Genomic DNA, 57073 nt, shown 5'->3' with positions numbered 1-57073 from the left:
GACGTCAGCCTCGACATCCTGGCGAAGCATCTCGAGCAGCGGCTGCCGGAATCGCGTCCGCTGCGGGCGCATGTCGGCAGCATGGACAGCCTCATCGCGATGTATAAAGGCGAAGCCGACATCGTCAGCACGCATCTGCTCGAGGGCGAGACCGGCCGCTACAATCTGCCCTACATCCGCAAGCTGCTCGTCGGCGCCTCCTATCTCGTCGTCCATCTGCTCGCCCGCAAAGCCGGGCTGTACGTGGCGCGCGGCAATCCGCTCGGCCTGCGGGGCTGGGTCGACCTCGGCCGGCCCGGGCTGCGCCTCGTCAACCGCGAACGCGGTTCCGGCGCCCGCGTGCTGCTCGACGAGCAGCTCCTGCTGCGCGGCATGAAGCCGGGCCGGCTGCTCGGGTACGACCTCGTGCGAACGAATCATCTCGGCGTCGCCGCCGAGGTCGCCGCCGGCGGGGCCGACGTCGGCGTCGGCAGCGAGAAGGCCGCCTCGCTCGTCGAAGGCGTCGACTTCATTCCGCTCATCGACGAGCAGTACGACCTCGTCGTCTTGAAGCATGCCGCTTCGCGGGTCTGGATCCCGGAGCTGCTCGGCATCCTCCGGTCCGACGCGTTCAAGCGGGAGCTGCAGGCCATCGCCGGCTACGACCTGTCGCGGACGGGCGAGGTTTTGCACGAGACGTGAGGAACGGCGATTGCGGCCGGAGCCGGGCCCGCAGGCGGCAGGACCGGCGCCGGGGGCGTCGGCCTCATCTACGCGCCGTTCCCGGCCGGGCCGCCTCCCGAACCGCGCGAAAGAACCCGCCCTCCCAGGCGGGTTCTTTCGCGTCTCGACTAAAATTCAATTTAAAATTCATTTTTCGCTCAACATCCATCTTTCGCGTCTCGATTCATTTTCCGCATCTCGATTCGCTATTGCCCCATCGCCCCGGCGAGCGCCTCCCCGGCCCCATGCGCGGCGTCTGCATCCGCTCGCTCATCGGCTTCGTTTATCGTCCTCCGGCTCCCCGCCCCCGGCCCCTTCCTCGCCGGACGGCTCCGGCTCGGACGCCGGCTCCTCCTCGGCTTCGGGCACCGCTTCCGCCTCGGACGCGGGCGCTTTCGCCGCGCCGTTCCCGCCCGCTTCCTGTCCCGACGCCGTCACCTTCGGCGGCTCCGGCCGCGTGCGGCCGTACAGCGAGACGTAAAGTCCCTCGATCTCCTCGCCCGTCAGGTCGCCTTGCTTCAACAGCTCCTCCGCGATGAGGTGCACGAACTCGGCATGGACCCTCACCAGCTTCTTCACCTGCTGCATCTGGTCCCTCAGCAGCTCGTTGATTTTCGGCCGGAGCGTCTTCAAGGCCTCCTGATGCGAGCCCGCCGCGAGGAAGCTGAACAGCTCGTCGCCCATGCCCACCATGCCGAGATACGCGCCCGCCATCGACGTCGCCTGCTGCAGGTCGGACGTGACGCCGTTCAGCTTCTTGCCGAGAAACTCCTCCTCGACCGCCCGGGCGGCCAGACATACCTGAATGCCCGCCAACATCTCGCTGTCGCTCCGGTTGTACCGCTCGTGCGTCGGCTTCGTGGCCGCCAGGCCGAGCGCGCTGCCGCGCCGAATGATCGTCACCTTCCAGACGCGCTCGTGCGGCTTCAGCAAATATTGGGCGACCGCATGACCCGCCTCGTGATACGCGACGTTGCGCTTCTCGTCCTCGCTCATCGAGCGGAGCGGCTGCTTGAGGCCCCATTCGTACGTCTCCATGGCGACGCGGAAATCCAGGTAATTGGCCAGCTGCGCGCCGCGCTGATGCGCGATGACGACGGATTCGTTGACGATATGCTTGATCTGCGCCGGGCTGTAGCCGATCGTGTCGAGCGCGGCTTTCTCCGGCGTCAGCGTTTCGTCGTGCTTCACTTTCTTCAAATAATACTGGAAAATATCGATCCGTCCGTCGTAATCCGGCGCGTCGACCCATAACTGCCGGTCGAACCGTCCCGGGCGAAGCAGCGCCGGGTCCAGCACCTCCGGCAGGTTCGTGGCCGCGACGGTCAGTACCGCCGGCCGCTCCGCTTTCTTGCGCCGCAGGCCGAGCGAGCGGAGCAGCTTCGCGATTTTGCCGTTATCGAGGTTCGGCGGGTCCATCTGCAGCAGCAGCTCGTTCAAGAGCCCGGAACCGCCGCCCATGCCCATCATCCCGAGCATGGCGCCGCCTCCGGCGCCGTTGCGCCGCATGCCGATCGCATCGATCTCGTCGATGAATATAATGCACGCGCCGTACACGTTCGCCAAATTGCGGGCCTTCTTGTACAGCCGCATGACCTTCATGTTGCCGACGCCGAAAAACATGTTTTGGAAGCTCGGCGCGGACGCGTACGCGAACGGCACCTTCGCTTCGTTGGCGATGACCTGCGCCAGGTAAGACTTCCCGGTGCCCGGCGGCCCGCACAGCAGGAACCCCCGGATCGCTTCGCCGCCCATTTCCTTAAAGTCCTTGACGCCGCCGAGCAGCGTCACGATCCGCTTCGCGTTGTCCACGATTTCGGGATTGCCCCGGTAATCGTCCCAGGTCGCGCCCGTTTCGCCGGGCAGGATCCAATACGTTCGCCCCCGCGCCAAAAACCAGAAGAGCGCGACGAACTGCACGATCATGAAGGCCATGGCAAAGAGCAGCTGCACCAGCAGGCTGAGAATGCTCAGCGCCACCGCGAGCACCGTCGGTCCGCCGGTCAGCACGTACCAGAAGACGATCGCGATCACGAGCAGCCAGAGGAGGAATTTCCGCCATTTCTTCCATCGATATCTCCCCATCGCCACACTTCCTTCACAAGTGAACTCTAACCCAAATTTATTAGTCTATGGATCAAAATATGCGCATGTGAAAGAAACAATCGGGCGCCGAAAACGGCGCGAAAAAAGGAAGGAGCCGCGGCTCCTTCCTCTTAATCTCACGCGGAATGTGAGGCTTCCGGCCGGGCTTCCTCGGCCGCGCCCGCGCCGCGGCGCCCCCATAGAACCGGCGCCAGCAGCAGCCCGAGCACGCCGACGCCGGCCGTCGCCCACCCGAACGCCGCGAACACGGGACGCGCCCCGACCGCTTCGATCAGCAGGCCGCCGGCGAGCGGCGCGCCGAGCATGACGAGGCTCGTCAAGGTCTGGTCGACCCCGAACACCCGGCCGATGAGCGCCGCGGGCATCTCCTTCTGCAGCAGATAGATTTTCGTCGCGATGCACGCCCCGTTCCCGACGCCGAGCAGCAAGCCCAGCGCGAGCACGGCCGCGGCCGGCGCGCCGACCGGCAGCATGCCGAGGCCCGCGATCGCCGCGCCGAGCAGGGCGTAGCCGCCGCCGAGGCCCCAGCCGTAGGGAAGGCGCTTGCGCTTGTTCAGCAGCAGCATGATCCCGACCGACCCGGCGCCGATCGCGGCGATCAGCCAGCCGAGCAGCGACGGGCGGTCGGGCGCCAGCTCCCGCAGCAGGATCGCGAACTGGTAGTCGACCATCAGGATGGCCGTCAGCCCGACGAACCCGAAGAGCAGCGCGTGCAGCACGGGCTTGGCGCGGACGACCGCCCGCAGCCCCTCGCGCCATTCCGCGGCCGCCGAGGGGCGCTTCTCCGCTTCCCGGTTCCGCGCGGGGCCCGGCTCGGCCGAGCGGACCGTCCACAGCAGCCCCGCCGACAGCAGCCGGGCCGCCGCGTGCGCGAGGATGCAGGCGCCCGGCGACAGCGCCGCGAGGACGAACGCGCCGGCGAGCGGACCGGCGATCTTGGCGCTCTGCTGCAGCATCCCGTTCAGCGTCGTCGCCCGCAGCAGCTGGTCCGCCGGCACGATATGCCGCGTGACGGCCTGCTGGGCCGGCGCGATGAACGCGGCGGCCCCCGCGCGCAGCGCCAGCAGCGGGATGAGCGCGTACACGTTCGGCGCCGCCAGGATGGCGACCGTAACGGCCGCCGTGAACAGGTCGCTCAGCAGCATGAGCCGAATGCGCGGCAGCCGGTCGGCCGCGACGCCCGCCAGCGTGCCGAGCAAGAGGCCGGGGAGCGCCATGACGACCGGGATCCAGGACAGCGTCACCGGTCCCGCGTCCCAGCGGTACACGATCAGTACCTGGATCGCGATCGCGTCGAACCATTCCCCCATCGCCGCGCCCGCGTAGGCGGCGAACATCCGCGCGAAGACGCGGTTCCCCCACAAGCTGTCCGCGCGCGCCCCGCGCGTTGATAATCTTCTCGTCATGATGCGTGCTCCTTCCGATTCCCGAGTCGCCCTTAAGGCCGTGGAACCATCGTAACGGAGAATTATCAGAGGATTGTCAGACGAAACGAAAATACCGCATTCGGGCGGCTTTACGTTAAGCAGCGCTCAAGCAGCGCTCTCGCCTCGCCGAGGAGCTCGCCGTAGCCGTGCTCCCGTTCGAGCTCCGCCCGCTGCGCCTCCAGCTTCCGCCGGAGCGCGGCGCGCCGGGCGTCCGGCTTGGCGACCGGCATGGCGTCCGCCTGCCCGGCCGGCGGGCGGTCCAGGCCGAGCAGCAGCTGGCGGACGGACTGGAGCAGGAGCGGCACGTTTTCCGACTGCCGCAAGACGTGCAGCCCCGCGTCGACGGCCTGCGCCGCTTCCTTCGTCCGGCAGGACCGCAGCAGGTACATCGCCCGCAGCAGATGAAAGCGGCCGATTTCCCGCAAGTACGGCGCATCCGCCAGCATGCGCTCCAGCGCTTCCATGCCGCTCGCCGCGGCCTCGAGGTCGCCTTTGACGATGCGGACGTACAGCTCCGCGAGCGCCACGGGCATCGCGAAGCCCGCCGTCAGATCGTCGCGTTCCACGACCTCGCGGGCGACGGCAAGCCGCGCCTCCGCCTCCGCGATCCGCCCCGTGTCGGCGTACAGGTCGACGATGTTCAAAATATACAGCTCGCGCCGCTGGTCCGGCGCCAGCACCTGCAGCTCCAGCGCCCGCTCGAACCGCGCCAGGCTGTCGCGCGGATCCGCCAGATAGGCGTAGAACAACAGCACCCAATAGAGGCGGTCGGCGGCCGGCGCGTCGTCCGTATGCAGAAACCACGCCAAGTCGCCTTGAATGAAACGCAGGTACACGCCGTAGAACGCGTCGACCTCGATGCCGAGCGCGTCCTGCTGCGCGGCCAGCGTCAGCATGGAGCGGCCTTGGCCGTACAGATGGTATTTGCGGAACAAGCCCTGCACGGAGGAGCGGATTTCTTCGTCCAGGACGGACGGATTCGGCGCCGCGGGCGCCTCCTTCAAGCGCAGGCTGTAGCCGCAGCCGCGGACGGTCGCGACGGCGAGCTGCGGCAGGCGGGCGAGCTTCCGGCGGAGGCGGTAGACGTGATCGTCCACGGTCCGCTCGTCCGGGTATTGGCCCGGCCAGACGTGGTCGAGCAGCTGCTCGCGCGAGAATACCTGCCCGCGCCGGTCGTACAAGAACCGCAGCAGCGCGTATTCCTTGGCGAGCAGCGTCGCGGTTTCCGGCCCGCAGCTGACCGTCAGGGTGCCGGGGTCGAACCAGATTTGCGCCATGCGGGCCCTCCTTCGAAATAAATGTTGAAACCCTGACAATAAGCTGTCAGGAATGATCCGCTAGAATGAAGTCAGACGGTTCGGAACACCGAAAACGACGACGGAGGCTGATGATAATGAACGAACGGAAAACCCACCACGCGCTGGAGATGATCGCCTTCCATAATTGGGCGAACGAGACGATGATCCGCCGGCTGCAAGAGCTGCCCGGGGACGCGTATCGCCGGGAAGTGACGAGCTCGTTTCCGACGCTGGCCGACGCGCTGGCCCATATTTACCGGGTCGACCGGGGCTGGCTGCTGATGATGCAGGGGGTGAGCATGGCCGGCGCCATGGAGGCTACCGCCCCCTTGGACGATGAAATCCGCGCGCTCTCCCTGGATGCGGCCGAAGCCGCGTTCCGTTCCCAGGGCGAAGAGATTGCCGCGTTCCTGCGGCGCCAAGACGACCTCGACGCGGTCCTGACGCTCGATAATCCGTATGCCGGCATCACGGACGTCAAGCTGTCCGAGATGGCGCTGCAGATCGTGAACCACGGTACCTACCACCGCGGCAACATGTCGGCCATGCTGCGGCAAATGGGCATTCCGTCCGTCATGACGGAGCTCGCGCTGTACTGGTACGTCCGCTGAACCGCCGGCGCCAAACAAAAAAGCAGCCCCGGACAACCGCTTGTCCGGAGCTGCGCCCGCCCGCGGCGGCTAGGCCTGCGGCCGCGGTTATACCTCGCCCCAGTACACTTCCGTCTCGTAGTCGAACGCGACTTTGCCGTCCTCGTTCGTCTCGTCGAAGAGCCGTCGCAGCGCCGCGAGCATCGGCTCGTGGTTCGGATGGCCCGGCATCGGACTGTACGACGAAGACAGCAGCCGGCCCTTCAGTCCCTCGTAGTCGAAGGCTTGGCTCATCCCGAAGCGCGCCTCGCGCATCGTCCCTTCCCGGAAGAACGCGGCGAGGTCGGCGGAGGCGATGTTTTTGTGCGTCATTTGCTCGTAGTCGGTCGCGTACCGCTTCAGCAGCGCGTCGTACCCTTCCCGGAACGGCGTGCCTTCCGTCAGGCGCGAGTTCCAGATCAGAGCAGCCTTCCCGTCCGGCTTCAGGATGCGGCGGAATTCCGTCCGCGCGGCCGCCCGGTCGAACCAGTGGAACGACTGCGCGCACGTAATGAAATCGACGGACGCGTCCGTCAGCGTCGTCTCCTCGGCCGAGCCCGCCACGGCCAGAAACTGCGGCTCCTGCGCCAGCGTCTCCACCGCGGCCGTACGCATCCCGGCGTTCGGCTCCACGGCGATGACCCGGCTTCCCTGCTCCAGCAGCAGCTTCGAGAAAATGCCCGTTCCCGCGCCGAGGTCCGCGATGACCGAGCCGGCGTCGAAGCCGACGGGCCCGTACAAGTAGTCGATCGCCTCCTGCGGATAGGTCGGCCGGAATTTGACGTACGTGTCCACCCGGTCGGAAAACCGTTCCTTGCTGTTCATGTCGTGCACGCTCCTTTTTTCTCGCGATTCTGCTTATCCCTGCGTTTCGCATGCCGTCCGTCGCGGCATGCGTTCAGTGCCATTATACCTCGCCGCGCGTGCCAAAAAAACCCTGTCCGCCAAGACAGGGTTCTTCGCGCCGGCTTCAGGCGCCCGCGCCCGGAATCGGCTTCATGATATCGATGTAGACGCTGCCGTCCAGGAAGACCGGCTCGAACGTATCCAATCCGCGCTCGACCGCGAAGGTCGCCCCGCCCGCGGCGTCGAACTCCGCGCCGTGGCAGGGGCACCAAAAGTACGTCTCGGGACGGCCGGCCCGCTGCGCCTCCGTCGCGGGCACGACCGAGCAGCCGAGATGCGAGCAGGCCGGCGACAGGATGAGCAGCTTGCCGTCCTCGCCGGCCGCGATATAGACGAAGCCCTTCGCCGGCTTCGTATACCACGCGTCGATGTATTCCGCCTCGTAATCGACGCGGGTCACGCCGCGCAGCCGCTCCAAGTCCGCGGCCGCGCCGAGTCTGGCGTAATTGCCCGGCGGCGGTCCCGCGGCCGGGGACTTCCGGTGCGTCACGGCCCCGTAATAGAACAGGCCGGTGCTGCCGGCCAACAGCGCGGCCGCGCCGATCGCGAGCTTCGCGGTCGTGCCGAGAAACGCGCGCCGGGTAATGGTGTGCGGAACCTTGCGATCCATGCGATCGCTCCTTCCGTGCGGAATGGCTGCCGCCCCCGCTACGTCTGCCCCTCCGGCCGGCGGTCGAGCATGCCCTGCACGAACCAAGCGTACACGGCGTACCCGGCCAGCACGGCGGCAGCCGTCAGCAGGAACGGCAGCGAATAATGGTTGCCCGCCAAAATAATCCCCGCCCCGTACGAGGCGATGGTGTTGCCGACGCTGCGCGACACCGTCCGCAGCCCCGCGAACAGGTTGCGGTCCGCTTCGGCCACGGCCGACATGCACTCGCTGTCCGTCAAGTTGTTCAGCATCGTGAAGCCGGTGCCGCGCAGCAGCAGCAGCACGGCGAACGCGGCGGCCGGCATGGCCGCGGCCATCAGCGCCACGATCGCCGCGTTGTAGAGGAACAGGAAGACGAACGTCCGGCGGCTTCCCCACCGCTCCACGGCGTACGGCATGACGATCGAGCCGAGGAAGAAGAAGAAGCCGGACAGCGCGAGCAGGCCGGAAATCGTCCCGTCCGCCATCGCGTAGCGGAACTTCAGGATGACGTTCAGGAACGGGCTGAGCAGCCCGTACGCGAAGCCGGAGCTGAAGACGAGCAGCGACAGCGCCAGCAGGAACGCCGTCGCGCGCCGCTTCTTCGGCTTCGGCGCGGCAGGCGCCGCGGAAGCCGGGGAGGCCGTCTCGGCCCCCGCCGTGGCTTCCGCCCGGGCATGCGTGGACGGCAGCAGCAGGCCGCGCAGAATGCCCGAGAGCCCTAGGCAGGCGCCGGCCACGAAAAAGGCGTACTGGTAAACCGTCGTGTGGCCCGGCAGCCATTGCGGCAGATAGCCGCCGAGCCACGTGCCGACGCCGGTGAAGAACGTGAACATCGCGAACAGCAGCGAATAGGCGCTCGTCTCTTCCTTTTTGGTGCGGCAGTACTGGAAGATCAGCTGAATCTCGGAGTTCACGACCGCCGTGATGCCGAGCGACCAGATGAGCTGCGCCGCCGTGATCGCGGCCAGGCTCGTGGCGACGCCGAACAGCGCGAGCGCCAGGAAGGCGAGCAGCATGCCGGCGACGAGCATCGTTTTGCGGCCGATGCGCCTTACGGCGATGCCGGCGGGCAGGCTGGCGAGTCCGATCGTCAGCGCCCCGAGGGACGTGATGCGGCCGATGTCGTCATTGGAGAAGCCGAGGTCGAGCAGATGCAAATTAAGAATGAGGGCGAAGATGCCGGAGGCGATGCCGAATAAGCTCTCCGTCGCGATGAAACGCTTCACCCCCGGGGATAACTCGCGAACCAAATTGGCGGTGTACGTCCACATGATGATGGTGCCTTTCCTCTAGCTGCGTAATGTGCGTAATAGCGCGATGCGCGCGATGATTACGGCGTATACGCTTCATTGTACACGGCCGCGTCAGCCCGGTCCAAGTTCTTTTTCCGGAACCGCGAGCCTGAAAAAGCCGCCGGCCTCCCCGTCGCAGCCCTTGAGCGCGTACTGGACGATCCCGTCCTTGCCGGCTTGCCGGGCGATGCCGGCGCATGTCGCGGCCGGGCGGCCCAGGTCCTTGCCGAAGGCGTCCATCGCGTTGTCGTACGTAAAATGAATGCTCTGCCCGTCGTAAACCAGCTCGCTGAAGATCGGGTCGCCCTCGATCGTGTATTCCGTGACGCGCGCCTGCGCGGGTTCGTCCTTGCCCGATTCGACCCGCTCCGCGAACGCCAGCCACTTGTCCAGGTTGGCGTACCGTCCGTGCATGTTCACGACGTCGCCGTTCTTGGCGGCTTCCTCGGACGTGTAGGGCTTCGCCGGCTTCGGGAAGCCCGCGGCCGAGCCGCCGGCCCCGCCCCCGTCGCCGCGTCCGCAGCCCGCCAGCAGCGCGGCGGCCAGCAGCACGGCGGCCATCTTGTAGGTCATCTGCGTCTCCCCCTTCCGACTAATGGACGCGCCTGCGGGGATAAGGTTGCAAAAACGACTTCCAAATTAGGAATTATCAAGGATATTTTACCCTGACCGCCTAGGACTCCGTCCACGCCGCGCTCCGCAGCAGCCGATGCTTCATCAGCTGCAGGACGAAATCGGCGTAATAATCCGGCCGCACGATGGCGGCATAAACATGGTTCGGATACGCGTAGAACAGCACGTCGGTCAGCACGTCGTTATCCTCGAAGCAAGCCCTGACCGCCTTCAGCCTCGGCACGAGCGTCTCGGCATCGTCAAGCAGCTCGATCCGGAATTCGATGTCGTCGCCGTTCGGGCTTTCCTGAATGCGAATGCGCTTGTCGTCAAACTGGTACGTCAGCATTTGGCGTTCCTCCTCCTTACATTAAATACCGCGCGTAAATATAACCGGTCGCCAGCGCGACCGACAACAGCATCAGCGGGAACGCGACTTTCAAATACGCCATGAATCGGATCGGATGGCCTTCCTTGGCGGACAGGCCCGCCGCGATGAGATTGGCGCTCGCCCCGATCAGCGTGCCGTTGCCGCCCAGGCAAGCGCCGAGCGCGAGGCTCCACCAGAGCGGCTCCAGGTTGTCGAAGCCGCGCGCGCCCATTTCCTGTATGAGCGGAATCATCGTCGCGACGAACGGGATGTTGTCCAGGAACGCGGAGGCGATCGCGCTGAGCCAGAGGATCAGCATGGACGCCGCGGCGACGTTGCCGTCCGTGAGCTCGATCGCCTTGGCGGCCAGATCGGCCATGACGCCGGTCTCGACAAGCCCCGAAACGAGGACGAAGAGGCCCGCGAAGAAGAAGATCGTCGGCCATTCGATCTTCTTGAACGCTTCCTCCATCCGGTGCTCGCCCGTGAGCAGCAGCAGGAGGAAGGCGCCCGAGAGCGCGACGGCGGCGGATTCCAGGTGCAGCGCCTGGTGCAGGAAGAACCCCAGGATGGTCAAGCCCAGCACGGACAGACTCTTGACGAGCAGCTTGGCATCCGTGATGAGCTCGGATTGGTCCATGTCCATCAGGTTCCGCATCCGCTCGGGCGTCGTGCGCAGCTGCTTGCGGTACAGCAGCGCGAACAGCGGCACGTACGCCGCCATGACGATCGCCGCGATCGGGGCCAGGTTCGCGAGGAACGCCCCGAAGGTGAGCTCCTCCACCGCGCTGCCGATCATGATGTTGGGCGGATCGCCGATGAGCGTGGCCGTGCCGCCCACGTTGGAGGCCAGAATCTGCGTGATCAGCAGCGGAATCGGCGAGAAGCCGAGCTGCCGCGCGATGCTGAAGCTGATCGGCACCATCAGCAGAATCGTCGTCACGTTGTCGAGGAACGCGGAGGCGACCGCCGTCAGCAGCGCCAGCGCGATCATGATCGGGACGGGCCGGCCCTTCGCCTTCTTCGCGGCCCATACGGCCGCGTATGCGAACGCCCCCGTGTCGGCCGCGACGGCCACGATGATCATCATGCCGATCAGCAGGCCGAGCGTGTTGAAATCGATGTGGTGCAGCGCCGTCTCCTGATCGACGATGCCGAGCGCGATGACGAGCAGGCCGCCGATCATGGCGACGATGGTGCGGTGGATTTTCTCCGAAACGATAAGTGCGTAGGCGGCCGCGAAAATGCCGATCGCCCAAATGGCTTGTTGGTCCATGCCTTCCTCCCTCTAGCGGTTCTTCGCGTTTACCGGCTGCCTTCATTTATGCCCGAAAAAAGACAAAAAGAGCCCGTCGATGACAGGCTCCTCCGGTAACGCGTATGCGGTTATGTTCTACCCTATCCTACATGACGGACGTGCTCGTTGTAAAGCAAAACCGGGCCGCGCGGCAGTCCGTGCCCCGTAACCCCGGTCCGGCCGATGCGCCGGGAGCCCCGCTCGCCGAGCCGCCCCGCGCCCGCTCACCTCGGCTTGACCGGGCTCTCCTTCAGCAGCGCCGCCAGCTCCGACGTGTACCGGGCCAGCCGCACGCTGATCTCGGAGCGCATCACGTCGCGCGTCATGCCGAAGCGGTCCTCGTAGCCCCGGCAGTAGTAGCGGTGGTACACGACGAGATCGGACTGCTCCTCGTTCAGAATCCGGATGTTCCGCTTCTTCAGCTCCCGCCGCAGGCCGTACAGGTCCTGCGCGATCCGGTCCAAAATCTTCTGCCCCGCCATCAGGTACGCGCGCTTCAGCACCGTCGTCATATGCTCCACGTCGGCGATGCTCTTCTCCACCATCTTCTCCATATGCGGCAGCAGGATATAGTCGCGCAGCATGCCCCGCTCCTCCGTCGAAATGATGCCCCGCTCCCGGGGCGCCTGCGCGCGCGCGGCCGCGGCGCCTTGCCCGTTCTCTCCCGCTTCACCCTCGTCGTAGCGCTCCACGTGCTCGGTCAATAACATTTTGGATTTCCAGCGTTCGTTGCCGTCCAGCTTGCTCATTTGTAGTGTCCTCCAATTTGTTCCGCCCTTTCGCGCGCCACGCCGGCCTCCAGCAGCGACGAGGCGCGCATGATGGCCGTGCTTCCGTACCGTTCCTTGATGGCGTCGATCATCCGCTCCTTGCGATAGGCGCGGGCGCGGTCCTCGAACAGCGTCAGCTGAATGACGTTGTCGTCCGTCAGCTGCGACAAGGCGATGCTGAGCCGGCTCACCGGCAGCCCGTGCCAATGCTCCCGGAACAGCTTCAGCGCGGCGGCCGCCACCTCGTGGGTCAGGGACGTCGGCTGCGGCAGCGTCAGCTGCCGGCTGAACCAGGCGGAGCGGACGCCGTCGGTTTCCGCCGCGGCCACGGACACGACCGAGCCCAGGAACCGGTTGCGCCGCGTGCGCTGGCATACCTCCACGACCAGCTCCAGCAGCACGACCTCGATGTCCTTCAGCTCGCGGTACAGGTTCCAGCGCAAGGCTTTGCCGTGGCTGACCGACTTCAGCTGATGCCGGATGCCGGGCTCCACCGGGCTCGGGTCGATCCCCCGCGCGGTCTGCCAATAGTAGCCCGCCTGGATGTCGCTCTGCTTGCCCATCTCGCGCCGCATGCGCCGCTTGAATTCGCCGAAGTCCATCCGGGCGATGTCGCCGATGCTCGACAGGCCCATCCGGTTGAAATGCCGGGTCATCGCGGAGGCGACCATGAACATCTGGTGCACGGGCAGCGTCCAGAGCGTGGATTCCAGCTTGTCGTACGACAGCTCGAAGACGCCTTCGTCGGTCTTCTTCGCGTAATTGTCGGTCGCCATCTTGGCGAGAATCTTCGTCGGGCCGATGCCGACCCGCGACCAGACGCCGGTCGACTGGAGCACGTGCTGCTGAATGCGCGCGGCCAGCTCCTTCGGCGACCCGCCGAAGTAAGCGAGCGAGTCCGTCACGTCCAAAAACTGCTCGTCGATGCTGTACGGCTCCACGAGCTCCGTATACGATTCGAAAATACGGGTAATCAATAACGAGATCTGAATGTACGTCCCCATCCGGGGCCGGATGACGACGAGGTCCGGGCAGCGCGCCATCGCCTCCCCGACGCGCGACGCCGTCGTCACGCCGCGGGACTTGGCGACGGGGCAGGCCGCGAGCACGATGCCGTTCATCCGCGCGGGATCTCCGACGGCGACCGGCTTGTCGCGGTACTCCGGGTGCGCCGCTTTCTCCACGGAAGCGTAGAAGGACTGTCCGTCGATCAGAAAGATATGCCTCGACATCTATGAACCCCCCCAGGAACGCGAATATATGTTCGTATGCTCTTATTATATACCGAATACGCGTTCGCAATGCAAGGGAAAAATCTCCCTGTCCGTCCGAATTCCGCGCCTGCCCGCGCAGCGGAAAAAAGCGGCAGCCGCGCGCTCTCGCGCCCGCGGCCCCCGCCGTTCGGACAAGCGAAGCCGCGCGGCGCGCGTTCGACGGCGCTCGCGCGGCTTCGCTTGTCGTTTGCCGGCGAACGCCGTTCGCGCGTTCGCCTCTTCCCCGCTCGCTTCCGTCCGCTTCGTCCCTCGTCTCCGCCGTCCGTTACAGCAGCGCGAGCAGCTCGCCCAGCCGGTCGATCGTCCGCCCCGGTTCGGCCGCCATGCCGTCCGGCCACGAACGGCCGAGCCGCATCCAGACGGTCGCCATGCCGAAGCGGGCCGCTCCCTCCACGTCGTTCGCGGGATGGTCGCCCACGAACAGGCACTCCCCGGCGCGCAGCCCGAGGCCGTCGGCCGCCATCGCGAAGAGGCGCGGGTCCGGCTTTTTCGCGCCCGCCTCCTCCGACACGAGAATAAGGTCGAACGCGTCCCGGATGCCGAGCCGGTCGAGCTTGCCGTATTGGGTCGACGCCTTGCCGTTCGTGATCAGCCCGGTCCGGTACTTCGCCCGCGCCCGCGCGAGCACCTCCCGTGCCCCGTCCATCAGCGCGGCGCAGGGCAAGTAGGCGCCCCGATAAAACGCCGCCAGCTCGTCCGGGTCCGGCTTCCGCGCCCAGGGCAGCTCGTCCAGCAGCTCCGCGAACAGCGCCTCCCGCGGCTTGTAGCCGTCCATGTCCAGCTCCGCGACGCGCGCCCGCAGCGCCCGCGGGTCCTCCGCGTGCCCGAAATACCGCGCGACAAAGGCGTCCATGAAGCCGCCGAACATCCGCGTGCGGTCGAGCAGCGTGTTGTCGAGGTCGAACAGCACCGCCTTGATCCCGTTCGCCCCGAAGCTTCCCGGCGCGAAGCTTCCCGATTCGAGCCCTTCCGTCCCAAACGCTTCAATCGAATTGCCTTTCGGTTCGCGCTCTTCCATCCGCCATTCCTCCCGGGTCCTTTGCGAGTCCAATTATCCGTTCCGAATCTTCCGTTCAAGCATTCGCCGTCCCGGCCGCGCGACGCCCGCGCCGACGGGATGCTTCGCGCCGTCCAGGATGAACCAGCCGTCGCCCGCGGCGACGAAGCACAGCTCGAAATAATCGTGAATCTGCAGCGGCGTGAACCGGGCGGCGTCGGTCAGCCGGTCGATGTAGACGAGGTTCGGATACTCGCGGCTGGAGGGGAGCTCGTACCGCAGCTCGTCGGGGGCCAGCCGCAGCGTCGCGCGGGCCGACGGCCGGGCGATTTCGACGAACGCGGGCCGCGGGCCGTACGGCTCCTTCATGGCGCGCTCCCCGCCGCGTGCGAAATTCCATGGGCGGCCCCTCCTTCCCTGTTCCGGCCGGCGGCCGCTTCCTTATCACCAAAGAAGTTCGCCCTCCGCCCCGCGAGTCCTGCCGCCCGCGGCGCGGCGAATAATTAAGGCTTCCCGCATTGGGCTTGGAGCGGATTATCCGGTATGATGGAAGGAGTCGCCTCAGCCATGGACAGACACCTACAATCGCACGCAACGGGAGGAATGGAAGATGGAATACGCGCGTTTGGGCCGGACCGGCCTCGAAGTATCGAAAATTTGCCTCGGCTGCATGAGCTACGGCATGCCGGAGCGGGGTGCGCACACGTGGACGCTGGACGAGGAGAAGAGCCGGCCGTTCATTCGCAAGGCGCTCGAGCTCGGCATCAATTTCTTCGACACGGCCAACGTCTACTCGGACGGGACGAGCGAAGAGATCGTCGGCCGCGCCTTGAAGGACTTCGCCCGCCGCGAAGAGGTCGTCGTCGCCACGAAGGTGCACGGACGGATGCGCCCGGGCCCGAACGGCGCCGGCCTGTCCCGCAAGGCGATCCTGAGCGAGATCGACGACAGCCTGCGCCGCCTCGGCACGGACTACGTCGACCTGTACCAGATCCACCGCTGGGATCCGAACACGCCGATCGAGGAGACGATGGAGGCGCTGCATGACGTCGTCAAAGCCGGCAAGGCCCGCTACATCGGGGCGTCCTCCATGTTCGCCTGGCAGTTCCTGAAGGCGCAGCATACGGCCGAAACGAACGGCTGGACGAAATTCGTCAGCATGCAAAACCACCTGAACCTGCTCTACCGCGAGGAAGAGCGCGAAATGCTGCCGCTGTGCGAAGAGACCGGCGTCGGCGTCATCCCGTGGAGCCCGCTCGCGCGCGGCCGGCTGACGCGGGAATGGGACGAGGTCAGCGAGCGCTCGGAGACGGACCTCTTCGGCAAAACGCTGTACACCGCCGCCGTCGACGCCGACCGCGCGATCGTGGAGCGCGTCGGCGCGATCGCGGCCGAGCGGGGCGTGAACCGCGCCCAAGTCGGCCTCGCCTGGCTGCTGGCCAAATCCGCCGTCACCGCGCCGATCGTCGGCGCCACGAAGCCGCATCACCTGGACGACGCGGCCGCGGCGGTATCGCTGTCCCTGACGGCGGAGGAGATCCGGTCGCTGGAAGAACTGTACGTGCCGCATCCCGTGCGCGGCTTCTAAGACGAACGCGCGGCCCCGCCGGCCGAAGCCGCCGCGCGGCGGCCGGCCCGCAAGCGCGAGAAGGCCCCTCGATGACGCGAGGGGCCTTTTCGCGCTTGCTTTCGAACAACGCTCCCGTTACCCCGCGCTCCCCTTCTCGCGAGCTCCCGCCCGCCCGTTCGCGGTTTGCGCCGGCCTGCATAATTTTCGCGGCGAAGCCGAAAACTAGCGGTTGTTCCATCATTTAGCATGCCGCGAGGACGGATCATCATGACACAGACCCAGACCCATACGGAGGCGCTCGATGCGCTGCTCGCCGCGGCGCGGCGCTCGAGCGACTTCGCGTCCGGCACGCTCCCGTTCGCCGATCCGCCGATCGCGATCGCGTATTTCAAGACGCTGATCGATGACGAGCTGCTGCGCGAGCATCTGCTGGAGGCGCTCCAGACGCGGCTGCCCGCGCCATGCCGCAGCCTGGAGGAGATCGCGCGGGCGCTGCCGATCGACGGCATCGAGCTGACGGACGACGTCGGCGCGATCCAGCACAAGCTGTTCAAGGGCCACGTCCTGCTTCGGCTGGACGAGCGGGATCCGCGCTGCGCGCTCGTGCCGCTGGACAGCCGCAAGGGCATCCGGCAGAGCAACATTACGGAGAGCGAGTTCAGCGTCGTCGGGACGAACGTCGGCTTCATCGAGGATCTGGAGACGAACCTCCGCCTGATCCGGAGCCAGCTGAACGTGCCGAACCTCGTCGTGAAGGAGGTGTCCGTCGGCAGCGTGTCGCGCTCCCGGGTCGCTGTGCTTTACCTCGACGGCGCGGCCAACGAGGATCACGTCGCCCATATGCTGCACCGCCTGAACGCCGTCGATTTCGACGTGCTGTTCGACACCTCCCAGCTCGATCAGATCCTCTCGGACAACTCGCTGTCGCCGTTTCCCCTGTTCACGACGACCGAGCGCCGGGACCGCGCCGTGTTCGCGCTGCTGATGGGCCAGGTCGCCGTCGCGAGCGAAGGCTCCGCCTACTTCCTGCTCGGCCCGTCGACGCTGTTCGATTTCTTCCTGTCCACGGAAGACTATTTGCTCCCTTGGGTACTGGCCTCTTTCTTCCGCATCATCCGGGTGCTGGGCGTGATCTACTCCGTGTTCGCGTCGGCCATGTACGTCGCCATCGCGACGTTCCATTACGAGGTCGTGCCGAGCGATCTGCTGGGTCCGCTCATCAACTCGCGGAACAACATTCCTTTTCCTCCGGTCATGGAGGTGCTGTTCCTGGAAATCACGGTCGAGCTGCTGCGCGAAGCGGGCGCGAGGCTGCCCAAGCGGATCGGCCAGACGATCGGCGTCGTGGGCGGCGTCATTTTGGGACAAGCGGCGGTCGAAGCCGCGCTGACGAGCAATATTCTGATCATCATCGTGTCCTTGTCGGCGCTCGCGTCCTTCGTCACGCCCATCTACAAGATGTCGAACGCCATCCGGTTCATCCGCTTTCCGATCATTATGCTTGCCGCCGTCTGGGGAGGCCTCGGCATCCTCATGGGCTGCGGCTTCCTGCTCGTGCACCTGACGCGCCTGCGGTCGCTTGGCTCGCCGTACACCGCCCCCTTCTACCCGCTGCGGTTCAAGGATTGGAACGACAGCCTGGTGCGTTCCTCGTACCAGCGCCTGAACGGCAGGCCCGGCTACCTCAGGCCGCAAACGCAAATCCGGTACAAGCCCAAGCCGGTCAAGCGCGAAAACCGATTGGACAAGGAGTGACGCCATGGCTGCGGTCCCCCCGTTCCTCCGCACGGCCGCGGCCGTCGCGGCGGCCGTCCTGCTGAGCGCTTGCGGCAGCCGGCAGGTGATCGACAAAATCAATCTGGCGCAGACGGCCAGCTACGACTTGGCCGGCAGCCGGACCGAGACGGCCGTGCTGGTCGGCGACTACGCCAAGAAAGGCGAGACCCGGGCCGAGCTGCTGAGCACCGGGTCCACTACGCGCCTCGACATGATTCCGCGGCTGCAGGCCAAGTCCGGCAAGACGCTGCAGTACGGGCAGCTGCGGATGGTGGTCTTCGGCAAGGCCTTCGCTTCGCAGGGAATCGGCGACATCCTGGAAAATTTCTTCCGCGATCCCAAAGTATCGAGCCGGCTCCAGCTGGCCGTCGCCGACGGCGAGGCGTCGAAGCTGCTCGCGGCAGCGGGGAAGCGGCGCGACGCGTCGTACCTGCTGACGCTCGTCGAGGACAACATGAAGCACGGGAATCTGCCGCGCCTCGGCTTTCAGAAGACGCTGTTCGACTACTACGGGGAAGGCCGGGACATCGTCCTGCCCTATCTGACGACGGAGCGGGGCGAAATCGCGGTCGGCGGGGCGGCTTTGTTCAAAGGGGACGCTTACGCGGGGCGCGTGGACGCCAACGAGGCCTTCCTGCTGAAGCTGCTGGCGGGCAGCGCCCGCGACGGCAGCTATACCGCCGCCCTGCCGGGCGCCGCGGACCGCGACAGCCTGGTCATCCGGTGCCTGTCGTCCAAGACGAAGCTGCGTCTCCTGCAGCCGGGGCCCGTGCCGGCGATCCGGTTCGACGTCCGGCTGAACGTCCTGCTCCAGGAAGTGCCGCACGCGATGCGCGCGATGTCGGACCGGGAATTGGCGAAGCTCGAGGAAGAGCTGCGGCGCTTGCTCGAAGGGCGGATCGAAGCGTTCGCGACCGACTGCGCGAAGAAGGGACTGGACCCGCTCGGGCTCGGGGATTTCGCGCGAAGCCGCACGGAGACGTTCTACGCCGCGTATCCGTCCCTGAAGGCCGAAGCGAAGGTCGACCTCCGCATCGCGCAGACGGGCGTGGGCAAAATGGGGCATAGATTGGCGAGGTGATCGAAAAGTGAACGCGGAGACGAAAAGCGCGCGCTATACCGTGTCTTCCCTGCATCTGCTGAGCGTCCTGTACGTCAGCGCGGTCGACATCAGCCTCATGGGCTTCCAGCGCGAGGTCGCCGAGGGCGCGGGCCACGACGCCTGGGTCGCCGTCATCGCGGCGGGCATCGGCATCCATGCGGTGCTATGGCTGATGTACGGCACGGCATCTCGCCTGCCGCACGCGGACGCGACGCTCGCGGCGATCAACGTCCGCTGCTTCGGGCGGCTGCCGGGCGGCGCGCTGAACGGGCTGTTCATCGTATTCGCCCTGCTCGGCGCCTTCCTGACGTTTCGCTCGTACGTAGAAATTTGCAAAACCTGGATTTTCCCGTCGATGAATATTTGGCCGTTCAGCCTGCTCCTGCTCGTGCTGGTCTATTACGCGGTCAGCGGCGGCTTCCAGACCGTCGCGGGCTTCTGCTTGTGGGGGCTGCTGAGCGTTATGCTGTTCGTCGCGCCGTTCACCTTCATGCTGCTGCCGATGCTGCATCCCCAAAACCTGCTGCCGCCGTTCGACCATTCGCTCCCGCAATTTTGGGATTCGACGAAGGAGATGGCCGCCCAATACCTCGGCATCGAGGTGCTGCTGGTCGCGTATCCGTTCATTCAGCACCCCGCCAAGTCCCGGCGATGGGCCCACGCGGGCATGCTCCTGGCGACGGGCATGTTCATGCTGATGCTCCTCATCGCCTGCATGTACTTCAGCGGGGGGCAGCTGCTGGAAACCGTCTGGCCGACGCTGAACGCGATGTCCGTGCTGGAGATTCCGCTCATGCAGCGGCTGGAATACCTCATTCTCTCCATCTGGCTGCTGAAAATCGCGGCCAATATCTCGCTCGGCCTATGGGCCGCGTGCCACACGGCGAAGGTGGCGTTCCGGGCGAAGCCGCGCGTCATGCTCGTCCTGTCGCTGCTTCTGCTCGCGGCGCTTCAATGGTTCGTGAAGGACATGAACGACCTGAACGCTTTCCGGGCGGTCTACCACCGGGCCGGATTGGGCCTGCTGTTCGGGTTCGTTCCGCTCCTGTTCGCGCTCGCGCGGCTGCGCATCCGGGCGCCGCGCCCGGAGAGCGAAGCCGGCGCGTGACGACGCCTCCGCGCCTGCCCCGGGCAGGCGCGCGGCAGAAGCGCGCCGCGCAGGCGCCCGCCGCTTCGTTCGTGCCGGGCCTGCCGCCCGCTCGCGCAAGGCGCAGGCGCCGCGCGCGTACGTCCGTCCAAGGAAGCGCCTTGACCGGCCGCGCTTAAAGGAAATCGCGCGCCCCGCCGCGAATTCCCTTGGGAAGCCAAGCGTTCCAGGCCTTGGCCGACAAGGAGGTACTGTCCCATGCGCTCGTTTTTCGATCCGAACATCGGGTCCGCCGGGTTCGCCGCGTTCTCCGCTTCGCACGTCGCCGTGCTGGCCATACTGCTGCTGCTCGGCGCGCTGCTGTACCGCTGCCGCGCGGCCATCCGCGGCCGGGCGCCGCTCCGCGCGGCGGTCCGCTTCGGCCTGATCGCGGCGCTGGCCGTGCCCGAGGCGGCGCTCTTCCGGTGGTATGCCGCCGAAGGGCTCTGGGACGCGCGCTACACGCTGCCGCTCGAGCTGTGCAGCATCACGCAGCTGCTCGCCATCGCCATGCTCGCGGCGCGCAGCCGGCTGCTGTACGCCATCGTGTATTTCGCCGGCATCGGCGGCGCGCTCCAGGCGATGCTGACGCCGGACCTCGCGTATCCGTTCCCGCACTTCCGCTTCTTCCATTTCTTCGTCGTGCACATGGCGATCATTCTCGCGCCGCTGTATATGACGTGGATCGAGGGCTTCCGTCCCAATTGGAAGGACATCGGCGTCGCGATGCTGTTCCTGAACGTGCTCGTCGTGACGGTCGGACCGCTCGATTACTGGCTCGACGCCAATTACATGTTCCTCCGGCGCAAGCCGGAAGCCGCCTCGCTCCTCTCGGTGCTCGGCCCGTATCCGTATTACCTGATCGTCGAGGAAGCCATCGCGCTTGCGATCTTCGTCCTGCTGCTCCTCCCGTTCCTGCGCCGGGGCGACAAGTCCTAGCGCGGCCGTTTCAGGACGTTTTCGCCGGGACCTCTTCCCCACCGGCGCGGCGTCCTTGTTCCCGTTCGCGCGCGCGGACCGGGCTTCCGCCGAACTTGAACACGAGCACGCCCGCCGCGATGACGAGCACGCCGATCGCCTGCCGCGGCGTCACCGCCGCCCTCGCCAGCCCCATCCAGCCTTGCGCGTCCCACAGCAGGGAGAACGCCAGCTGCGCGGTCAGCGAGATCGCGACGGCATAAGTAGGGCCCAGCCGCCGGATGCCCTGCACGAGGCAGGTGACCACGCCGACGCCGAGCAGGCCGCTGAACCAGTACCACGGCTCCATGGAACGGAATTCGAACAGGCGGCCGCCTTCGGACAGCAGCCCGAGCGTCAGCGAAGCCGCGAAGCCGAGGCCGAGCACGAGCGCCGTCGTTGCCGCCCCGCCCGCGCGTTCGCTCACCTTGCTGTTGAAAATATTTTGCGCGCTCACGAGCGCGCCCGCGAGCAGCGCCCATAGCATTCCCGTCAGCATCCCGATCGCTCCTATTCGTAGATATTGCGTCCCGCCCGAGCCCGCAGGCCCGCCCGGTCCTTCACGGCGATGAACCCTCTGCCGCGTTCGATCAACCCTTCGTCCGCGAACTGCCCCAGCACGCGGTTCACGTGCCGGTAGCTCGTGCCGATCTGGTTCGCGGCATCCCGGAGCCCGGAGGTGCCGAGCCGTCCGCCGTCCGGCGCGTCCGGCTCCTCGAAGGTCACCGCGAGCAGATAGCTCGCGAGCCGCACCTCGACCGGATGCATCAAATTGAAGCTGAGCGAAAGCGACTTGGCGAAGAACTTCCGCGACACGATGTCGAGCAGAAACCGCAGCAGCGGCGCGTGGTCGCCGGCGTGCTGCCGCAGCCGCGCGTACGGCACCCCGATGACGAAGCCCGCCGAGACGGCCTCCACCGTGTTCAGGATCTCAGCGCCCTGCACGTATTCGATATCCCCGATCGCGTCGAGCGGCGTCTTGAAGCTGAGAATCAGCGTCTTCCCCTCTGCCGACGTCGTGTAGATCTTGATTTTCCCCTTCACCAGCACGTACAGCCACCCCGCCGGATCGCCCTGCCTGCACACGAACTCGCCCGGCTCGAACCGGTACAGCCCGATATACGGCAGCAGCGGCTCCGGGAACACGTGATCGAGGCCGTGCTCCCGTATATACCGCGCCAGCAGCTCGCCATCCTTCGCTTCCTTCATTTGCGCTTTGCCCTCCTTCTCATCGGACTTTCTGATACCACGTTCTTCCTGTAGTAAGGATCTTCCTGTCGCAGTCTCGTTATCCCTATTGCAGCCCCAAGATGGCCACGCCCGCGATCATGATGCCGATGCCGATCAGCTGCGGCGGCTTCATGCGCCGCTTCGGCACGCCGAACCAGCCCCGGCCGTCGATAACGAAGGTCAGCCCCAGCTGCGCGATCAGCAGCACGGACGTGGTCATCGTCGCGCCGTTATGGCGGATCGCCTGCACGCCGCTGAAAATGACGACCGCGCCGAACGCCCCGCCGATCAGATAGAGCGGCTTCACCCGCCTCAGTTCCCGCCAGCCGGCGTCCCGCGAGGCGAGCAGCATCGCCAGCGCCGCGACGAAGCCCGTCAGCTGGGTCAGCGCGGCCGCCTGCCACGTCCCGATGCCCGCGCTGATCCGCGCGTTCGCCACGCCCTGCAGCATGATGAAGAAGCCGCCCAGCACCGCGAATACGATTCCTTTCACTGCCTGTTCCCTCCCGCGCTTCATGTCTTCGTCTATTAAATAACGGCTGTCGGGGCGGCGGGAAGGACATATGTCCCAAACGGCGAAAAGCGTGGGCGGCAGCACGCGGACGCGGCACGCACGGCGGTCGGCCCGGTGGACGCGGACGCATCATGCACCGGCGGACGGCCGGGCGGGACGCGTCATGCACCGGCGGACGGCCGCGGGTGCGTGCCATAAGGACGCCGCGAAGACCAAGCTTCGCCCGCGTTCTCTCGAGCGGGCCTGGAATGGGCGCCCGCCCGCAGCCCGAAGAGGCCGCCGACTCGTCGTCGGCAGCCTCTTCCCCGCGCGCGGCGGCGGTTTGCCGGGGCGCGCGGCAGCTCCTTCGGCGCCCGGCGTCTATTCCCGCGCCTGCTCCCTTCGGACGCTCGGCGCGGCCGCGACGACGCGCCGATCCGCTGTCCGCGCCTTTGCCTCGCCTAACGCCGCTTGCAAGGCCCGCGCCTACCGCCGGTTCCATCCGTCCTTCAGCGGCACGATCCGGTTCAAGACGAGACGGCCCTCGGCGGGCTTCGGATCCGCGTAGAAGAATCCGTGACGGATCAATTGGAACCGGTCCTCCGGCCGGGCGTCCCGGGCTGCCGGCTCGAGCAGCGCGTCCTCCGCCGCGACGAGCGATTCCGGATCGAGTGCCTCCGCCCAGTCCGCGCCGCCGCCGTCCGTTTGCGGCAGCTCGCCTTCCCGCAGCAGCTTCCCGTACAGACGCACGTCGGCGCGGACGGCATGCTCCGCGGATACCCAGTGGATCGTCCCTTTGACCTTGCGTCCGGCGAAGCCCGTGCCGCTCTTCGTCTCCGGATCGTACGTGCAGCGCAGTTCCGCGATTTCTCCGGTGGCGGGATCGCGCACGACCTCCTCGCAGCGAATGAAATACGCGCCTTTCAGACGCACTTCCGCGCCGGGGCTGAGCCGGTGGAAGCCCTTCGGCGGCTCCTCCATGAAGTCGTCGCGCTCGATGTAGAGCGTCCGCGAGAACGGCACCTCCCGCTTGCCGAGCGCTTCGTTCTCGGCGTTGTTTTCGATCGGCAGCATCTCCGTCTCGCCCTCCGGATAGTTCGCAAGGACGACCTTGAGCGGGCGCAGCACCGCCATCATCGCGGGCACGCTCGCCTTCAAATCCTGCCGCAAACAGTGGTCGAGCAGCGAGATATCGACCGTGCTCAGCGTGCGGATGCCCCCGATCTCGCCGATGAAGCGGCGGATGCTCGACGGCGTGAAGCCGCGCCGGCGCAGGCCGCGCAGCGTCGGCAGCCGCGGATCGTCCCAGCCGTCCACGAAGCCGCCCTCCACCAGCTGCCGCAGAAACCGTTTGCTCGTCACCGCGCCCGTCAGGTTCAGCCGCCCGAATTCCCGCTGCCGCGGCGGCTCGGCGACGCCCAGCTCGCGCAGCACCCATTCGTAAAGCGGGCGGTGGTCCTTGAACTCGATGGAGCAGAGCGAATACGTGATGCCCTCGATCGCGTCCTGTATCGGATGGGCGAAGTCGTACATGGGGTAAATGCACCACGCCGTCCCGGTCCGGTAATGCTCGGCGTGCAGGATGCGGTAGAGCACCGGGTCGCGCAGGTTCATGTTGGGCGAGGCCATGTCGATCTTGGCGCGGAGCACCTTGGACGCCGCCGGATAGTCGCCGCGCTTCATGCCTTCGAACAGCGCCAGATTGTCCGCGACCGCGCGGTCCCGGTACGGGCTGTTCCGGCCGGGCTCCGTCAGCGTTCCGCGATAAGCCGCGACTTCCTCGGGGCCGAGGTCGCAGACGTAGGCCTTGCCCTTCTCGATAAGCGTGACCGCCGCCGCATGGATGCGTTCCGAATAATCGGAGCCGTAGTAAATATGATTTCCCGGGTCGTACCCGAGCCACTTGATGTCCTCGATAATCGCGCGGACGTACGCCATGTCTTCCTTGAGCGGGTTCGTGTCGTCGAAGCGCAGGTGGAAATCGCCGCCGTACCGCGCGGCGATGTCATGATTCGTCTGAATGGCGTACGCGCTCCCGATGTGGAGATAGCCGTTCGGCTCGGGCGGGAAGCGGGTACGCATCGGTCTTCCGAAAGGATGGGACGCGAGTTCCTCTTCGATCGATTCCGCCAAAAAATGTTTCGTTTCGGCATGTTCCTCTGTCATGGCAAGGCGCCTCCTCAACGCGTAATTGAGGCGGATGCATCCGAGCGCAGCCGGGCGGCATCCGCGAAAAACAAAAAAAATCCCACCTCCAAGACCGTCGGTCTTGGGGACGAAATTTTCGCGGTGCCACCCCAGATTCGTCAATGCGTCGCCGCATCAACCTCTTCGAGTACGGCGCTTGCGCGAGGCAAGGCGATACTCTAGCCCCGTAACGGGAGCGCCCGTCATGCCATCCCCGCTCGGGCGGTTCCGGCATGCCGCTCCGAGACTTGGTTCGCGGCGGGCGCCAGGCTCCCTCTCAGCTGCCGGAGCTCTCTGGACAAGCGCGTCGTCCGCTACTCTTCTCTTCATCGCGTTTGCGTTTGTGTTTCTAAGTGCTTCCAGCTTACCAAATCCCGCCGGCGGCTGTAAACCGGCAGGCGCGCGGATTTTCCGCAGGCGGGAATTTCCCAACAATTGAGGCTGGGTATTCCGCATCGAATCGCGTACGATTGAATCTTGAACGGCGCCATGCGCGGCGCCGAAATGCGACTACGATCGGAAAGCGAGACATGCGTCCATGAATGCCAACGGTTCCTTCGGTCATCCGTTTCTTGCTCTGATGCTTATTATCGGCATGACCTTCGGCTTTTATCCCCATGCGGCCGCGGCCGCGACGGCACCGGCCGCCCTGCCGTACGACGATATACGCGACAATTACGCCGCGTCAGCGATCGTGAACATGACGAAGCTCGGATTCGTGACCGGAACGGGCCCGCGCCGGTTCGAGCCGGACAAGGCGATCACCCGCGCCGAGTTCACGACGATGCTTGAGCGGCTGCTCGGCATTCGGCCGGTCTCCGCCGCCATCCCCGCGTTCGCCGACGTTCCGGTCTCCGCCTGGCATTACGGCTGGGTGCAGGCGGCGATTCAATTGAATCTCGTGCAGGGCGCTGCGCCGTCGCGCTTCGAGCCGAACCGGCCCGTCACCCGCGAAGAGGCGGCCGTCCTGCTCGCCCGCGCTGCGAAGCAGTCCCTGCCGCCGGCGTCTTCGGTGCCGGACGGCCTGTACGGGGACGAAGCGCGGATCGACGACTGGGCGCTGCCCGCCGTCTACCGGCTCTGGCAGCGGGATCTGATGGGCGGCGACGCCGGCGGCTTCCGCCCGCGGGACGCCATCACGCGGCAGGAAGCGGCCGTGCTGCTGAACCGGACGTGGACGCACGCCGATTGGGCCGCGGAGATCCAAGCCGCGGTGCCGTCCCCGATCCAGCTCGGCTGGCAGTACGACCAGACGACGCTGCAGTACGAGGCCCAAGTCGCGAAGTCCGAGGCGAATACGCTGTCGCCGCGCTGGTACTTCCTCGGCAAGACCGGCGCTCTCGAAGACGGCACGGACGCCGCGCTGGCGACGTGGGCCCATGCCCGCGGCAAACGCGTTTGGGCGATGGTCGGCAATCACTCCGACGCGGCCGCGACCCACGCCATGCTGGTGAGTCCGGGCAAGCGGCAAGCGTTCGTGCAGCAGCTCGCGGACCGCGTCCGGCTGCATGGCCTCGACGGGCTGAACCTCGATTTCGAGAACATGCTGCCCGAAGACCGGGACGTCTTCACGGCGTTCGTCGCGGCGCTGGAACAAGCGCTCGACGCCTCGAACGCCGCGGTATCCGTCAACGTCTCGCCCGATCTCGGCACGGACTGGACCGCCGTCTTCGACTACGCCGCGCTCGCGAACGCCGCCGATTACATCGTGCTCATGGGGTACGACGAGCATTGGGACGGCGATCCGATCGCGGGCTCGGTCGCTTCGTTCCCTTGGGTACGCCAGGGCTTGGCGACGCTACTGCGGGAGGCGCCCGCCGGCAGGGTCATCCTCGCGCTGCCGCTGTATACGCGCCAATGGACGCAAACCGGCGGCGGTTCCGCGACGTCCCTGGACATCGGGCTCCCGGAACAGAACGCCCTCGTCCGCGCGAAGAAGCTCGCGCCCCGCTGGGACGACGCGCTGGGGCAGTACTATGCCGAGTACGCCGACCGGACGCGGCTGAACCGCCTCTGGCTGGAGGACGGCCGTTCGCTGTCCCGCAAGATCGGGCTCGGCGCCGCGAACGCCGTCGCCGGATACGGCTATTGGTACATCGGCGGAGAGAGCCCCGATGTGTGGACGAGCGTCCGCAATGCCATCCGCTTCGACGCGTATACGTTCGCCTAATCGGCAAGCGGACGCGCTTCCGCGGCGGCGCAGCGCGCCGAAAAGGCGGCATCCGCACGATGCCGCCTTTTCGGGTACGCGTTCAATCGAGCGCGGGATCGTTCGCGCCGCGGTCCGTCCGAACCGTATCGCTGGCGTTGCCGTAGTCCTCCAGCGTCTTCCACGCGTCCGCGTCGTCGAACCGGCCGGCATTGGCCCGGCGGCCCGATCCGGCGCCGGACGGCGGCGCGGTCATGACGTCCTCTTCCGGCGGACGCGCCTCCGACAACGTATCGGACGCATGCGCCACGCAGCGTCTTGCGGCCGGCAGCGCTTCGAGGCGCTCGAAGGGGATCGGCTCGCCGCAGATCTCGCAGATCCCGTAACGGCCGGTCGCGATGCGATCCAGCGCGGCCTCGGTTTCCTCCAGCTGTCCGTCCAGCCGCTCATCGATCGCCATATCCCGTTCGCGCTCGAACGTCTCCGTGCCCAAGTCCCCGGGATGATTATCGTAAGCCGACAGCTCGCCCGTCGACGCCGTTTCCGACGCCGTGGCCGCGCCGTCCGCGTCTTCGCGTTCGAAGTGATCCTGCAGCTGCCGCCTCTCCTCCAGCAGCAATTGCTTCAATTCCTCTACTTGTCGTTCCGTTAGCGGGTTCATCGGCAGGTCTCCCCTTTCCGGCTTTGCAGGCAAGCCATACCTTCGTATACCCTCCGGCAGCGGATGATGACGCAAGCGGCGAAGCCGTTCACTCCGGATGCTTCAAGTAAAACAGCAGGCCCGCCCGATCGACGTCGGCAAATTGCAGCGGGTCTTGCGCCATCATGCGCCGAATCTCCTCGACCGCCACCCAGCGGGGCCGCAGCGTTTCGTCGCCCGCCTCGAGCAGCTCGCCCGCCGCCTTGCAGCGAAAATAAACGCCGACGGAATCGATCGGCCCTTTCGTCGTCTGATACGCCGCGAACGGACGAATGCACTCCACCTCGAAATCGGGATTGATGCCCGCGGTTTCGATCCGCGTCTCCTGGCCTTCGATTTCGACGAGATCGAGCCCCGTCTCTTCCTTGACTTCCCGAACGAGCGCGGCGACGAGCGATTCGAACGGCTCGATTCTCCCGCCCGGCAGCTCGACGCGCCGCGGCCCGCCGGGCTTGTTCCGCGTTTGGACGATAATCTCGGCGCGACCGCCGACGGTGCGCTCGATAATCGCGCGCGAATTGACGTAGAACATGCCTGAACCCCCTTTCCGTGTGGTATTCGGTTAAGAATTCCACTTAAGAATTCCACGCCCCGGCCTCGGGGTCCTTCCGTTCCCTACCCTTCCGTTCATCGCTGACCGTTCAAGCGCGAAAAAGACTCCGTCCCCGATAAGGGACGGAGTCTTCGGTATCGCAAGCGCCAATGCGCGGGTTTTAGCCCAGCGTTTTGTCGCCCGGTTTCCAGTTGACCGGGCACAGGCCGCCGGATTGCAGCGCCTGCAGCACGCGCAGCGTCTCGTCGACGCTCCGGCCGACGTTCATGTCCGTCACGACCTGGTAGCGCAGGATGCCTTCCGGATCGATGATGAACAGGCCGCGGTGCGCCGCGCCTTCTTCGCTCAGGATGCCGTAGGCGTGCGCCGTTTCCTTCGTGAAGTCGGACGCGATCGGGAAGCGGACCGGACCGATGCCGTTCTTGTCGACCGGCGTCTCGATCCAGGCGCGGTGCGTATAGACGCTGTCGACGGAAGCGCCGAGCACTTCGCAATCCAGGCTCTTGAACTGTTCGTACGCGTCGCTGAAGCCGACGATTTCCGTCGGGCAGACGAACGTGAAGTCGTACGGCCAGAAGAACAGCACGAGCCATTTGCCGCGGTAATCGGAGAGCGAGACGTTCTCCTCGAGCGTCTCGAGGTTCTTCGTGGAAGGCAGCGTGAACTCGGGCGCGGGCAGGCCGACTTTGGCGAACGGGTAAGCGACGGTTGGTTGCATGGTCATGGTTTAAAATCCTCCTGTGTATGTGAATGAATGGGTTGGCGACGGACTAGGCTTGCAGCTCGGCGACGGCGCGGTTCAGCTGCGTCTGGTTGAAGCCGAGAATTTTGGCTTCGCCGATGACGGTCACGGGCACGGAGCGCATGCCCGTATTCCACAGTTCTTCGGCGTACTTCTCGTCTTGGTCGATATTGCGCTCCTCATAGGCGACGCCGCGGTCGCTCAGGAACGATTTCACTTGCTTGCAGAAATTGCAGTGCGTGCTTGTATACACGATGACGGGATTGGCACCAGACATAGTTATTCCTCCTTAAGCGGATGTCATTCAAACGGCTGCGGCGGAGAACGCTTCGGACGCTTCCAGGAACCGTTCGGCGTCGAGCGCGGCCATGCAGCCCGTGCCGGCGGCGCTAATGGCTTGGCGGTACCGATTATCCTGGACGTCGCCGCACGCGAAGATGCCGGGAACGTTCGTTTCCGTGGTGCCGGGCTTCACGACCAGGTAGCCGTGATCGTCCGTCGTCAGCTGGCCGCCGAGAAATTTCGTGTTCGGCGTGTGGCCGATGGCGATGAAGACGCCGTCCGTCTCGAGCAGCTCTTCTTGGCCGGTCGCGTTGTTCAGCACTTTAAGTCCTTTCACGCCTTTGTCGTCCGCCACGACCTCGAGCGGCGTACGGCCGAGCGCCCAACTGATTTTGGCGTTGTCGCGCGCTCTCGCCTGCATGATTTTGGAGGCGCGGAGCTCTTCGCGGCGGTTGACCACGACGACTTCAGAGGCGAAGCGCGTCAGGAAGCTTGCTTCCTCCATGGCGGAGTCGCCGCCCCCGACCACGACGATTTTCTTGCCGCGGAAGAAGAAGCCGTCGCAGGTGGCGCAGGTGCTGACGCCGCGGCCGACGTTGTCGCGCTCGCCGGGAATGCCTAAGTATTTCGCCGAGGCGCCGGTCGAGATGATGAGCGTTTCGGCCTGCAGCTCGCCGAGCCCTTCCACCTTCAGCGTGAACGGCCGTTTCGACGCGTCGACCTCGGTCACCCAGCCGGTCTTGAACTCGGCGCCGAATCGTTCGGCCTGCTTCCGCATGTTGTCCATCAGCTCCGGCCCCATGATGCCGTCCGGGAAGCCCGGGAAATTCTCCACTTCGGTGGTCGTCGTCAGCTGGCCGCCCGGTTCGGGGCCTTCGATGACGAGGGGGTTCAGGTTCGCTCGCGCTAAGTAAATGGCGGCCGTCAATCCGGCCGGGCCGGTACCGACGATAATCGTTTTTCGCATACGGTTCCCTCCGTTTTTATATTTAGATTTAGTTTAATTATTGGGCACAAAAAAATCATACCATCCATGCGCGAGGCTTGCATGAAGGTATGATGAAGCGATCATGAAGGAACGATGAAGAGTCGATAAAGGTTCGATGAAGAGGCGTGCGGTCCGCGAATAGGACGCCGATTGCGGCTTATTCGAGCCGGCGAAAGCGGTCTATACCAGGCGGACATTCGCGGGGCGACGCCGTCACGGACAGCCGACGCAGATCGATGCCTTCGCGGACAGCCGCAGGGCGGCCTCCGTGTTGCCGAAGGCCGCCCTGCGAATGGCATGCGCGCTTACTCGCCGAGCCGGTAGCCGACGCCGCGAACGGTTGCGATATAGACCGGCCGCTTCGGGTCGTCGCCCAGCTTCTGCCGCAAGCTCTTGATGTGCACGTCGATCGAATTGCTTCCGCCGAAATAGCCGTCGCCCCAGATCGCCTCCATGATTTCCTGGCGGGACAGGACGCCGCCGTCCGACGTCAGCAGCACGCGCAGCAGGTCGAATTCGGTCTTCGTCAGGTCGATCTTCGCGCCGCGGTGGAGGACGATGATCCGCTTCAGGTCCATCTCCACGTCCTTGAAGCGCAGACGGTCGGCTGACGCGTCGGTCTGCGGCTTGCTCTGGCCCGCGAGAGCTTCGATCTTCGCGAGCGCCGTCTCGAGCGCCGACGGCCATGCCAGCGTGTGGCCCTCCGGCACGGGCTGCACCGTGCGGCTGCCGACCAAATAGAGGCAGTCGGCCGAGCCGGCCGCCTGCGCCGGGACGTCCTCCTCCGTGCCCCACGTGAGATCCACGACGACGAGGTCGTTTTGAAGCAGGGACAGCACCGATTCCTTGGCGCTGTGGAACATCAGCACGTCGTAGCAGCGGGCCATCAGCTCCGAGACGAGCCCCTGCAGCCGCGCGGGAAACGGGCTGATGACGACGATTCTTCGCGTCGTATCGCAGAACGCGCCGTCCGGAAAAGCATCCGCGTTCAATGCGTCGATAGGCTGGCCGACGTCCGACATTCCGCGCACACCCCTTTGAATAGAAATTGTTCTTCCGAAATCGCGTACCCGGTCTCTTCCTCGATCCGCCGAAGCCATTCCTTCGGCGAGACCGTCAGCACTTCGCTGACTTTCCCGCAGGATACGCAGACGATGTGCTGGTGATCTTCGGTCCGCGCGTCGTAGCGGCTGGCATCCTTCTCGAGCTTCAGCTCGCGGATGAGCCCCTGCTCGGTCAAATAGCGGAGCGAATTATATACGGTCGCGTAAGCGACGCTTTGGCCTTGGCTCTTCAGGCGGTCGATGATGTCCGAAGCGGTCGGATGGTCGTGCGAATGGGTCACGATATCCAGGATCAGCTTTCGGGGCGCGGTCAACGTTTGGCGGGACATCCGAATCCCCTCCTCGCAGTTTTTAGACTTAGTTTAAATTTAATCCTTCCGGCCGCATTCGTCAAGCTGACGTCGTAGCGGTTCAACCGCCCTTCTTCCGCCCGTCGTAGGCATACATCGTAATGCTGTAAAAGAACCGTCCGGCTTCGCCGAGCGCCTGCTGCTCCTGCAGGAAGGCGGCATAGTCCGCCTCCGTGACCAAGCCCCGCTTCGCCATCGCGCCGAAATCCATGGCGCGGTCGTAGCCGTAACGACCGGGCTCGAAGCGCGTATCCGTCAAGACGAAGGCGTCCACGGCGCCGTCGAACAATCCGCTCCCGTTCAGATGCTTCCACAACCGGCGGCCCATCCAGGCATCGCAGTCGTCCATCCATGCCTGCTGCCAGTCGCTGTATGCCTGCACGAGGCGGCGCACGCGGTCTTTGTCCGTGCCGTCGAACAGCTGGGTATCGAAGTCGAGATGCGCCATCACGGTTTGCCCGCCGGGCTTCAGCACGCGATGGATTTCGCGGAGCAGCGCCGCTTTATCGACGATGCATTCCAGCAGGTTGATGGAATACACCGCATCGAAGCAGCCGTCCTCGAACGGCAGGCCCGCGGAAATATCCATCGTCCGGAAGCGGAACCGCCCGTCGCCCGCCGCCGCCGCTTCGGCTTCCGCGATCGCGGCCGCGGACGCGTCCACGCCGTCGTAAGACGCGTCGCGAAGCCGTTCGCCAAGCGCAAGCAAGTCCCCGCCAGGTCCGCACCCCAAATCGAGGACGCGCATGCCTTCCCGCAGCTCGAGCTTCCCGAGCACGAACGTCTTCAAGTCCTTTTTCTCCATGTCGACCGCTCCCCTTCGCCTCTTCGGCCCGACTGAACCGGGCCGCCGGAAAACAAAAAAGCCCTCGTCTCTATGATTAGAGACGAGAGCCATGCTCCCGCGGTACCACTCTACGTGCCGATACGCTTCGGCCGCTCTCCGGAATAACGGCCCTTCGCCGGATTCGCCTACTTCGTTTCGGCGGATCATCTCCCGGGTGCGCTTCGTGTCCGCGCGTACGTGCCGGCTTCCACCGCCCCGGCTCGCTGCGACGTGCATCGCGGAACTACTCTCCCGTTCATGGATCTTCGAATATGAGCTGTCGATCGTACTTCCGACTAGGAACAGCCAGAAACTTATTCCAGTTATAACCCGGCGGCCGAAGCGCCGTCAAGCCCGACTCGCGCCGCATGCCGCGCCCGGCCGCCTAGAACCCGTACGCGCGCCCGAAAAACCGCTTGATCAGCGCCGCGACCGTCACGCTCGCCTCCTCGAGGAGGAAATGACCGCCGCACAGCAGATGCAGCTCCGCCCGAGGGAGCTCCCGCTTGTACGCGTAGGCGCCTTCGAGCGTAAAATTAAAATCGTTCCGGCCCCAGGCGATAATCATCGGCGGCTGGTAGACGCGCATATACCGCTGCCACTCCGGATACCGCGCGACGTTGGTACGGTAGTCGTAGCCGAGCGCCAGCTGGATGGCGGCGCTGCCCGGACGGTTCAAGAAGAATTGGTCCATGGAATAACCGTCCGGCCCGACGATCGCCGGCTGGCAGACGCCCTCTAAATACTGCCGCTTCGTGAACGGGAAGGTCAGCAGCCGCGCGAACGCCGCTATGTTCGCGGGACTCGGGTCCGCCCAGAGTGCCTTGAAAACATCGAACGGTTCCCCGAGCCCTTCGATGTTCGCGACGGCGTTCTGGACGACGAACCCGAGAATGCGCTCCGGCCGGCGAACCGCGATCCGAAAGCCGACCGGGCCCCCGTAGTCGTGCACGTACAAGATATAGCGCGGGATGCCCAGCGCTTCGAGAAACCGTTCGACGACGAGCGACAGCCGCTCGAACGTGTAACCGAACGTTTCCGCCGGTGGCATGGCGCTGTTCCCGAAGCCGGGATAATCGGGCGCGATGACGCGATACCGGTCCGCGAGCAGCGGAATCAAGCCGCGGAACATATGGGAGGAACTCGGGAACCCGTGAAGCAGGACGATCGCGGGACGGCCGGGATGGCCCGCTTCGCGGTAGAACACGTCGACGCCTTCGACGTTCAAGGTTCGGCAATGCACGGGAATCGGCATGGATGGCGATCTCCATTCCAAAGAAAATGGTTTACCTTAGAATGGTATGTGGCGCCGCCCCCGCCCAGTCCAACGCGATTTCCGGGCGCAAGCGCGAACTCGCGGCCAACCGCGGCGAACCCGGCGAGAACCCGGACATGCGTCCCGTGGCGCTCGGACCGAACGTCCCGATCGCCCGTCCCTTAGGACGGCCGAACGCCCGCATGGTGAAAATCGCAGTCCCGCGTATGGTCGTCGACCATCCCGGACGCCTGCATCAGGGCGTAGCAGATCGTCGATCCGACGAACTTGAAGCCGCGCTTCTTCAACTCCTTGCTGAGCGCGTCGGACTGCGGCGTCGTCGCCGGCACCTCGGCGGCGGAGCGCCGGTCGTTCCGGATCGGCGCCCCGCCGACGAACCGCCAGATATAGGCGTCGAAGCTGCCGAACTCCGCCTGCACCTGCAGGAAGCACCGGGCGTTCTCGACCGCCGACCGAATCTTCAGCCGGTTCCGGATGATGCCTTCGTCGGCCGCCAAGGCTTCCAGCTTGTCGTCGTCGTACGCCGCCACCAGGACCGGATCGAAGCCGTCGAACGCCCGCCGGTACCCTTCGCGCTTCTTCAGCACGGTGTACCAGCTGAGGCCGGCCTGCGCCCCCTCCAGCGACAGCAGCTCGAACCACTTCTTGTCGTCATGGACGGGAACGCCCCATTCGAAATCATGGTAATGCTGATACAGCGGGTCTTCGTTGACCCAAGCGCATCGTCTCGGCATCGCTCGTCCAGCTTCCTTTCGGCATGTTTTCGATCGTGATTGCTTCCCTAATCCTAGCACAAAGAGAACGTATGTTCCACTATTTTTTTCTGCTCCCCCTCAACGTCGCCGCAGCGCCGAAAACGGCCGTCCGGCCGCATCGAAAGCGATGCGCCCGAATGGCCGTTCCGGCGAGCCGAGCGCGAGCCCGTCACAGGGTCAGCTCGATATGGTGGACCGCCCGATCGTCCGCGAGCGGGATGACCGCTCCTTCCTCGGACGCCCCGGCATGAAGCGCCACGGCGTTCCCGTCGATCGCGAGCGCCGACAGGCCGCCCGTCTTGCGCGACGGATTGAGGACGCGGATGCGGTACTCGGCGCCGTTGTACGCGTAGGTCATCTCGAATTCCGGCCAATCGGACGGAATGCACGGCTTCACGATCAGCCGGTCGCCATTGCGCTTCAGCCCGAGAATCCACTCCACGCCGGCCTGGTACATCCAGCCCGCCGCTCCCGTGTACCACGTCCAGCCGGCATGGCCGCGATGCGGCGGCTCCGAGTAGACGTCGGCCGTCATGACGTACGGCTCCCCGACGTAGGTGCGGGCTTCGAGCTGGGATTTCGTATGCGAGATCGGGTTGAACAGGTTGAACAGCTCGAACGCCTTGTTCCCGTCCCCGAGCAGGCTCCAGGCCACGATGCTCCAGATGACGCCGTGCGTGTACTGGCCGCCGTTCTCCCGGATGCCCGGCGGATAAGCTTGGATGTAGCCCGGGCTCGGCTCCGTCTTATCGAACGGCGGGGTCAAAATATGGGCGATGCCGAGGCTCCGGTTCACGAGCTCGCGGTCGAACGAGCGCATCGCCTGCTCCGCGCGGTCATGCGGCGCCATGCCGGAGATGACCGACCAGGATTGGGCGATCGCGTCGATCCGGCACTCGGCGTTATGCACGGTCCCGAGCCAGGTGCCGGCATCGGTGAACGCGCGGCGGTACCATTTGCCGTCCCAGGCCGCTTCCTGCATCGCTTCCGCCAGCTCGCCGCGGGCGTTCCGGTACCGGTCGGCCCGCTCGCCGTCGCCGCGCCGCTCGCAGACGTCCGCGATGGCGCGCAGGACGTCGCCGAGGAACCAGCCGAGCCAGACGCTCTCGCCGCGCCCTTGCGGGCCGATGTTGCTCATGCCGTCGTTCCAGTCGCCGATGCCCATGAGCGGGAGCCCGTGCTCGCCGATCCGGCCGAGCGAGCGGTCGATCGCGCGGAAGCAGTGGTCCAGAATCGTGCCGCTCTCCCCGGACAGCACCGTCTCCTCGTAACGTTCGTGTTCGTCCGCGGATAACGGCCCGCTCCGCAGATACGGCGCGGTCTCCTCGAGGATGCTTTCGTCACCCGTATGCGACAAGTACCGCGCGACGGCGTACGGCAGCCACAGGAGGTCGTCCGAAAACTTCGTCCGGATGCCGCGGTGCGTCTCTTCGTGCCACCAGTGCTGCACGTCACCTTCGAGATACTGGTGCGAGGCGTGGCGGATGATCTGCTGCCGCGTCATCGCCGGACGGCTGTGCAGCATCGACAGCGAATCCTGCAGCTGGTCGCGGTAGCCGAAGGCGCCGCCCGCCTGATAGAAGCCGGAGCGCGCCCACATCCGGCAGGACAACGACTGGTACAGCAGCCAGTTGTTCAGCATGTAATCCATCTCGGCCGACGGCGTCTTCACCCGGATCGTGCCGTTGATGCCCTTCCAGTAGGCGCGCATCTCTTCGAGCGCGAGGTCGCAGGCCTCGGGCTCGCGATACTTGCGGGCGAGCCCGACCGCGGCTTCGCGGGAATCCGCGCAGCCGAGCAGGATGTACACGACGCGCTCCGCGCCGGGCTCGAGCGCGACGGATGCCTGAACGGCCCCGCACGCGTCGTGTGACGGGCCCGTCTCCCCGGACAGCCGCGTCCGGCGCATCGCGGCCGGCTCTTCGAGATCGCCGTCGCGGCCGACGAACGACAGCCGGCTGCCGGTCCAGGAACGGTCCGCCTCGCCCGCCGGCGGGTTGACGGCCAGAAACGCCGTCGCCTCGCGGAACGTGTCCTGATACCCGTTGCGGGCCAGCAGGACGGCATCCTCCACCTCCCAATCCGTGACGATATGGGACGCGTTCCCTTCGCGGTGAACGCCGATGACCCATTCGGCGTAGTACGTGATGGACAGCCTTCGGACATCGTCCGTGACGTTGCGGAGCCGCAGCCGGACGATCTTCACGGCATCCTCCGGCGGGACGTAAACCGTCATCTCCTGACGGATGCCGAGGCGCTCGGTCTCGTAGCGCGAATAGCCTTGGCCGTGCGCCACGGCGTACGTCCCCTCCGTCTCCCGCTTGCGGGAAGGCGCCGGGCCCCAATATTCGCCGCTGTCCTCGTCGCGGACGAAGACGGCCTCGCCCGGCGGATCCAGCGCGGGATCGTTGGACCACGGCGTCAGCTTGCATTCCCGGCTGTTGCGCCACCACGTATGCCCGGTGTAGAGCTCGGAGGCCAAGCAGCCGAACGTCGGATTCGCGATCGCGTTGATCCACGGCCCCGGCAAGCGCTGGCCCCCGCGGAGCACGATCCGGTATTCCGAGCCGTCCGCCGCGAACCCGCCGTAGCCGTTGTAGAACGCCAGGCCCGAGGCCTCGTCGCCCGACGCGGCGGGCGCCGGGTAGCGGTTCGGCGCCGCCGCGGGCGCCGGCCCGGGCGGCTCCGCGCCGCGCTTCCGCTCGTGCGGCTGCAGCTGCGCCCGCAGGCTCGGACCGTCCGCTTCCAGCACGAGCCGGGCGACGGCGAACAGCAGGTCCTTGTCCGCTTCGGGCTGCGACGCCGCCGCCACGATATGAACGCCCGCCCCGCCTCCGCGGTTCGGCGCGAACTGCTCGATCAGCCGCAGAATCGCCTCCCGCAGCTCCTGCTGGTACCCGCCGTCCGATTCGTTCCAGACGACGAGGTCGAAGAGCACGCCCTTCTGCCGCAAATATTCGTACCCGACCAACAGCTTATGCACGAAAGGCAGGTTCGACGAGTCGGCGATCCGCACCAGCGCGACCGGACGGTCGCCGGACACGCCGTGCGCCCATAGTCCGGGCTGGCCTTTCGCGTTCGCTTCGATGGCCGCCTCCTGTTCGGGCCGCAGCGCCGACGGAAACAGCACGCGTCCGGCCAGCAGCTGATAAGCCGCCGCGTCCGCGTCTGTAATCCGCAGATGCTGCAGGTCGATCTGGCTCCGCGTCCAAGCGAGCCGGAACGAGCGCTCCGCCTGCTCTTCCATCGTGAGCGACGCCGCGATCTCGAGCGCCTGCTCCCGGCTGTCGGCGACGCCGGTCACCGCCGTGAGGCTGACCTGCTCGCCCGGTTCGAGGCGAAGGCGCCTGCGCAGGATGAACGCGGGGTCGGCGACCGAGCCGGTCGCCCCGCCGAGGCGCGCATCCAGCCCCGCGGGCTTCGCGAGCGAATGCCCCCGGCCGATAAAGGCGGCGCGATCGGTCTCGAATTCCGGCTCGCCGAGGCCGCTCCCGCTCCCCCCGAAGGCATGGAACGCCCACAAGGAGCGCTCGCCTTCGCCGCGGGGCCGCTTGCGGGCGAGCAGGCACTGCGCTTCCGGCGCGTATTCCGTCTGGATGAACAGCTTCGTGAAGGCCGGATGCGCCTTGTCCGCGTCATGACCCGCCATCGCGAGCTCCAGGAACGTCGTCGCCTCGAGCACGCGCGCCTCCCCCGTGCCGTTCGTCAGCGTGAGCCGCCGCAGCTCCGCGTTATGCTCCGCGGACACGGTGACGTCGAGCCGCGTCTCGATGCCCGCGTCCTCGCGCAGGAACGTCGTCCGCTCCTGCATGAACTGCACGCGCTGCTTGTCCGCCGGCGCGCGGCACGGCTGATAGGACGGCGACCAGCAGACGTCGCGGGCCGCGTCCCGGATGTAGAGGTAATTGCCCCACGGATCGAGCACGGGATCCTCCCGCCAGCGGGTCACGTCGAGCCCGTTGTAACGAATGAACCCGGCGCCGGTTTCCGTGACGACCGTCGTCAGCGCCCCGTTGCCGTGTACGTTCGCTTCGGGCGCGGGCGCCGGCACCGCCGCGAACTCGCGCAGCGGCACGTTCTGCGCGGGCTTGGGCTCGCCCCCGCTCCGCGTCCGGCCCGGCAGCTCCCGCGTCAGAACCGCCGATTTCGGCGGAATGCGCTCGATCAGCAGCAGCTCGGCGGCCCGGACCCGTTTGTCGGCATGGAAATCGTCGATCATGCAGTTCGGCGCGAGCAGGTTGGCGAGCGTCAGCAGGCTCATGCCCTGGTGATGCGCCATGAAGCTGCGGATGACCTTGTGCGATTCGCCCTGCGGCATCCGCCCCGCCGTGAAGTCGATCGCCTCGTAATAGCCGTATTGGCCGCGGGCGCCGAGCGACTCCATCCGGTCCAGGCTGCGCAGCCCCTCCCGCAGCGCGTACGGCAGCGCCATGATCGTCGCGTACGGCGAGACGACCAGGTCCTCGTCCAGTCCCCGCTTGAAACCGAGGCCCGGCACGCCGAACGCCCGGTATTGGTAGTTGAGCTGATAGTCGTAGGCGTAATAGCCCGATTCCGAGATGCCGAACGGCACGCCGCGTTCCTTCGCGTATTCGATTTGGCGGCGCACGACGCCGCGGTACGTGCTGTCCCAGATCGTGCCGGGATACGTCCGCATGATCAGCCACGGCATCATGTATTCGAACATCGTGCCCGACCACGAAATCAGCGCCGTCCGGCTGCCCTGCTTCTTGGCCGTGCGGCCGACCGCGAGCCAGTGGGCGACGGAAATTTGGCCGAGCGCGATCGCGACGAAGCTCGTCTGCCTCGCCTCCGACGCCAGCAAATCGTACAAAATCGTGTCCCGCCGCCCCGAATCGGCGTGATAGCCGAGCACGAACAGCTTCGCTTTATGGTCGTACAGCTCGCGGAAGTCCGTCGCGACGATCAGGCGCTCCAGCCGCTCGGCCAGCTCGTAGCCGCGGCTGATCCACGCCGCCGCGCCCGGCTGGATCCGCCCTTCCGGGTTCCGCTGCCGCCGCTTTGCTTCGTAGAGTTCGTCCGGGCGCGTCTGGTCGAGCTCCAGCGCGAACTCCGCGCCGACCGCCGCGAGCGGTCCCGGCGCGGCGCCCTTGGCCTGCCAGCCGTCCGCCCGCAGCCAGCGGAGCAAGCCCTGCTTGACCGTCATGAGGCTGGCTACGAAATTGCCGGAATCCACCGTCGAGACGTACGCCGGGCGCAGCAGCTCGAGCGTCGAGGTATCGTACCAGTTGTACAGATGCCCGTGCCACTTCTCCATCCGTTCGATGACGCCGACGGTCCGCTCCAGGCGCTCGACCATGTCCGGCGTCGCGATGAAGCCGAGCTCCCGCGCGGCGACCGCGGCCGACAACAGGAAGCCGATATTGGTCGGCGACGTCCGGCGGGCGACGCCGTTCGCCGGCTCGATCTGCACGTTGTCCGGCGGGAGGTAATGATCCTCGGGTCCGGCGTAATCTTCGTAGAACTGCCAAATCTCCTTGGCCAGTCCGCGCAGCCGTTCCGCCTCCGCCGCTTCGAGCGGGCGGCTTGCCGCCAGGGCCGGTCCGTCCAGCCACCGCACCGCGAGCGGAGCCAGCGCCCAGAACAGGCACAAGGCGAGCCCGAACCACAGGAAGCCGCCGGTCGCCCGGAGCGCCGTCGCCGCCGCGAACAGCACGATGAGGGCGTAGCCGCCGCCCGCGCCGAGAATCGTTTGCCGCCGCGCTTTCCCTTGGCTGCGCTCCGTCTGGGAGAAGCTGGTCCACTCGAGCAGCCGGCGCTTGCTGACGAACATCCGGTACACGGTCTTCGCGACGGCGTCCAGCAGGACGGCCGTCTGGAACGGCAGCGTCCACAATCCGATTCCCGCCAGCACGAGCGTCGCCCACAGCCGCCGCGGCCGCGGATCCGCCGGATCGAGCGCCGCGAACTGCCGGATAAGCGGCAGAAGCAGCGTGAGGAGCAGCACCGTCAGCCAGCGCCACGTATAGCCGGGCAGCACCGTGACCGCGAGCGCGAGCAGGACGAAGAGCGCGATCGGCAGCAGGCTGCGGCGCAGGTTGTCGACGATCTGCCAGCGCGTGAGCAGCGACAGATCGATCGGCCGCAGCGCGCCCCGGCGGTCGCACAGCTTGGCGCGCAGCCAGCAGAGCAGCTGCCAGTCGCCGCGCACCCAGCGGTGCATCCGTTTCTGGAAGGAAAGGAACGTCGACGGATGCTCCTCGATCAGCTCGATGTCGGACACGAGACCGGCGCGCAAAAACCCGCCTTCGAGCAAGTCGTGGCTCAGCACCGTGTTGTCGGGAATCCGTTCGCCGAGCAGCCGGCCGAACACGTCGACGTCGAAGATGCCCTTGCCCGTGAAAATCCCGACTCCGAGCGCGTCCTGATACGGATCCGACACGGCAAACGCGTAAGGATCGATCCCGGGATCCGACCAGTAATACGCGAGCCGCGAACGCATGGCGGAATCGTGGCTCGTGCCGACGCGCGGCTGCAGCACGCCGTAGCCCTCGACGACCCGCGTCCCCGCCGCGTTCAGCCGCGGCCGGTTGTACGGCAGATGCAGCGTGCCGATCAGCCGCTGCGCGCTGCCGAGCGGCAGTTGGGTGTCGGCGTCGAGCGTGATGATGTAGCGGATCCCCGGCAGCACGCCCGCGTCGCCGTGCCGGATCTCGTAGCTCGTGTCCCCGCCGCCGCGCAGCAGCTCGACGAATTCGACCAGCTTGCCCCGCTTGCGCTCCCAGCCCATGTACGCCCCTTCGGCGGGGTTCCACCGGCGGCGCCGCTGGTAGAAGTGGAACGTCGGCCCGTCTTCGCCGCCCCCGTACAGGTCGTTCAGCCGGTCGATCTTCGCCTTGCCGGCAGCGACGATCCGGTCGTCGGACGCGAGCCGTTCCTCCGCCGCGTCGGCGAAATCGCCCAGCAGGGCGAAGTGGACGTTCCGGTCCCGGTTGGCCAAATAGTGGATCTCCAGCCGATCGGCAAGCTCCTCCGCTTCCTCCGCGGTCGACCAGATGGCCGGAATGATCACCATCGTCGACGCGTCCGCGGGAACGCCGCAGGAATAATCGTACCGCAGCAGCGGTCTCGTCCGGCACAGCCGCTCAATGCCGAAGTGCAGTCCCGTCATGACCCATTCGCTGACCGGGAAGAGCAGGGCCGCGACGATCGCGGCGGCGCCCGCCGCCGTCAGGCCGGCCCGCCCCCCGCCGATCCAGACCGCCGCCGCGGCCGTCAGCAGCGCGAACAAGACGAGCAGGGACGCAAAATAGCCCATGGGCGCGCGTTTGGCGACGCTCGCGCCGGGCATGCGCTTCGGGCTGCTGCATTGTTTCAGCGAATGGACGAGGCGTTCGACGCCCTTCGGCTCGAACAGATAAAACGCCGCGAACGCTTCGCGGGCGAGATCGCCGCGGTCTCGTTCGTCGCGCGCGCCCGCGCCGTCCGGCGAAGACGCCGCGGCCGGCTGGCCCTCGGCCGGGCCGGCCTCGGACGCCGGCGCGCCTGCGCGGCGTTCGAATTCGTGCTTGGCCAGCGCGAGCGCCTGCGCGGCGACCAGCGTTTCCGGAACGCGCATGCGCCGCGCGAGCTCCGCGATCCGGTTCAGCAGCTCGTTCCGGCTCGACGCGTCCAGCCGCGCGTAGAGGCCGGAGGCGTCTTGGCGCATCGTGCGGTCGAGCAGGCTGATCGTCGCGAACAGCTCGTTCCAGTCGCGGCGCTCGTTGCTCCGCAGGCTCGTGATCAGGTTGCCGGCCTTCGCCTGGTAGGCGGTTTGCAGCTTCGCCTCGTACGTGACGACGCGGTCGAGGTCCTCCGAGCCGTTCTCGTATTTGCAGACGAGCCATTCGCGCACGGCCGCCGAGTCGCCGGACCATTCCCGCAAGTGGCTGATCAGATGCGCCGCCCACGGACCGGACAGCGGCTCGCTTTGGCCCGCTTGCTCCAGCGCTTTGCCGATGACCTCGGCGTTCAGCCTGGCCGGTTCGATCCGCCCGAGCAGCTCCTGCACCTCGCCGCATACCTCGCGCCGGTCGCGGACCATCGCCATCGTCTCGGCGATCCGGCCGACCAGCGCGATTTTCAGCATGAGCGGGATCGAACGGGTCTCGGCCAGCGTCAGCACGGACACTTCCTGGTAGGCGTTCAGATACGCCGCGAGCGTCTCCTCGCTCAGGACGCCGTCCACTTGGTCGAGGTAGGCCGTGCAGACCGCGTGAATGCGCAGCTTGCCGTCGCCGCGCAGCCGGGGCATGGGCGGAAACGCCCGCTTGGCCAGCTGCAGGCGGACGTCGAGCGCTTGCTCCTCGATGAATTCCGCGTTGTCGAGCAGCCACTCTTCCGCTTGCTGTCCGCAGCCGGGCGGCCCGTCCTGCAGCCTCGCCGCGAACGCCCGCAAGCCCGCGATGTCGGCCTCGAACTGCCGATGCAGGTAGCCGGGCTGGCCGGCGGCGGCTTTGACGTGCTGCTGCAGCGCGAGCTCGTGCGCGTGCTGGCTTATTTTCTCAATCGTTATCGACATGAACAGGTTCCTCCGGAGTAATTCGGTGAATGAATGGACTACCAAATTATTCCCATCGGAACGGCATTTTATGAGCGGTCGGCCGGTTTTTTCCGGTCCTATTTTTCGCGGCAAGCAAAAAACAAGCCGCCGACGGTGACGTCTGCGGCTTGTTTTCGGTGCCCGTTAAGGCGGGTAACACGTTGGATAAAGCTAGCGTATACGCGGCCTATCGATGCCCGTGTCTACCCAATCCTCCCGTTCTTCCGACGCTATCCTTCGACGACGTCCGCCCGCAGATCGCTCGCGACGTCCATCATCTTCGGAATGACGGCCTCGTTCGTCCCGGACGCGTACAAGTCCCCCTGATAATGGCGGAACGGAATGACAGCGGAACCGACGCGCCAGAGAAAAAAGTCGCCCGGAATGGTGACGGTCGTCGACCCGTGAACCGTGTACTCCGGCGTATAGTCGAAGTCCGGCTTGTCCTCGAAATACCGCTTGCATTCCTCAAGCGAGATGGTCTCCCCGTTGCCTTGCAGTTCGCGCGTGATGCGATAACGCTTGCTCATAGCCATGCCCCCGTTCGACTGTTAGGTTGACTGCCGATGCGATGTCCGCGCGGCCATCCCGATCCGCGGATTCCGGTGATTTCGCCGCCGCGGAATGTAATGCCCGAACCGGCAGCATACTGGTACATAAGCTCCGATTCGCCCCTGCCCTGGCGGCTGATTCCATTCCCGAAGCATCCCGCCCGCGGGTACGTGCATGCTTCTCATTCCGGCGGCATTTCGCCGAACGGACATGCGCGCGAACCTCCCGGCTCGCGATAAACTCATGGGCTCCATTATAACATGCCGCGAAGCTTGACGAATAATTTCCTCGCATTTCCACAAACTATGAAATAGATGTAAATTTTGACATAAGGAGTCTCCCCATGAGAGTCATCGCCGGCTTGTTTTCCACGCTAATGCCCGGATTCGGCCAAATTTACAACCGCCAGTTTGTGAAAGGCATCATCTTCGTCATTTGCGAACATTTCGACAACGTCGCCGGCAACATCAATTCCGCGATTCACCTCGACTTCAACGGCCATCATGCGCAGGCGGTGGGCGCGACCGATTTCGGCTACATGCTCTTTTACCCCGGCTTCTACGCTTACGCCATCTGGGACGCCTGGTATTACGCCAAGCCGGGCGCCGATAAAGCGAAAACGGCGATTCCGTACCTGATCGGCGGCTTCGCCGGCGAGTTTTGCGCGATCTTCGCCAACCGGCTGCCCTTTCCGACCCTCATGGCCGGCCTGTCCATGCTCGTGCCCATCTACGCCGGCATGCTGATCCACCGCAAGGAAGGGCAATCCGTGCCGGAGCCGTCCTTGCAAGCGCCATCCGATCCGCCGGAGACGCGCCAATGACGAGCGGCTTGCGGTGCGCGCGGAGCTTGGCTGCGTCTGCCGCTTGCAGGGACTTATTGTTTTCACAGTTCGAGCCGCATGCGCACCATCCTCGACGTGTGACCCTCCAGCTCATCCTCGAATTCGCCGACGGCCTTGAAGCCTTTGGCGGTATAGAAATTCATGCCTGTCCGGTTATCCGCCTCGACGTTCGCGCACACGAACTTGGCTCCCGCCGATTCGGCTAAACCGGCTTGAAGCAGCGCCGTGCCGAGCCCCTCGCCTTGATGCCCGGGAAGCAAATAAATGGCCGCGAGCTCCGCTTCGCCGCCTTCCCGAACGCGCGAAAAGTTCGCGAACCCGACGATCTCGCCAGCGCATTCCGCGACGAGCATAACGGAACGCGCCAGCCGCCTCGCCATCATCTCGTCGCCGTAAGCGTTCCGCAGGAAGCGGTCCTGCGCGTCCGGCGGGATAATCCCCGCATACGCCGCGTGCCAACTGGCTTCCGCCACCGCCCGTACGGCCGGGATATCCTTCGGCTTCATGGCTCGAATCATGAATTCCCCTCGCTTTCGGGTGCGCGCTGACCGATCGGATGCTCGCCAGTGCGCGCGTAAGGCATGTCCCCATCTCCTTTCAGCGAGATGCCCTCGCCCCGGATATTCGAATGCCCGCGCGTTTCCTCCCCCGGAATAGACACGCGTCCGCCCGCGGGTTCTGGAGCGCCGCCATAAACAAGAAAAGCCGCGCGAGCGCGGCTTTCCCGGGTCGACCGGCGCAGCGGGCCGGAAGGCTACAGGTTCTCGTCCGCCACGCCGTCCAGCCAAGCCGCGATGCCCGCGATCGCGGTCGGAACGCTTCCCGGTTCGAACGGCGAAGGCAGGCCCGCGGAGGCGACGAGCTCGAGGAACGAGCGGCTTCCGCCTGCGCGGCACAGCTTCAGGTAGCTGGCCCATGCCTCCTGGTAATCCTCGCGCATCCGGTTCCAGTAATGGAACGCGCACAGCTGGGCCAGCGCGTAATCGATGTAATAGAACGGATAATGATAAATGTGCAGCTGGCGCTGCCAATACCCGCCGTTTTCCAAGAAATCGTTGCCCTCGTAATCGCGATGCGGCAGATAGGCCCGCTCGATGTCGCGCCACATGCGCTTGCGCTCGGCCGGCGACGCGTCCGGATTGGCGTAGATTTCGTGCTGGAACGCATCGACCGCCGTGATGTACGCGACGCCGAGCAGCGAGCCCGCGAGATGGCTGAAGCGGTATTTCTCGGCATCCTCCTTGAAGAAATGCTCCATCCACGGCCAGGCGAAAAATTCCATGCTCATGGAGTGGATCTCGCAGGCTTCCGACGTGGGGAACAGGTACTCCAGCACGCCCAGGTCGCGGCTCTCGTACGATTGAAACGCGTGGCCGACCTCGTGCGTCAGGACGTCGATGTCGCCGGCGGTGCCGTTGAAGTTGGAGAAAATAAACGGCGCGCCGTATTCCGGCAGGAACGTGCAGTACCCGCCGCCCTGCTTGCCCTTCTTGCTGACCAAGTCCATGAGCCCGCGGTCGATCATCATCCGGAAGAAGGCGTCCGTCTCCGGGGACATCTCCGCGTACATCCGCGTGCCCTGCGCCACGATCCAGTCCGGGTCGCCCTTCGGCGTCGGATTGCCCGACGGGAAGCTGAACGACTCGTCGTAATACCGGAGCCGGTCCACGCCGATGCGGCCGCGCTGGCGCTCCTTCAGCTTCGTGGCGACGGGCACGATGTGCGTCAGCACTTCTTGGCGGAAGCGGCTCACCAGCTCCTCGTTGTAATCCGTGCGGCTCATCCGCGCGTAGCCGAGCTCGGTGAAGCTGGCGTAGCCGAGCGTACGGGCGATTTTCGTCCGAACCTTCACGAGCTTATCGTAAATGTCGTCCAGCTCCGCCTCGTGCTCCGCCATGAACGCGTAGCGGCTCTCCGCGGCGCGGCGGCGCGTATCGCGGTCGGTGGATTGCTCGAACGGAATGAGCTGGGGAAGCGTCCGCTCCTCGCCCTCGAACGGGATTTTCGCCGATGCCATCAGACGCGCGTAAGCGGAGACCAGCTTGTTCTCCTGCTGGAGGTCTTCGATGATCGCCGGCGCGAACGTCTTCAGCGACACCTCGGCGAGGCGGAACAACTGGCTGCCCCAGCGGACTTCCAGCTCGGCGCGGAACGGCGATTCGACCAGCGCGCGGTAATACGCCGTCGCGTATTCCTGCACGACCGGCTTGATCTCGTCCATGTATTCCTGCTCCGCTTTGTAGAAGGCGTCGTTCGTATCGACGGAATGCCGGATCTCGACGAGCTGGCATTGCGTTTCGAATTCGCTGCGAAGCGTATTGACGGCTTCCATCGCCTCGCTTTGCGCCTCGGCGCCGCCGGCCTCGTTGAATTGGCGGATCAGCGCGTTATACCGTTCCCCGACCGCCTTCGCGTCGGGCCGTTCGTAGGCGTACTGGGCGAACTTCAACGTTTCCAAAGTCATCCTATCCCTCCGTTATCGTGGTTCTCCGCCCGGCGCAGCTTAACGCATCGTCCCAAGCTGTTGGGCCGATGCGTTCCGGCGTTACCGAACGCATCCACCCGGGCATCCGGGCCATTACGTTAAATATTTCAACAATAGGCGGCGGATTCCTGCCCGGGGCGGCGGAAAACTGGGAATTTCCGGGGGCAACTTACGCGTTCAGATCGTAGCCGATCGACCGGCAGCGGCGGCAGCGCTTGACGGTGAGCGAGACGTCCCGCAGGTCGAGATCCTTCGCCGCGATGACGGATCGGACTTCATAATCGTGTTTTTTGAACGAGAACCAACCGTGCATCTTCATCCCTCCATGCAATCATGCGTGACTTATATTTAGATTTAGTTTAAATATAATCAGCATATCAGGTTCTTCCGGCGGAAGTATGAAGATTCCGTGAAGACGGGATGAAGGACATTGAAGGACATTCCTTCAAGCGGGCGGACGCAAGCAAAAACCCGGCAGGAAGCGCCGATTGCGCTCTCTCTGCCGGATCTGAAATCGAAGGGCCTTACACGGAAACCGGGAGATCCGCATAGCGCCACCACAGCGCCGCCCCAACCGCCCCGGCGTCCTCGCCGAGCTTCGCGGTCTCGAACGTCACGCCGTTCACCATGCCCGGGATGCCGTACTTGCGCACGGCTTCCCTCATCGGTTCGAGCAGCGGCGGTCCTGATCGGGACACGCCGCCGCCTACGACGATCATCTTCGGGTTCAGCAGATGGATCATGGAGACGATGCCGAGTCCGAGCGCCGTTCCCGCCTTGGCGAGCTTGTTGATCGCATAGGCGCTTCCCGCCGCCGCGGCGGACGCAACGTGCTCCGCCGTCAAACGATCGAGGTATCCGCCGGTCAGCCGCATAAGCTCATCGCCGCCTTGCGCGCCGCCCAGCATCTCTTCCCTCGCGATTCGGGCGATCGAGCTGCCCGAGGCATACAGCTCGATGCAGCCGCGGTTGCCGCAGGCGCACAGCGGCCCATGACGGTCGATGCTGATATGTCCCAGCTCCGCCGCGCTGTCGGACGCGCCGAGCACGAGACGCCCGCCGCTCACGATGCCGCCCCCGATGCCCGTCGACACGGTCACGAATATCAGATCGTTCACGTTCTTTCCGGCGCCGGCCATCCATTCCCCGAGCGCGGCCGCGTTCGCGTCGTTCAATAGCTGGACGGGACACGCGAAGCGCTCCACGAACGGCCGGGCAAGCGAGACGTTCTCCCACTTCAAGTTGGTGGCGAGCACAACGTTTCCCCGGTCGGGGTCGAGAATGCCCGCAACCGCGATGCCGATGCCTCGCAGCGCGTATTCCGCGGGCGACGCGAACGTTTCGGCGAGCAGTCCGACCGCCATCTCCTTCATGCGTTCGATCGTATCCACCGGCCCGCGGTCCGCCCGCGTTTCTTGCCTGGTCCTTGCCAGCATGTTGCCCCGTTCGTCCACGATGGCGGCCAGCATTTTGGTCCCGCCGAGATCGATTCCGATATAGATGCTCTCCATTGCCGATGTACCTTCTTTCTGGTTGCTGTTCCGCCGGACGAGGAGCGCCGTCCGCGCGCTTGCCGGATTAGTCCGGCCGATCGGCACGTTGCTTCATGCTTCGGATGATCGCCGGATCGATCGGATCCGCGTACGATCCGTTCGTCCGAACGCCGCGGCCGAAATGCACCTCGCGCACGCCGCTCCGCGCCATGAAGCTTCCGATCGAGGTTGGCGTCAGGCCGCTTCCGGCGAGCACGCGCACGTCGGATCCCGCGAGCCGGCCGGACAAGCGCGCGAGGACGTCCGCCGCATCCGCCGCGCTTGCTTGGCCGCCGGACGTCAGGATGCGATTGACCCGCGGCAGCAGCAGCACGTCGTCCAGCGCTTCGTCCAAATCACGCGCCTCGTCGAACGCCCGGTGGAACGTGACGTTCATGCCTTCCGCCTCTTCCAGCAGCGGAAGCAGCGCGGTCCGGTCCACGCGTCCCTCCGGCGTCAATGCTCCGATGACGATGCCCGCCGCACCGGCGCGGCGGGCTTCCCGAATATCCCGCCGCATGACGAGCAGGTCGGACGCGTCATACCGAAACGAACGGCTGTGCGGCCGAATCATGACATGAACGGGAATATCGGCGTGGCTCGCGGCATAGTCGAGCAGCCCGAGACTGGGCGTCAAGCCGCCTTCCAGAATGCCCGTTACGAGTTCGATCCGGTCGGCGCCTCCCGAGCAGGCGCGGATCACGTCGTCCCCGGATGTCGCGATTACTTCAATCCGCATGGACTAGTCCTCCCCTTTCCTCATCGCCCAAGCACGCTTCAACCTTTCACCGCGCCTTGGGACAACCCGGCCACCATGAAGCGTTGCACGAACGCGAACAGAATCGCGACCGGGATGAGCGAAAGCACGCCGCCGGCGCTCATCTCGCCCCAATTGATGTCGAATTTCTGCACGAAGCTGTTCAGGCCGACCGGCACCGTCTTGACGCTCTCGCTCGTCGTAAACATGACCCCGAAGAACAGGTCGTTCCATGCCGCCGTAAAAGCAAACACGAACGTCGCGACAATGCCGGGCAGCATGATCGGCAGAATGATTCGCGCGACCGTGGATAACCGGCCGCAGCCGTCGATCATCGCCGCCTCCTCGAGCGCAACGGGCACCTGCTGGAAGAAGCCCGAGATCGTGATCAAGCAGAACGGAATGTTGATGGCCGTATACGTAATGATGAGCGCCGTCAGCGTGTCGAGCAGCTCGAAGCGTCCGAACACGATGAACAGCGGGACGAGCATGACCATGATCGGTACCATCTGCGTCGAGAGAAACATCAGCAGGACGAAGCCTTTGCCCCTGAACCGGTAGCGGGCCAGGGCGTAGCCGCCCAGGATGGACACGGCCAACACCAAGAGGCCGCTCGTCAGGCTCACGATCAGGCTGTTGCCGAAATACTTCGGAAAATTCGACGTTTGGAACGTCGTCGCGTAATTGTCCCAGGTGAGCTGCTTCGGCCAGAACGTCAGTTTCGCGCCGTAGATCTCGAGACGCGATTTCAGCGCGGTCACGAACATCCAGTAGAACGGCAGCAGCGTCCCGAGCAGAAACAGCAGCAGGACGAAGAACCGCGTCAGGCCGGGCAGCCTCCTCTTGATCGTCGCCTGCATTAGAGATCACCCGCTTCCCTGAATTTCGTGACGCGCAGGAAGACGATCGTATACACCGTCAGGAACAGCAGCATCAGCACGCCGAGCGCGGAAGCCTGCCCGTAATCGGCCGAATAGCCGATCTTGCTGAACACGTAGGAAGGCAGGTTATCCGAGCTGTTCGCGGGTCCGCCGCCCGTCATGATGTAGATCAGCTCCGCCGAGTTGAACACCCAGATCACCCGCAGGAGCGCGGTCAGCACGAGCGTCGGCTTGATGAACGGAATCGTGATGCGGAACAGTTGCTTGACCCGCCCCGCGCCGTCGATATCGGCCGCTTCGTGAATCTCGTGGGGCACCGACTGCAGCGCCGCCAGGATCATGATGCCGAAGAACGGCACGCCGTACCAAATCATCGCGATGATGACGGGGATGATCGAGAGATGCGGCAGGGCCAGGAAGGCGACCGGTTTGTCGATCAGGCCAATCTGGAGCAGCAGGTGGTTGATCAGTCCGTTCTGCTGGTTGAACATCCATTTGAAGATCATGCCGACCAGGAAGGCCGACACGGCCCACGGCAGGAACACGATCGCCTGGTACGCGTTCTTGCCCCGGAACTTCTTGTTCAGCGCCAGCGCCAGCGCGAAGCCGAGGACGAACTGCAGCCCGACGACCGCCACGACCCAAACCAGCGTATTCAGCAGAATCCGCGGCATGTTGGCGTCCGACGCGAGCGCTTTGAAGTTGTCGAGCCCGGAGAAGCCGATATGGCTTGGATCGAAGAGCACGTAATGCATGAAAGCGAGCTGCACCGCCTTAACCAGCGGGTAAGCGAAAAACGCGAGCACGACCAGCAGCGCCGGAAGGAGCAGCAGATACGGCTCGATGCTGCGAAGCATCCGCCTGCCTTTGCCGGCGGTATGCGCGTTGCCTGGAGCGGACATCTTCAATCACCACCTTGCTGGGATGAAAACGCGCATGGCCAAGCGGGCTTGGCCATGCGCGCCTTTGCTTCGATGCGGTTCTTTAGCGGGATTGCGATTCGGATTTACGATTGCGGATGGTCCTTCAGATAAGCGGTCTGTTCGGTCGTCAGCCAATCGGCCAGATGCTTGACCGTCGTATCCAGATCCTGCGCGCCGGTCATGTACTTTTGCGTTTCCTGCACGGAATACGTGCCCGTGAATTCGCCAAGGCGCGTGAGGTAGCTCGGCGGGCCGGCGAAGACGATATTGGCATCCGCCATGGCGCCGGCGTACCCCGCGATCGGTCCGGTGCTGAAGAACGGATCCTTCAGGTTCTCGGCGTAGATCGGGATGCTCGAATTCGCTTTGCTGTACGCCAGATTGTTCTCCGGCGAGCTGAGGAATTCGATCAGTTTCCACGCCTCGTCCTTATGCTTGGTGTTGGTGGACATGGCGTAGGCGGCGGTGAAGCCCCAGAAAATATACCGCTTGCCGTCGTCCGATTTCGGCATCGGCACGACGTTCCACGTATCCGGCTGCATGTTCTTCTGCGCGACCGCGATGACTTCCGGCGTTTGGTTCAGGATGGCCGTCTGTCCGGTCGTGAAGCCCTGCACCATCTCGTTGAAGCCCCAGTTGACCGACTCCTTCGGCGACTCGCCGTCCAGATACAGATCGTAGAATTTCTTGAAGGCCGCTTTGCCCTCCGCCGAGTAGAGGATCGATTTGCCGTCCTTGCCGAACCAGCCGTCGGAATGGGTGGCGGCCATGACGTACTCCATCGCGCGGATAATGCCGTTCGCGCCGCCGCGGAACGAAATGCCGTACCGGCCCTTGCTCTCGTCGGTCAGTTTCTTGGCGTAATTGAAGTAGTCGTCCCAGGTATCGATCGTCGAAGGCAGTCCGTTGTCCTTGAACCAATCCGACCGGATGAACAGCCCCTGCAGCAGGAACGCGTCCGGAATGGCGTAGACTTCGTTGTTGAATTTATTGCGGGCCTGCTTGGCCGCTTCCGTCAGATTCGCGGTTTGGTCCCATTTATCGTAGAACGGCTGCAAGCTTTGGATATAGCCGGCGGACGCCATGCCCGCGAGCGACGTATCGTCGATGCTGATGACGTCGGGGAGAATGCCGGCGACGCCCATCGTCATCCATTTGTTGTTCGCCTGATCCCAGGGCACCGACGTGTAATCGACGGTGATGTTCGGATTCTGGGCTTCGAACTTCTTCAGCAGATCCTGCAGGAAGGCCGTCCGTTCCGGGCTCGGCAGGGGATCCAGGTACGAGAGCTCGACCTTTTCCCCTCCCCCCGCGTTCGAGCCGCCGTTCGCCGCGGAATCGTCCGCTTTGTTCCCTCCGCAAGCCGTCAACGCGCCCGACAGCATGAGTACGGCCGCCATGCCTCCAAGCCAACCCTTTTTCCCCATTCTCTTTCTCTCCTCTCCTATTGTCGCCGCGCCGTCTGCCGGGCGGCTCTCTACGCGATCTATGGTAGATGTAACGTAAATACGGCTTGATTGCGCCCGATCGCGCGCCCGTTGTCGTTGCGGATGTCGAGCGGCGCGAGGGCATGCATGCGGTCGATCGTCTCCCGGTTGCCGTAGCCGATCTGCTCCAGAACGGAAGCCGTTACGATCGGCCACTCGTCCTCGGACCCGTCCAGCACTTTGAACGCGAAGGCAAGCCGCTCCCGCTTCAGGCCGAAGCAGTACACGCCTTTGGCCCCGCCTTTGGCCACGATGTTGGGATCGAGCAGCAGGCTCGAGCAGATGCGGTCCGTGCCGGCGACCATCTCGCCGTGCGCGTTCATGCGGCGCACGATGGTTTCGACGGCGGTCCGGATGGCGGCATCCGCGATGAGATCGGGGCAGGCGAGCTTCAGGAAAGCGGTCGCCAGCGCGTCCAGCGGCATCGCGAATACCGGAAAGCCGCAGCCGTCGGTACCGAGACCGATCGATTCCGCCGGAATGCCGGCCAAATACGCGAGCGTCTCCAGAATTTCGCGCTGTACCGGATGATCCGGCTCGCCGTAGCTTTCCATGGGATAGCCCATCGCCTTGCAAAGGGCGAGGATGCCCAGATGCTTGCCCGAGCAGTTATGATAAATGGCCCGCTTCGGCAAGTTGGCCCGAAGCAGCCGTTCCGTCGCGTATGCGCTGAGCGGATACGTCGGATGGCAGATGAGCTGTTCCTCGCCGATGCCCGTCTTCCGCATGATCCCCTCCAGCGCCTCGACGTGGAACGGCTCGGCCCGATGGGACCCGATCATGACGGCGCCTTCGGCGTCGGTCAAGCCGAACGCCGCGTCCGCGCCGTGCCGCACGACCGGAATCGCCTGAAACGGCTTGCCCGCCGAGCGAAGGAACGCGACCGCCTTCGGGTCGCCGACCCGGTATTGAATGTCCCCTTTATCGTTCACGCCGCATACGTGGCCGGCATGCACGCATTCTTCGATGCCGCCGCGGTATTCCCTGACCAACGCTTCTTCCATGGCGTCCCCCTCCTCCGTTATTGTTGTTGAAGCCCGTTGCCCAAGTATCGTTGAAGCGCCAGCTTGGCCGCTCCGATCATGATCGCCTGCTCGCCGAGCTGCGAGCGGGTCAGCTTGAACGTGCCGACGAACGGCTCCCAAATGAATTCCTTCAGCTTTCCCTTCACCCGCTCCAGAATGTCGGGATCGATGTCGATAAAGCTGCCGGCCATGACGATGGTATCCGGATTGTACGTGCAGACGACGTTATTGATCGTGATGGCGATATACGTGCACGCCCGGTCGATGATGTTGAAGGCCCACGTCTCTCCGCCCTGCATCAGCCGGTAAAGCTCCTCCACGCTGCCGACCGGTTTGATCTGGCCCGCTTCCTGAAGCAGCGCAAGGTCGGTGATATACGTCTGCAGACAGCCGCGTTTCCCGCACTCGCACAGCTTGCCGTTCGGGTCGATCGTCGAATGGCCGATTTCGCCGGCGATGTTGTTGGCGCCGCGAAAAATTTTCCCGTCGATGACGATGGCGGAGCCGACGCCGCTTCCGATGCTGATGAGCGCCGTCTTGCTGTCGCCGGAGATGGAAGCCGTGCCGCTCTCGCCGAGCGCCTTGACCTTCAAATCGTTGTCGAGCACGACCGGCAAGCCGATCTTCTCCCGCAGAGCCGGGGCGAAGCTAACGTTCGACCAGCCCAGCTGGGCGGAGAACACCGCCGTGCCTTCCTCGGGATTCATCACGCCCGGCATGCCGACGCCGACGCCGATGAGCTTGGACGCGTCGATGCCGTGCTCGTCCGCCAGCTTGCGGACGGCGGAAGCGATGGTCTCGACGATCGCTTCCGGGCGCGAATTCGAACGACCCAGTTCCAGCTCGCGCTGCGCGGCGATGCGGCCGTCCAAATCGACCAGCCCGATCTTCAGACGGTTTCGGTCGATCTCGATGCCGGCGGACATGATGGAATGGACATCGATATCCAGCATCGTCGCCCTTCGGCCGACGCCCGTCGAATATTGATCCGTTTCCCGGACGAGCCCGCCGTCGATCAAGTCGCCGACGATGCGGCCGATCGCCGTTGCGCTCATCCCCGTCAGCTTCGAGACCTCCGCGCGCGAGACGGGTCTATGCTGGCGAACCATCTCGAGCACGAGCAAGCGATTCATGTTTTTGATGTACTCTTGATCGTGTTTTCCTGTTAGGATTTATAACATCTCCTTTCTTTATTATTAATTGGGAGCGATTTACAATTGAATAATTTCTTTAAATTGCTGCATTTTCGGTGTTCAATCCGGCCCCTTTGTTGCCAGAACCGTCTAATTAGTAACATCATGTTATTAAAATACGACACGTCAAGTAACTTGTCAACCGTTTAAACGGAAATTATGTTATATTCTCTGACGTCAATAGTTAGAAAACGTTTGCGTTCTCCCATCATCATCCATACGCCGTAAAAAAAGAGGACATCGCGTATTGGATGTCCTCTTACGGAGTTCGTGCCTTCATGGCTGGTAGGGCCGCGCCATGCTGTTACGGCAGCTTCATCGGCAGCTGCGACTGCTCTTACAGCAGCTCCTACAGCAGCTCCTACAGCAGCTTTTTCAATGCGTCCGCGAGCGAAGTCTTGCCCTTCGCGGACTCGGTTCCCGTCCGTTCGAAATCGATCCAGCCCGAATTGAAGCCGTCGAGCATCGCGATCCTGCCGCCCAGCCGGTCTTCCGGCGCGCCTTGGCCGATGAACGCTTCCGCCCATGCCGCGCGGGGAATCGCTTCGGCGCGCACGTCCCGGTTCAGCAGCGCGGCCAGCGCGGCGGCGAGATCGGCGGGCGAATACGCCGCCGGGCCTTCCAGCTCGAGGCGGCGGGTGCCGCTCCATCGCTGCCGCAGCGTCTTGGCCGCGATCGCTCCGATATCCGCCGTGGAGATCATCGGGATCTTCCGGTCCAGCGGATAGAGGCTATGCGCGATCGTGCCCCGATCGCGCGCGGGAGCGATGTCCCACAGCGCGTTCTCCATGAACCAGGCGGCTCTCAAAAACGCGCCGGGCATCGGCAGCCTTCCGAGCTCCCGCTCGAAAATATGCAGCGATTCGATAATCCCGAGCCCGCGGTCGCGGTGGGCGCCGACGGACGAGAGCGCGACGTACTTCGGCGTCCCGGCCGCCTGCAGCGCCGTTCCGATCGCCTTGGCGAAGGCGCGCGTCTCGGGAAAGCCCGCTTCGGGGTAGAACAGCGGCGGCAGCAGGACGAACGCGCCGTCCGAGCCGGCGAAGGCGGCCTCCAGCGCCGCCGCGTCGCGATAATCCGCGAAGGCGACCTCCGCGCCCAGCGCCTTCCAATCGTCCGCTTTCCGTTCGTCGCGCAGGACGGCCCGGACCTTCTGTCCCTCCGCCAGCAAATTTCTCGCGACCGCCCCTCCGACTTGTCCCGTCACGCCCATAATCGTATACATGGATGATGCCTCCTTTGTCGTTTGCGTTTATCCTACCACGCGAAGTTACATGTTTCAAGTTACAATTTTTATAAATTGTAACTTGAAACAAAAGAGGCAAAACAATAGCCGTCGGGGCGCGTCTCCTTCGACGCGGCCGCCAACGGCTATGTGCCAAGCCCGATCAAACGTTTCGTGCCAAGAACGCCGCAACCGCGCGGCAAGCCGTCTTCAGCTGCCCGCGCCGAGACCGCGCAGCGTCAACTGCCAGACGGCTTCGAAGCCGGCTTCGGATTCGGGCGTGTCCCACTCCGCGGCATGCGCGGCATGATGGAACCGGGTAAACGCGTAGAATACGCCTGCCGCGGCTTGCCGCGCATCCTTGCAGACGAACGCGCCGGAAGCCGCGCCCGCCTCGATGATGCCGGCCAGCTGCTCCGCGAGCAGCCGGGCATGGCCCTCGAGCGCGCCTGCCGTCTCCGCGACCAGCGCGGCGTACATCGCGAACAATTCGGGGTCCTGCCGGGCGCGTTCGCGCTTGAATTCGCGCAGCGCGGACAGCCAGCGGTACAGCTTCGTCTCCGGCGGGGCTTCTTCGGCCAGCACGGCGCCGAGCGGCTCGAACACGCCTCCCATCCATCGTTCCACGACCGCCAGGCGCAGCGCCGCCTTGTTCTCGTAATGCCGATACAACGCCGCATGGCTGACGCCGAGCGCGCGGGCGACATCGGACATGTTGGTCTTCGCGAGCCCGAATTTCCGCAGCGCGCCTTCGGCGGCATCCAGGATCGACGCCTTGGACAGTCCGTCTTCCGCCACCGTGCGGCACCTCCTTCTGCTTAAGGATGCGGCCGGCGCTTCGCGCCGATGCGGCCGCATCGCGTTTTGCCCCTTATTATAGCATAGATGACCGGCCGCTTCGCCTGCCGGGCCGCTTCGCGGTTCAGGCCGTCATCGAACCGTCCGCGGGGTTATTTGACGGTGTAGACGCCCGCCTTGTACGTCAACGTATACGTCATGCCTGCCTCGGTCAGCACGGAAGCCGCGATGCTGTCCGCCGCCAGGCGGGTGTTCCGTCCCGACGCTCCGACTTTATACAAGCCCGGCTCGTAACCCTTGGCGACATAATAAACGCCCGTCTCGCCGACCGCGTACGAGGCTGCCGGCCGATCGCTCAACCGGGCTTCGCGCCCCGCCGCGAGATCGTA

The 57073-nt window shown here is 65.2% G+C and carries 51 protein-coding genes and 2 other annotated features (2 of these 53 only partly in view); of the genes, 9 read left to right on the top strand and 42 right to left on the bottom strand.

Annotated features, from left to right (window positions below; translation table 11 throughout):
* Nucleotides 1-681: the 3' portion of a helix-turn-helix transcriptional regulator gene (locus I8J29_RS03800; RefSeq protein ID WP_208846347.1), read on the top strand. The gene continues 273 nt to the left of window position 1, outside the view; the window shows 681 of its 954 coding nt (coding positions 274-954); its start codon lies off the left edge, out of view; it ends in the stop codon at nt 679-681.
* 291 nt (nt 682-972) lie between these two features.
* Here I8J29_RS03800 and I8J29_RS03795 read toward each other — a convergent pair whose 3' ends face one another.
* From I8J29_RS03795 to I8J29_RS34135, 3 genes are all read right to left on the bottom strand, one after another.
* Nucleotides 973-2787 carry an AAA family ATPase gene (locus I8J29_RS03795; RefSeq protein WP_208846346.1) on the bottom strand — a complete coding sequence of 605 codons (1815 nt, stop codon included), beginning with the start codon at nt 2785-2787 and terminating at the stop codon, nt 973-975.
* A 137-nt stretch (nt 2788-2924) separates the two neighbouring features.
* On the bottom strand, nt 2925-4214 hold the full coding sequence (locus I8J29_RS03790; protein ID WP_208846345.1) for an MFS transporter: 1290 nt from the start codon (nt 4212-4214) through the stop codon (nt 2925-2927).
* 110 nt (nt 4215-4324) lie between these two features.
* Complete coding sequence (locus tag I8J29_RS34135; protein ID WP_208846344.1) at nt 4325-5512, bottom strand: winged helix-turn-helix domain-containing protein; 1188 nt, start codon at nt 5510-5512, stop codon at nt 4325-4327.
* 116 nt (nt 5513-5628) lie between these two features.
* On the opposite strand from I8J29_RS34135, the gene I8J29_RS03780 reads away from it, so the two are divergent.
* Nucleotides 5629-6144 (top strand): DinB family protein, encoded by a 516-nt coding sequence (locus tag I8J29_RS03780; RefSeq protein ID WP_208846343.1) that lies wholly within the window; start codon nt 5629-5631, stop codon nt 6142-6144.
* Between the two features lie 87 nt (nt 6145-6231).
* Here I8J29_RS03780 and I8J29_RS03775 read toward each other — a convergent pair whose 3' ends face one another.
* From I8J29_RS03775 to I8J29_RS03730, 10 genes are all read right to left on the bottom strand, one after another.
* On the bottom strand, nt 6232-6987 hold the full coding sequence (locus I8J29_RS03775; protein WP_208846342.1) for a class I SAM-dependent methyltransferase: 756 nt from the start codon (nt 6985-6987) through the stop codon (nt 6232-6234).
* Between the two features lie 145 nt (nt 6988-7132).
* Nucleotides 7133-7678 carry a QcrA and Rieske domain-containing protein gene (locus I8J29_RS03770; RefSeq protein ID WP_208846341.1) on the bottom strand — a complete coding sequence of 182 codons (546 nt, stop codon included), beginning with the start codon at nt 7676-7678 and terminating at the stop codon, nt 7133-7135.
* A 38-nt stretch (nt 7679-7716) separates the two neighbouring features.
* On the bottom strand, nt 7717-8973 hold the full coding sequence (locus tag I8J29_RS03765) for an MFS transporter (RefSeq protein ID WP_208846340.1): 1257 nt from the start codon (nt 8971-8973) through the stop codon (nt 7717-7719).
* Between the two features lie 93 nt (nt 8974-9066).
* A complete protein-coding gene (locus tag I8J29_RS03760) occupies nt 9067-9567 on the bottom strand; it encodes a DUF4362 domain-containing protein (protein WP_208846339.1) in 501 nt (166 codons plus the stop codon).
* Nucleotides 9568-9667: 100 nt separating this feature from the next.
* On the bottom strand, nt 9668-9955 hold the full coding sequence (locus I8J29_RS03755) for a hypothetical protein (protein WP_208846338.1): 288 nt from the start codon (nt 9953-9955) through the stop codon (nt 9668-9670).
* 16 nt (nt 9956-9971) lie between these two features.
* Nucleotides 9972-11252, bottom strand: a complete 1281-nt coding sequence (locus I8J29_RS03750; protein WP_208846337.1) for an ArsB/NhaD family transporter — start codon at nt 11250-11252, stop codon at nt 9972-9974.
* A gap of 245 nt (nt 11253-11497) precedes the next feature.
* On the bottom strand, nt 11498-12022 hold the full coding sequence (locus tag I8J29_RS03745) for a YhjD family protein (RefSeq protein ID WP_208846336.1): 525 nt from the start codon (nt 12020-12022) through the stop codon (nt 11498-11500).
* A complete protein-coding gene (locus tag I8J29_RS03740) occupies nt 12019-13275 on the bottom strand; it encodes a DNA polymerase IV (protein WP_208846335.1) in 1257 nt (418 codons plus the stop codon). Before I8J29_RS03740 ends, I8J29_RS03745 begins: the two co-directional genes overlap by 4 nt.
* Nucleotides 13276-13582: 307 nt before the next feature.
* Nucleotides 13583-14335, bottom strand: a complete 753-nt coding sequence (locus I8J29_RS03735; RefSeq protein WP_208846334.1) for an HAD family hydrolase — start codon at nt 14333-14335, stop codon at nt 13583-13585.
* Nucleotides 14336-14368: 33 nt separating this feature from the next.
* Nucleotides 14369-14683 (bottom strand): hypothetical protein, encoded by a 315-nt coding sequence (locus I8J29_RS03730; protein ID WP_208846333.1) that lies wholly within the window; start codon nt 14681-14683, stop codon nt 14369-14371.
* Between the two features lie 241 nt (nt 14684-14924).
* Here I8J29_RS03730 and I8J29_RS03725 point away from each other — a divergent pair, with 241 nt between their 5' ends.
* From I8J29_RS03725 to I8J29_RS03705, 5 genes are all read left to right on the top strand, one after another.
* Complete coding sequence (locus tag I8J29_RS03725) at nt 14925-15902, top strand: aldo/keto reductase (protein WP_208846332.1); 978 nt, start codon at nt 14925-14927, stop codon at nt 15900-15902.
* Nucleotides 15903-16151: 249 nt separating this feature from the next.
* The gene (locus I8J29_RS03720) at nt 16152-17639 is read left to right on the top strand and encodes a spore germination protein (protein ID WP_240545883.1); all 1488 of its coding nucleotides are present in this window, start codon (nt 16152-16154) and stop codon (nt 17637-17639) included.
* A 4-nt stretch (nt 17640-17643) separates the two neighbouring features.
* Nucleotides 17644-18741, top strand: coding sequence for a Ger(x)C family spore germination protein (locus tag I8J29_RS03715; RefSeq protein ID WP_208846331.1), 1098 nt, complete (start codon nt 17644-17646; stop codon nt 18739-18741).
* Between the two features lie 7 nt (nt 18742-18748).
* Nucleotides 18749-19870 carry a GerAB/ArcD/ProY family transporter gene (locus tag I8J29_RS03710; RefSeq protein ID WP_208846330.1) on the top strand — a complete coding sequence of 374 codons (1122 nt, stop codon included), beginning with the start codon at nt 18749-18751 and terminating at the stop codon, nt 19868-19870.
* Between the two features lie 237 nt (nt 19871-20107).
* The gene (locus I8J29_RS03705; protein WP_208846329.1) at nt 20108-20827 is read left to right on the top strand and encodes a YwaF family protein; all 720 of its coding nucleotides are present in this window, start codon (nt 20108-20110) and stop codon (nt 20825-20827) included.
* Between the two features lie 10 nt (nt 20828-20837).
* Here I8J29_RS03705 and I8J29_RS03700 read toward each other — a convergent pair whose 3' ends face one another.
* From I8J29_RS03700 to I8J29_RS03685, 4 genes are all read right to left on the bottom strand, one after another.
* Nucleotides 20838-21344: a DMT family transporter gene (locus I8J29_RS03700; protein ID WP_208846328.1), complete on the bottom strand. Its 507-nt coding sequence runs from the start codon at nt 21342-21344 to the stop codon at nt 20838-20840.
* An 11-nt stretch (nt 21345-21355) separates the two neighbouring features.
* Nucleotides 21356-22054 carry a Crp/Fnr family transcriptional regulator gene (locus tag I8J29_RS03695; protein ID WP_208846327.1) on the bottom strand — a complete coding sequence of 233 codons (699 nt, stop codon included), beginning with the start codon at nt 22052-22054 and terminating at the stop codon, nt 21356-21358.
* 85 nt (nt 22055-22139) lie between these two features.
* A complete protein-coding gene (locus tag I8J29_RS03690) occupies nt 22140-22568 on the bottom strand; it encodes a DMT family transporter (protein WP_208846326.1) in 429 nt (142 codons plus the stop codon).
* 486 nt (nt 22569-23054) lie between these two features.
* Nucleotides 23055-24734, bottom strand: a complete 1680-nt coding sequence (locus I8J29_RS03685; RefSeq protein ID WP_208846325.1) for a glutamine--tRNA ligase/YqeY domain fusion protein — start codon at nt 24732-24734, stop codon at nt 23055-23057.
* A 102-nt stretch (nt 24735-24836) separates the two neighbouring features.
* Nucleotides 24837-25094, bottom strand: a binding site (T-box leader).
* A gap of 199 nt (nt 25095-25293) precedes the next feature.
* Here I8J29_RS03685 and I8J29_RS03680 point away from each other — a divergent pair.
* Nucleotides 25294-26925, top strand: a complete 1632-nt coding sequence (locus I8J29_RS03680; protein WP_208846324.1) for an S-layer homology domain-containing protein — start codon at nt 25294-25296, stop codon at nt 26923-26925.
* 82 nt (nt 26926-27007) lie between these two features.
* On the opposite strand, the gene I8J29_RS03675 is transcribed toward I8J29_RS03680, so the two are convergent.
* From I8J29_RS03675 to I8J29_RS03620, 12 genes are all read right to left on the bottom strand, one after another.
* Complete coding sequence (locus I8J29_RS03675) at nt 27008-27565, bottom strand: TraR/DksA C4-type zinc finger protein (protein ID WP_208846323.1); 558 nt, start codon at nt 27563-27565, stop codon at nt 27008-27010.
* A gap of 88 nt (nt 27566-27653) precedes the next feature.
* Entirely contained in the window at nt 27654-28136 is a 483-nt protein-coding gene (locus I8J29_RS03670) for an NUDIX hydrolase (RefSeq protein ID WP_208846322.1), read from the bottom strand.
* Nucleotides 28137-28317: 181 nt separating this feature from the next.
* Complete coding sequence (locus I8J29_RS03665; RefSeq protein ID WP_208846321.1) at nt 28318-28881, bottom strand: peroxiredoxin; 564 nt, start codon at nt 28879-28881, stop codon at nt 28318-28320.
* A gap of 46 nt (nt 28882-28927) precedes the next feature.
* On the bottom strand, nt 28928-29176 hold the full coding sequence (locus tag I8J29_RS03660; protein ID WP_090637347.1) for a glutaredoxin family protein: 249 nt from the start codon (nt 29174-29176) through the stop codon (nt 28928-28930).
* Between the two features lie 27 nt (nt 29177-29203).
* Nucleotides 29204-30148 carry a thioredoxin-disulfide reductase gene (gene trxB, locus I8J29_RS03655; RefSeq protein ID WP_208846320.1) on the bottom strand — a complete coding sequence of 315 codons (945 nt, stop codon included), beginning with the start codon at nt 30146-30148 and terminating at the stop codon, nt 29204-29206.
* A 326-nt stretch (nt 30149-30474) separates the two neighbouring features.
* Entirely contained in the window at nt 30475-31191 is a 717-nt protein-coding gene (locus I8J29_RS03650) for a winged helix-turn-helix transcriptional regulator (protein WP_208846319.1), read from the bottom strand.
* Entirely contained in the window at nt 31158-31562 is a 405-nt protein-coding gene (locus I8J29_RS03645) for a Fur family transcriptional regulator (RefSeq protein ID WP_090637351.1), read from the bottom strand. The genes I8J29_RS03650 and I8J29_RS03645 overlap by 34 nt, the downstream gene beginning before the upstream one ends.
* A gap of 82 nt (nt 31563-31644) precedes the next feature.
* Nucleotides 31645-32388 (bottom strand): methyltransferase domain-containing protein, encoded by a 744-nt coding sequence (locus I8J29_RS03640; protein ID WP_208846318.1) that lies wholly within the window; start codon nt 32386-32388, stop codon nt 31645-31647.
* 75 nt (nt 32389-32463) lie between these two features.
* Nucleotides 32464-32678, bottom strand: a binding site (T-box leader).
* Nucleotides 32679-32794: 116 nt separating this feature from the next.
* A complete protein-coding gene (locus tag I8J29_RS03635) occupies nt 32795-33664 on the bottom strand; it encodes an alpha/beta fold hydrolase (protein WP_208846317.1) in 870 nt (289 codons plus the stop codon).
* A gap of 182 nt (nt 33665-33846) precedes the next feature.
* Nucleotides 33847-34419 carry a DNA-3-methyladenine glycosylase I gene (locus I8J29_RS03630; protein WP_208846316.1) on the bottom strand — a complete coding sequence of 191 codons (573 nt, stop codon included), beginning with the start codon at nt 34417-34419 and terminating at the stop codon, nt 33847-33849.
* Between the two features lie 190 nt (nt 34420-34609).
* A complete protein-coding gene (locus tag I8J29_RS03625) occupies nt 34610-42961 on the bottom strand; it encodes a GH36-type glycosyl hydrolase domain-containing protein (RefSeq protein WP_208846315.1) in 8352 nt (2783 codons plus the stop codon).
* A 251-nt stretch (nt 42962-43212) separates the two neighbouring features.
* Entirely contained in the window at nt 43213-43512 is a 300-nt protein-coding gene (locus I8J29_RS03620; RefSeq protein WP_208846314.1) for a hypothetical protein, read from the bottom strand.
* A 365-nt stretch (nt 43513-43877) separates the two neighbouring features.
* Here I8J29_RS03620 and I8J29_RS03615 point away from each other — a divergent pair, with 365 nt between their 5' ends.
* A complete protein-coding gene (locus I8J29_RS03615) occupies nt 43878-44357 on the top strand; it encodes a hypothetical protein (protein ID WP_240545881.1) in 480 nt (159 codons plus the stop codon).
* 62 nt (nt 44358-44419) lie between these two features.
* Here the strand turns inward: I8J29_RS03615 and I8J29_RS03610 are convergent, their stop codons facing one another.
* From I8J29_RS03610 to I8J29_RS03550, 13 genes are all read right to left on the bottom strand, one after another.
* On the bottom strand, nt 44420-44896 hold the full coding sequence (locus I8J29_RS03610; RefSeq protein ID WP_240545880.1) for a GNAT family N-acetyltransferase: 477 nt from the start codon (nt 44894-44896) through the stop codon (nt 44420-44422).
* A gap of 236 nt (nt 44897-45132) precedes the next feature.
* Entirely contained in the window at nt 45133-46842 is a 1710-nt protein-coding gene (locus I8J29_RS03605; RefSeq protein WP_208846313.1) for a M3 family oligoendopeptidase, read from the bottom strand.
* 190 nt (nt 46843-47032) lie between these two features.
* Nucleotides 47033-47176, bottom strand: coding sequence for a hypothetical protein (locus I8J29_RS03600; protein ID WP_208846312.1), 144 nt, complete (start codon nt 47174-47176; stop codon nt 47033-47035).
* Between the two features lie 211 nt (nt 47177-47387).
* Nucleotides 47388-48374, bottom strand: a complete 987-nt coding sequence (locus tag I8J29_RS03595; RefSeq protein ID WP_208846311.1) for an ROK family protein — start codon at nt 48372-48374, stop codon at nt 47388-47390.
* A 67-nt stretch (nt 48375-48441) separates the two neighbouring features.
* A complete protein-coding gene (locus I8J29_RS03590; RefSeq protein ID WP_208846310.1) occupies nt 48442-49134 on the bottom strand; it encodes a copper homeostasis protein CutC in 693 nt (230 codons plus the stop codon).
* 38 nt (nt 49135-49172) lie between these two features.
* Entirely contained in the window at nt 49173-50012 is an 840-nt protein-coding gene (locus I8J29_RS03585; RefSeq protein WP_208846309.1) for a carbohydrate ABC transporter permease, read from the bottom strand.
* The gene (locus I8J29_RS03580) at nt 50012-50935 is read right to left on the bottom strand and encodes a carbohydrate ABC transporter permease (protein WP_208846308.1); all 924 of its coding nucleotides are present in this window, start codon (nt 50933-50935) and stop codon (nt 50012-50014) included. Before I8J29_RS03580 ends, I8J29_RS03585 begins: the two co-directional genes overlap by 1 nt.
* Nucleotides 50936-51039: 104 nt before the next feature.
* Nucleotides 51040-52383, bottom strand: a complete 1344-nt coding sequence (locus I8J29_RS03575) for an ABC transporter substrate-binding protein (protein ID WP_208846307.1) — start codon at nt 52381-52383, stop codon at nt 51040-51042.
* Nucleotides 52384-52442: 59 nt separating this feature from the next.
* Nucleotides 52443-53447: an asparaginase gene (locus I8J29_RS03570; RefSeq protein WP_208846306.1), complete on the bottom strand. Its 1005-nt coding sequence runs from the start codon at nt 53445-53447 to the stop codon at nt 52443-52445.
* A gap of 17 nt (nt 53448-53464) precedes the next feature.
* Nucleotides 53465-54601 (bottom strand): ROK family transcriptional regulator, encoded by a 1137-nt coding sequence (locus I8J29_RS03565; protein WP_208846305.1) that lies wholly within the window; start codon nt 54599-54601, stop codon nt 53465-53467.
* Nucleotides 54602-55022: 421 nt separating this feature from the next.
* Entirely contained in the window at nt 55023-55886 is an 864-nt protein-coding gene (locus I8J29_RS03560) for an NmrA family NAD(P)-binding protein (RefSeq protein WP_208846304.1), read from the bottom strand.
* Between the two features lie 210 nt (nt 55887-56096).
* On the bottom strand, nt 56097-56684 hold the full coding sequence (locus I8J29_RS03555) for a TetR/AcrR family transcriptional regulator (protein ID WP_208846303.1): 588 nt from the start codon (nt 56682-56684) through the stop codon (nt 56097-56099).
* Between the two features lie 152 nt (nt 56685-56836).
* Nucleotides 56837-57073 carry the 3' portion of a stalk domain-containing protein gene (locus I8J29_RS03550; protein ID WP_208846302.1) on the bottom strand. The gene runs 1554 nt beyond the window's last position, so 237 of the gene's 1791 nt are visible here — the last part of the coding sequence; the start codon falls outside the window, past its right edge; the stop codon is at nt 56837-56839.

Source organism: Paenibacillus artemisiicola (assembly GCF_017652985.1).
Classification (GTDB): domain Bacteria; phylum Bacillota; class Bacilli; order Paenibacillales; family Paenibacillaceae; genus Paenibacillus_Z; species Paenibacillus_Z artemisiicola.
Note: the sequence above shows the minus strand (reverse complement) of the source record. Positions and strands in the feature narration are given on the sequence as shown.

What these genes read in the sequence shown, in the direction of transcription:
- I8J29_RS03700 (WP_208846328.1), bottom strand. Translation starts at nt 21,344, where the DNA reads ATGCTGACGGGAATGCTATGGGCGCTGCTCGCGGGCGCGCTCGTGAGC.
- I8J29_RS03610 (WP_240545880.1), bottom strand. Translation starts at nt 44,896, where the DNA reads ATGATTCGAGCCATGAAGCCGAAGGATATCCCGGCCGTACGGGCGGTG.
- I8J29_RS03750 (WP_208846337.1), bottom strand. Translation starts at nt 11,252, where the DNA reads ATGGACCAACAAGCCATTTGGGCGATCGGCATTTTCGCGGCCGCCTAC.
- I8J29_RS03600 (WP_208846312.1), bottom strand. Translation starts at nt 47,176, where the DNA reads ATGCACGGTTGGTTCTCGTTCAAAAAACACGATTATGAAGTCCGATCC.
- I8J29_RS03795 (WP_208846346.1), bottom strand. Translation starts at nt 2,787, where the DNA reads ATGGGGAGATATCGATGGAAGAAATGGCGGAAATTCCTCCTCTGGCTG.
- I8J29_RS03695 (WP_208846327.1), bottom strand. Translation starts at nt 22,054, where the DNA reads ATGAAGGAAGCGAAGGATGGCGAGCTGCTGGCGCGGTATATACGGGAG.
- I8J29_RS03560 (WP_208846304.1), bottom strand. Translation starts at nt 55,886, where the DNA reads ATGTATACGATTATGGGCGTGACGGGACAAGTCGGAGGGGCGGTCGCG.
- I8J29_RS34135 (WP_208846344.1), bottom strand. Translation starts at nt 5,512, where the DNA reads ATGGCGCAAATCTGGTTCGACCCCGGCACCCTGACGGTCAGCTGCGGG.
- I8J29_RS03645 (WP_090637351.1), bottom strand. Translation starts at nt 31,562, where the DNA reads ATGTCCCGCCAAACGTTGACCGCGCCCCGAAAGCTGATCCTGGATATC.
- I8J29_RS03650 (WP_208846319.1), bottom strand. Translation starts at nt 31,191, where the DNA reads ATGTCGGACGTCGGCCAGCCTATCGACGCATTGAACGCGGATGCTTTT.
- I8J29_RS03730 (WP_208846333.1), bottom strand. Translation starts at nt 14,683, where the DNA reads ATGAAGGAGCCGTACGGCCCGCGGCCCGCGTTCGTCGAAATCGCCCGG.
- I8J29_RS03575 (WP_208846307.1), bottom strand. Translation starts at nt 52,383, where the DNA reads ATGGGGAAAAAGGGTTGGCTTGGAGGCATGGCGGCCGTACTCATGCTG.
- I8J29_RS03675 (WP_208846323.1), bottom strand. Translation starts at nt 27,565, where the DNA reads ATGAACCCGCTAACGGAACGACAAGTAGAGGAATTGAAGCAATTGCTG.
- I8J29_RS03755 (WP_208846338.1), bottom strand. Translation starts at nt 9,955, where the DNA reads ATGCTGACGTACCAGTTTGACGACAAGCGCATTCGCATTCAGGAAAGC.
- I8J29_RS03665 (WP_208846321.1), bottom strand. Translation starts at nt 28,881, where the DNA reads ATGACCATGCAACCAACCGTCGCTTACCCGTTCGCCAAAGTCGGCCTG.
- I8J29_RS03565 (WP_208846305.1), bottom strand. Translation starts at nt 54,601, where the DNA reads ATGAATCGCTTGCTCGTGCTCGAGATGGTTCGCCAGCATAGACCCGTC.
- I8J29_RS03670 (WP_208846322.1), bottom strand. Translation starts at nt 28,136, where the DNA reads ATGTTCTACGTCAATTCGCGCGCGATTATCGAGCGCACCGTCGGCGGT.
- I8J29_RS03625 (WP_208846315.1), bottom strand. Translation starts at nt 42,961, where the DNA reads ATGTCGATAACGATTGAGAAAATAAGCCAGCACGCGCACGAGCTCGCG.
- I8J29_RS03660 (WP_090637347.1), bottom strand. Translation starts at nt 29,176, where the DNA reads ATGTCTGGTGCCAATCCCGTCATCGTGTATACAAGCACGCACTGCAAT.
- I8J29_RS03590 (WP_208846310.1), bottom strand. Translation starts at nt 49,134, where the DNA reads ATGCGGATTGAAGTAATCGCGACATCCGGGGACGACGTGATCCGCGCC.
- I8J29_RS03685 (WP_208846325.1), bottom strand. Translation starts at nt 24,734, where the DNA reads ATGACAGAGGAACATGCCGAAACGAAACATTTTTTGGCGGAATCGATC.
- I8J29_RS03680 (WP_208846324.1), top strand. Translation starts at nt 25,294, where the DNA reads ATGAATGCCAACGGTTCCTTCGGTCATCCGTTTCTTGCTCTGATGCTT.
- I8J29_RS03760 (WP_208846339.1), bottom strand. Translation starts at nt 9,567, where the DNA reads ATGACCTACAAGATGGCCGCCGTGCTGCTGGCCGCCGCGCTGCTGGCG.
- I8J29_RS03740 (WP_208846335.1), bottom strand. Translation starts at nt 13,275, where the DNA reads ATGTCGAGGCATATCTTTCTGATCGACGGACAGTCCTTCTACGCTTCC.
- I8J29_RS03630 (WP_208846316.1), bottom strand. Translation starts at nt 34,419, where the DNA reads ATGCCGAGACGATGCGCTTGGGTCAACGAAGACCCGCTGTATCAGCAT.
- I8J29_RS03770 (WP_208846341.1), bottom strand. Translation starts at nt 7,678, where the DNA reads ATGGATCGCAAGGTTCCGCACACCATTACCCGGCGCGCGTTTCTCGGC.
- I8J29_RS03705 (WP_208846329.1), top strand. Translation starts at nt 20,108, where the DNA reads ATGCGCTCGTTTTTCGATCCGAACATCGGGTCCGCCGGGTTCGCCGCG.
- I8J29_RS03585 (WP_208846309.1), bottom strand. Translation starts at nt 50,012, where the DNA reads ATGCAGGCGACGATCAAGAGGAGGCTGCCCGGCCTGACGCGGTTCTTC.
- I8J29_RS03790 (WP_208846345.1), bottom strand. Translation starts at nt 4,214, where the DNA reads ATGACGAGAAGATTATCAACGCGCGGGGCGCGCGCGGACAGCTTGTGG.
- I8J29_RS03580 (WP_208846308.1), bottom strand. Translation starts at nt 50,935, where the DNA reads ATGTCCGCTCCAGGCAACGCGCATACCGCCGGCAAAGGCAGGCGGATG.
- I8J29_RS03725 (WP_208846332.1), top strand. Translation starts at nt 14,925, where the DNA reads ATGGAATACGCGCGTTTGGGCCGGACCGGCCTCGAAGTATCGAAAATT.
- I8J29_RS03570 (WP_208846306.1), bottom strand. Translation starts at nt 53,447, where the DNA reads ATGGAAGAAGCGTTGGTCAGGGAATACCGCGGCGGCATCGAAGAATGC.
- I8J29_RS03595 (WP_208846311.1), bottom strand. Translation starts at nt 48,374, where the DNA reads ATGGAGAGCATCTATATCGGAATCGATCTCGGCGGGACCAAAATGCTG.
- I8J29_RS03715 (WP_208846331.1), top strand. Translation starts at nt 17,644, where the DNA reads ATGGCTGCGGTCCCCCCGTTCCTCCGCACGGCCGCGGCCGTCGCGGCG.
- I8J29_RS03720 (WP_240545883.1), top strand. Translation starts at nt 16,152, where the DNA reads ATGACACAGACCCAGACCCATACGGAGGCGCTCGATGCGCTGCTCGCC.
- I8J29_RS03640 (WP_208846318.1), bottom strand. Translation starts at nt 32,388, where the DNA reads ATGGAGAAAAAGGACTTGAAGACGTTCGTGCTCGGGAAGCTCGAGCTG.
- I8J29_RS03780 (WP_208846343.1), top strand. Translation starts at nt 5,629, where the DNA reads ATGAACGAACGGAAAACCCACCACGCGCTGGAGATGATCGCCTTCCAT.
- I8J29_RS03605 (WP_208846313.1), bottom strand. Translation starts at nt 46,842, where the DNA reads ATGACTTTGGAAACGTTGAAGTTCGCCCAGTACGCCTACGAACGGCCC.
- trxB (WP_208846320.1), bottom strand. Translation starts at nt 30,148, where the DNA reads ATGCGAAAAACGATTATCGTCGGTACCGGCCCGGCCGGATTGACGGCC.
- I8J29_RS03615 (WP_240545881.1), top strand. Translation starts at nt 43,878, where the DNA reads ATGAGAGTCATCGCCGGCTTGTTTTCCACGCTAATGCCCGGATTCGGC.
- I8J29_RS03635 (WP_208846317.1), bottom strand. Translation starts at nt 33,664, where the DNA reads ATGCCGATTCCCGTGCATTGCCGAACCTTGAACGTCGAAGGCGTCGAC.
- I8J29_RS03775 (WP_208846342.1), bottom strand. Translation starts at nt 6,987, where the DNA reads ATGAACAGCAAGGAACGGTTTTCCGACCGGGTGGACACGTACGTCAAA.
- I8J29_RS03765 (WP_208846340.1), bottom strand. Translation starts at nt 8,973, where the DNA reads ATGTGGACGTACACCGCCAATTTGGTTCGCGAGTTATCCCCGGGGGTG.
- I8J29_RS03745 (WP_208846336.1), bottom strand. Translation starts at nt 12,022, where the DNA reads ATGAGCAAGCTGGACGGCAACGAACGCTGGAAATCCAAAATGTTATTG.
- I8J29_RS03735 (WP_208846334.1), bottom strand. Translation starts at nt 14,335, where the DNA reads ATGGAAGAGCGCGAACCGAAAGGCAATTCGATTGAAGCGTTTGGGACG.
- I8J29_RS03620 (WP_208846314.1), bottom strand. Translation starts at nt 43,512, where the DNA reads ATGAGCAAGCGTTATCGCATCACGCGCGAACTGCAAGGCAACGGGGAG.